Raw genomic sequence first — 56,711 nt, 5'->3', positions numbered from 1 at the left:
TGGAATCCGGGTCGAACCCCGCCTCGTACACGTGCTCACCCAGGCGCGAGCGGCTGATCACCACGTCCGGGTGGTGCATGAAGTAGCTGAGGATGCGGTGTTCCTGCGGGCTCAACGGCAGCAGCACGCCGTCCAGTTCGAAGCGGCCGGCGTTGACGTCCAGGCGCAGCGGTCCGCATTGCAGGCGCGGGCTGGCGTGGCCGGCGCTGCGGCGGATCAACGCGCGCAGCCGCAGCAGCAGTTCTTCGGGCTGGAACGGTTTGGTCAGGAAGTCATCGGCGCCCGCGTCGAAGCCGGCCAGCTTGTCGTGCCAGCGCGTGCGTGCGGTCAACACCAGCACCGGGAAATCGCGCCCAGCCTCGCGCCAGCGCTCGATCACGCTCAGGCCGTCCAGGCCGGGCAGGCCAAGGTCGACGATCGCCGCGGCGATGTCCTCCACCTGGCCCTGGTACTCCGCATCGATGCCCTCGCTGCTGTGGACCACCACGTAGCCGGCATCCTCGAGCAGCAGCTGCAGCTGGCTGGCGAGCAGGGCATCGTCCTCGGCAAGCAGGAGTCGCATCAGTCCTCTTCCATCTTGAGCAGGCGGCCGCTGGTTGCATCATAGTCCAGCTCCATCACCACGCCATTGGCACCGAGGATCTCGATCTCGTACTTGCCGTCATCCAGCTCCACCTCCAGCAGCTGGCCGGGATAGCGGCGCAGGGCGTCCTGGACCACGGACTTCAGGGGCACGTAGCGACCCTGCTCGACCGCCTGGCGCACGGCCTGCTGCTGGCGCACACCGCCATCGAGGACCCGCATGGGGTCCTGCGTGGTGGCGGTCAACAGCAGGGGAAGCAGCAACGACAGGGCGGTCATGGCAAGCCGGTCAGGAAAAGGGCTGCCTACGGTATACGCGGGGCGCTTAAACGTTTCCTGACAGGCGGGCTCATGCTTCGCTTAAGCGCGCTTGCCAGACTGGCGGCGCCGGGATGGTCCGGTGCCTCTTTCAGGAACTCCCCCATGAACAAGCTGATCCTTGCCGCCGCCCTGGCGACCGCCTTCACCACCGCCCCCGCCTTCGCTGCCGATCTGTCCGCTGCCGACGTGCAGGCCAAGCTGCGCACGGCCGGTTACACCCAGGTGCACGAACTGGAGCGCGACGACGGCGTGTGGGAAGCCGATGTCACCCGTGCCGACGGCAGTGTCGACGATGTGATCATCGACCCGGCCACGGGCGAGATCTTCGACCCGCGCGATGGTCGCGCCGTGCTCGATGCCGGGAAGATCCTCACCCTGGCCGGCAAGGCCGGGCTGACCCACATCGAATCGGTGGAGCGTGACGGCGCCACGTGGACGCTGGAAGCACGCAACGCCCGCAACCAGCGCGTGGACGTGCGCATGAGCGGTCACGATGGCCGGGTGCTGAGCAGCCACCGCGACGGCTGGTTCGACTGAGCCTCGCCTGCAGGACGAAAAATGCAGCCGGTTACCAGCCCACCGGACCGGGACCGGCGGCGTCCCAGTAGCCGCGGCCGTACCCGTAACCGCCCCCATACGGTCCATAGAAGCCAGGGCCCTTGCCCTCGCTGATCTGGATGTTGAGGTTCATGTTGCGGGTCTTGCCGTCGTCGTTGGTGTAATTCTTGTTGAGGTTCAACTCGGCCGCGTTGTAGTGCGTGTTGCCAAAGCCCTTGGCGTAGCCGATGCCGGTGGTGATGCTGCCGTTGACCCGCAGCTTGTCGTCGGCGATCTCCGCGATGCCGTTGCCCGCGCCATCGCGCGGGAGCGCGCGGCGGCCGCTCTTGTCGCCATAGAAGGTGCCGGGCGGGTCACCGCGCAGGGTGGGATCGTTGAGGTACTGCATGGGCTTCTGCGGCACCGACAGGTCCAGATCGGTCGCCGACTGCGGGCCGGTGGCACCGGCAGCGGACTGCGCCAGCGCGACACCAGGGGCCAACAGGCACAGCAGCAGGGAAAGCGGGCGGATCATGGGAAGCTCCGGGGCAGGCAAGGCGGCCGACAGCGCTGACGCTAGCAGCCGTTGCTTGAATGATGCCTGTCGTGGCCCCGCATGCAAGGGGAACCATCGTGCGAACGGTGGGTCGCCGCATTCAATCCAGCCGTTCAAACCCGAACAGGCCCGCCAGCGGGTGCTTTCGGCGCTCGATCCGGGCCCGCAGCAGGCCCGCGCCGATCATCGAGTAGGTGATGCCGTTGCCGCCGTAGGCCATCGCGAACAGCACCCGGGGCCCCCATTGCGGGTGCGGGCCGAAGAACGGAAGCCCGTCTTCGGTTTCGGCAAAGGTGCCGCCCCAGGAGAACGCCGGCTGCAGCGGCAGGTGCGGGAACAGCCTGGCCACCTGCTTGAGCAGGGTGCCGGTCTTGCCGGCCACCCGGCTGTCGCGCCGCGCCGGGATATCCACTGCGTCGTCCTCACCGCCGACCAGCAGCCGGTGGTCGCCGGTGCTGCGCATGTACAGGTAGGGACGCGCGGACTCCCACACCATGGTGTCCACCAGTGGCCCCAGTGCCGCCGCATCGATCGGGTCGGTGATGAAGGCGTAGCTGCTGCGGTTGCGGGCCACTTTCTGCTTCAGCCAGCGCTGGCCGGCATAGCCGGTGGCCAGCACCACGTGGCGCGCACGGATGCGCAGGCCCTCGGGTGTGGTAGCGGTCACCCCGCGCGCGGTGGGCTGCAGCGTGTGCAATACGGTGCGGTCGTGCACCGCGCAGCCGGCCTTGGCCAGCCGCATGAGCAGCCGGTAGGTGAGCTGGTAGGGGTCCACGCGCGCCGCCAGCGCGCTGAGGATCGCCCCCGGCGCGGCGATGCCATAGTCGGCACGGACGGCGTCGGCATCCAGCCAGCGCACGTCGAAACCATGTTTGTGGCGCAGCGCGTACTCGTCCTGCAGGGGCGAACGGTGGCGGCGCTTGCTGGCGTAGTACAGGCTCTGCATGGGCTGGCAATCCACGCCGCGGAAACCGGCGGCCACCTCGCGCAGCGCCGGGATCGCCTCGGCGCAGGCACGGTAGGCCAGCACCGCATCGCGCTCTCCGTACTGCCTGGCCAGGTCGACCAGGTGCGTATCGATTTCGTACTGCAGCAGTGCGGTGCTGGCGGAGGTACTGCCCCAGCCGATGTCGCGCTGCTCGACCAGCACCACGTCATGGCCGTGCGCGCACAGCTCGTTGGCGATCAGCGCGCCGCTGATGCCGCCGCCCACCACCAGCACGTCGCAGCTCCGGTCCTCGCGCAGCGGTGGGAAGGCGTGCATCAGCCCGTTGCTGACCGCCCAGAAGGGATACCCGCTTTTGAGGTCCATTGGGGATCAGGCGGTCGGGCGGCCGGTCTGCGGGGTGTGGATCAGCGGGGTCAGGTCGAAGCCCTGCTGGCGCGCCTGCGCCAGGTAATGCTCCTGGGTGGTGGCATCCAGGTGCGGCTCGCGCGCCAGCAGCCACAGGTACTTGCGGTCCGGGCTGCCGACCAGCGCCACGCTGTAGTCCGGGGCGACCTGGATGATCCAGTAGTCGCCCTTGGTGAACGGAAGCCAGCGCAGCCCCTTGGGCAGGAAGGTGACCTGCAGCCGGGCGGGATCCTTGTCTACCGGGCAGGCCTCGCCGTGGGCTTCTTCGATCTCACCGTCCACGCGGCATTTGTTGACCACGGCGACGTGGCCATCGTCGATGAGGGTGTAGTTCGCCGTTACATCGGTACAGTCGACCGGCTCGTGGCTCATGGGCAGGCGGGCGATTTCGTACCAGGTGCCCAGGTAGCGCGGCAGCTTGAGGTCGGCAACGGTCTTCAGGTCGGGGTGGCTGGTCATGTGGGCATCGTCGAAGCGGTGGTGGCCAACATGCCCGGGCCGCCGCCATGGCGGAGTGAAGCCGCGACGCGCGCTGGAACGGTACGTTGTGGCGGCGTCATGCCGGGCGCGACGACGCGGCGCTATGCTGGCCCGGACCCGTTCAATGGAGGTGCGGATGTACCAGGTGATCCTGCTCAAGAGCGACAGCGGCTTCGCCCGCGCACAGTGGGAAACGGTGGACGATGTGGTGGACCACGAGGGCGTGACGTACTCGCTGCGGGCCGGCCCGCGCCAACCGCTGCCGACCGATCATGCGTGGGACGAGATCGCGGTGTATGCGCCGGAGGAGATCAGCGAGGAGGAATTCCAGGACTGGTACGCGGCCCTGCAGCCGCAGGTCGAGGAGCTGCGCCTGAAGTACTGAGTTGCATACCCGGTGTGAACGAGGCCCGGTTTATAGTCCCCGGCATGTCCGCGTGAACCCTGGGTGCTGGTTTTGTCCTTCCGTCATCGTTTCCCCCTGCTGCGGCCGCTGGCCGGTCTGTTGTTGTTCACCTGGCTGTGCATGGCCCCCGGGGCCTGGGCGCAGGCGCCTGACGATCCGGCAGCCGAGGCCAAGACCCAGCTCAACCAGGCCGACAAAGAACTCAAGGCGATCCGTACCGCATTGCCGGATGCGGAGACCCGCGAGACGCTCACGCCGTTGTTCGAACGGGCCATGGCCGTGCAGCGCGATGCCGACGATGCGCAGGCCGCCCTGCAGCCGGAGCTGGACCAGCTCGATACCCGCCTGACCCAGTTGGGCACGGTGCCGGAAGGCACCGTGGAAGCGCGCGAAGTGGCCCAGCAGCGCAGGTCGCTGACCCAGCAGCGTGCCGATATCGCCGCTGCCGTTGCGCGGGCCAAGCTGCTCGCGGTGGATGCCAAGCAGCTGGGCGCGGATATCGAGAAAATGCGCGTCACCCAGCTCAGCGAGGACCTGGCCCGCAAGGTCAACTCACCGCTGTCGCCCTCGCTGTGGCGCAAATTCGCCCGTGACGTGCCGGCCGACCTGCAGGAGCTGGGGCAGATTTACCGGCAGGCCGAAACCACGGCGCGCAAGGCGATCGCGCAGCATGGCTGGACCGCGCCGCTGACCGGCCTGGCAGTGGCGCTGCTGCTGTTCTTCCCGCTGCGCCTGTGGCTGCGTGCGGCCGGGCGCCGCTATGCGCAGTCCGAACGGGCCCCGGACGGTCGCCTGCGCCGCTCCGGCCTGGCGGTGTGGCTGCTGGTGGTGGGCACGATGCTGCCCGGCCTGGCCTGCGTGGTGTTCTTCGGCGCGCTGGATGCCATCGGAGCGATTCCACCGCGGCTGGAAAAAGTGGTGTTCAGCATCCAGGTGGCCACCTATATCGCGGCTTTCATCACCGCGCTGAGTGCGGCACTGCTGGTGCCCAAGCGCCCGTCGTGGCGCCTGCTCAACCTGGATGACGCCGCCGCGTGGCGCCTGCGCAAGTACGCGTGGGGCGCTGCCGCGCTGACCTGGATCAGCATTGTGCTGATGGCGCTCAACCGCGCCGCGCGCACCAGTGCAATCACCACGGTGGCGGTGGACGGGCTGATCGCCATCACCTACATGGCGCTCATCATCGCCATCCTGGTCTCGCTGGCGCGCCTGCACCGGCGCCAGACCGACGAGGCGGAGGCAAAACTCGAAGCACAGGCGCAATCGGACGGCAAGGCCAAGGGCCCGCCGCGTCGCAGTGGCTGGATCGTGGTCGCACGGCTGGCCGGGCACATCGTGGTGGCCGCTGCGGTGATCGCCACGCTGCTGGGCTACCTCAACCTGGCGCTGTTCGTGGCCCAGCAGCTGGTCTGGGGCGCGGTGGTGCTGCTGGCGGCGTCACTGCTGATGAAGTTCGCCGACGACCTGGCCACGTGGCTGCTGTGCCCGACCAGCAGCGTCGGCCGCACCGTGCTGCTGACCACCGGGCTGAGCGAATCGCGGGTGGTGCAGGCCGGTGTGCTGCTCTCGGCCGGGCTGCGCATCTGCGTGATCCTGCTTGCGGTGATGGCACTGACCGCGCCACTGGGCAATCTCAGCGCGCTGTATGGCGGACTGGACACCTTGTCCAAGGGCATCAGCCTGGGCGACAACCTGGTGCTCAAGCCCAGCAGCGTGCTGTACGCGGTGCTGGCCTTCCTGCTGGTGTGGGCGGTGATGCAGGCGTTCCAGCGCTGGCTCACCGACACCTACCTGCCCAAGACCGAGCTGGATGCGGGCGCCCGCAATTCGATCAGCACCGTGACCCGCTACCTGGGCATCATCGCAGCGGTGCTGTGGAGCCTGACCGCACTCGGCATCGGCTTCGAAAAACTGGCGCTGGTGGTGAGCGCGCTGTCGGTGGGTATTGGTTTCGGCCTGCAGGCGATCACCCAGAACTTCGTCTCCGGGCTGATCCTGCTGGCCGAACGACCGGTGAAGATCGGTGACTGGGTGAAGCTCGGCGACCAGGAAGGCGACATCAGGCGCATCAACGTGCGTTCCACCGAGATCCAGGTGGGCGACAAATCCACGCTGATCGTGCCCAACTCCGAACTGATCACCAAGACCATCCGCAACATGACGATGGGCAATGCGCAGGGGCGCATCCAGATCCAGTTCACCGTGCCGCTCAGTACCGATGTGGCGATGGTGCGGCAGACCCTGCTGGATGCATACACCGACCATGTGGGCGTGCTGGCCGACCCGGCGCCGTCGGTGTTCATCGATTCCATCGCCAACGGCCAGGTGGCGATCAACAGCTTCGCCTATACCTCCGGCCCGCGCGCGGTGTATGGCGTACGCAGCGACCTGTACTTCACGATGCTGCAGAAGTTTGCCGCCGCCGGTATCGCGCTGTCGTCGCCGACCGACATCCACCTGGTGCGCGATCCGGCCCCGCCCCAGGCGCCGTGATGCCACGCCGCGGCCCGCCTCATGGACGGGCCGCGGGCACGCCCAGGGGGCCCTGATCGGGCAGCAGGACCACGGGAGGCTGCAGCGGTGCCAGCTCGTCCCCGTTGTCTTCGTCGGACGCTTTGGGTCCCTGTTTGATCGGTTTGAGCGCCTTGCCGGGTGAGACATGCGGGGTACGCGGGCTGCCGCCGACCTTGATCAGCATGCCGGCGGCACCGCCGCCTTCGCCCAGCCGCTCCTGCAGCGCCGGGCCATACAGGGTGAGCGTGGCCGGGTCGACCAGGTGCAGGGTGCGGCTGCCGCTGGCCACCGGCGGCGGGGACACCATGGCGCCGGGAATGCCGTCCACCGTGCGTACCTTGATCTCGTACAGCGGCGATGCCAGCGAGCTGCCTTCCTTGGCAATGGCCATGCCTTCGCGCATGGCCCAGCGCACGCCCGCGGCGCGCGCCGCGGGGCGGTTGGGGTCCAGGAACGACCACAGGAAGCGCAGGTTGCCGCGCGCAGTGCGTTGCACGACGCTGACGCCTACCCGCACCAGTGCCACGCTGCCTGCGGCAGGATTGAGCGCATCCAGCGTGCCCCGGCCCAGCACCCGCGACAGCTCGGCGAAGCGCGGCATCGTCATCTTCAGGCCGGGCCGCATCAGCACCTTGGCCACGCCGCCGATCACCGGTCCGACCACGATGATCGATTCCAGGTACAACCCGAAGGCGGCCATCGCGAATTCGTTGCGGTTCTTCGAAGAGATGCGGCGCACGTTCTCGACGAACGGCACGACGAAGTCCACTGTCTTCAGCCACAGCGGCGAGTCTTCCAGGTGGTCCTCGAAACTGGTGGGTGCCCAGCCTTCGCGACGGAAGGCAGCAGCGTCCAGCCAGAAAAGCCCCTCCTGCACCGGGTGGACCAGGGCATGGAACGGCGAGCGCGGCGCGGTGCCGCCGCCCGGCGGCGGCGCCAGCAGCGGCTCGACGATCACGTCCGAGGAGCGCCCCGCTTCCGGTGCCCTGTCCGAGGCGTAGGCCTCCCAGTCCACCGGCAACGGGGTGCCACGGCGCACCTGCACCGTGGCGACGTTGCCGCTGCGCAGCCGCACCTTGCGGTTCTGCAGCGCACCGCCGAGCGGCAGCGCGCCTTCCAGCTGCAGGGGAAGGATCCTGCTCTGCAGCGGGAACAGCTGGAAGTGGCGTGGCTGCCCCGCCAGCGTCAGCGTGTACACCACGCCGAAACGGCCCCGGTAGGGATCGGTGTCATTGCGGGTTTCCTGCCCCGCCTCCAGCTCCGGTTCGTGGGTGCGCAGGGTGAACACCTGCACATCTCCGCGCAGGAGGGCCGCGCGTTCTTCCTCGGGGCGCTGGTACAACGCCTCCTCGATCAGCACCCCGTAGCCCCGTCGGGCCTTGCGGAAGTAAGCATCGAAGCGCTTCTGGTAACGCGCGTTGATATCAGCCAGCCGGGCCAGGCCCGGTTTCATCCGCGCGTAAGCGGTCTGCAGAGCGGCTTCGTAGCGGGGGTTGCCCTGGGCCTGGTTGAGCGGGGAGTCGGGAACAAAGGTGCGGCACGGCCGCCACGCCGCGGCCCCGCCGCGCAGCACACCGGCAGCGACGATTTCATGGAACGGGAAGCTGCGCCCGAAATGGTTGTCGTCATTGCACAGGCGGAATTCCGTGGAGTTCCACGGCTGGTCGGCGAGCACCCCAGGGAAGCGTGGGAATACCCGGCGGATTTCGGCTTCCACCAGCGGCATGCGGTAGGGCAGCGGCGCCAGTACATCGCCTATGGCCTGTTCGATGTCGCTCACCCGCTGGTCGAACGCACGCAGCGCGGCCTCGATGCGTGCGCTCGGCGACAGCGGCGAGGCAAGCGCGGCGTGCTGTTCCAGTTGACGGTACACATACCAGTCCAGCGTGGGCAGGCGGCGTGCGTCGAGGGTCAGCTGCCTGACCAGGTCGGGTGTCGCGCCGTCCCCGGCAAGCTCGGCCGAGAGGGTGAGCAGCTCACTGAACCGCATCTGCTGCGAGAGGCCGCGCCGCAGGCGCTCGGCCAGGTGCACGCCACTGACGAAGTTGATCGAGGCGATGGTGTTTCCATACACCAGGTTGGCGGGCACGTCGTCGGGCAGCAGCTCCGGCGCGTGGTCCTGCAGGGCCAGCGTGCATGCCATGTCCAGAAGCGAGGCAGGAATGCGGCCCATGCTCCGCAGGTAGTCGTGGAAATCGAGCCGTATCTGGGCAAAGGTGCGCCCCCAGTTGGGATACTTGTGCAGGCGGTAGCCCAGCAGTACGCGCGCATCGCGATCCGACGGCGGGCCCAGGTCGAGCACGATCGCCACCCGCGTCAGGCTGGCCAGCAGCGTCGGCGAGGTCGGTGCCCCATCGCTTCCCGTGTACCAGCCCAGGTCCCGCAGCAACGCCGCCTGCAGGGCGAGCGCACGCGGGGTGCGGGCCATGGCGGCCACGTAGTGGCTGGCGCGGTGCAGCTGATCGAGGGCCATCTCGCCCTGCTGCAGCAGGGGCCGGGCCAGGTACTCCAGCAGCGTCTGTTCGCCAGGCGCGCGCTGGGCGAGGAACCCGGTGGTGGTTTGCCTTACCTGGTCCAGGTCGGCTGCGTCCAACGTGTCCGCCGCGTGCAGCAGGTCGGCGCGCATGCCCAGCCTCAGTTCGCCGAGCAGGCGTTCCACGCATCGCGCAGGGCCATCAAGGTGGCCGGCCTCGCGCGGCCCACAGCCACCATGTACGGCAAGTACGTCAGAGGCGTTGGCCCGGCCATCGGAACGGACCACGCCGCCCAGCTGGCCGGCCACCTCGCGCAGTGCGCCCCAGGGTGCGAGGGGCAGCGCGTCCAGTAACCGGGTCTGGTTGAACAGGTGCAGCGTACCTGCCGCGTCCTGCACCCGCAGCGATCCGTCCGCATCCACCGACATCCACCGTGGCGGGAGGTGCTCGCGCTGGAGCAGTTCGAGCATCGCCGGGTCCGCGATGAGGCGCGCGAATGCCGGCAGGGCCGCCTGTAGCGTGGTTGCCGTGGCGGTGCCCAGCGCGGGGCGATGGACGACCGTGGCCGCATCGGCGCGCCGCGCAAGCAAGCGGCCCAGGTCCTGGAGTTCGTTGCTGGCCTGCCGCCACGGCGGCAGCGGGCCGGCGCGGCGCTGCCAGCTCGCGTGGACACGGGCGATGGCCTCCAGCAGCTGCGCCTGGGTGCACGCTACCGGGGCTGGGCACGGCAGCTGGGCAGGGGCGGGAAGCGCGCCATGGAACTGCAGCGCGTTGATCAGGGGCACGGCTGTGCCGGGAGAGAAGCGTCCCAGGCGATCCGTGATCCGGTACAAGGCGTCGAGCTGGTCCAGCAGCAGCCCGGGTAGCGGGTCGGTCAGGCCGTCGGCGATCACCACGCTGCGACCCGAGCCGCGCACGCGTGCGGTGATGCCGTCGGCGCCCACGCGCAGGGAATGGAAGGTCGCATTGGCCTGTCGCATCGCCAGCCACACCCCGGGTTGCTCGAACACCTGCTGCAGCCGCTGCTGCCCGGCCTGCCATGCGGCATGCAGTGGCGACCCGTCGGCGGGTAGCATGCCCTGGTGCGCGAGTGCGTCGTCCCACGTGGCCGGTGCGCTGTCGAAGCGCTCCCACAACCGATCCAGCAGGCGCTGGTGATCCTGCTGTGGCGGGGAGTCGCTGCGGTCGTCCCACTCGACCTCCAGTCGCGCGGTTGCGGGGGTGCCTGGACGCGCGGGTGCGAGCTGCCGGTCGAGCGCAGCCAGGCAGTCGTCGAACTGCGCATCGTCCATCGGAACCGCAGGCAGCGGCGCGGCGTAGTAGGCCAGCATCTCCGGCACCCGAAGCCGACCGTCCGAGCGCACCGGCGCGTGCAGCAGCGTGGCGATGCCGCGCAGCATCGTGTCGAGCGGGGCCAGCGCCGCCGGTGGCTGGCCGGCCTCGAACAATGTCGCCATGCGCGTGCCCTGGAGGGCACGGGCGCGCACCGGGCCGTGCGCGGGATACTCCAGCTGGGTGGGATCGACATGGTGATGCCAGCACAACGCGATCACCTCCGGGTGCTGCGACAGCTGCAGCAGCACGCTGCGTGCCAGCGCGGCATTGTGGCCCAGGTGTGAGCGGGGATCCGGTCGCCAGCTGGACCATGTGGGTTCCATGCCGCGGATCGGGATCGCCTTCAGCACGTGGACCTGCTGCTTCAGCCGCAACAGCGTGCTGGTTTCGTTGGTCGCGCGGATGTGTCCGTCCGGCTGCTGCTGCAGGCGGTGCTCAAGCCGCTGGATGAGCGGGTCGAGCAGGGCCGGCGCGTAATCCGCGGCGTGCATGTCCTGGTCGAGATAGAAGCCCAGTGCACAGGCCAGGCGCGCGCTGACGGCGTTGTCGAAGCAGCCGCCCGCCTCGCGCACGGCGCGCTGCAGGTCGTTCAACATCGTTTCGGTGGGCGAGGACCAGAGGATGCGCTCTGGCGCATCCGGCTGCCCATGCAGCACGACCCGCATGCCGGAGGTGGCACGCGTTCCGCTCAGGCTGCCATTGGCGACCACGAGCGAAGAAGGAGGAGTGCGTTCGTCATACAGGGTCTGCAGGAAATCGTCCTGCCGGTAAAGCCACATCAGCTGCTGGCGGACCGCGCGCACGGCAAACGCAAACGGCGAACCTTCGACAGGTGCGAACGCGTGCTCCGGGAGGCTCGCGGTCCCGGCCGCCGAGGCGGTATCGCGCAGCGTCCATAACGCCTCCAGCAGCATTGCCTGGTCCTGCAGGCCTGCATCGTCGCGTGGCCCGGTGTCGGACCCGCTTGACGCGCGGCGGGAGTGCGCAACCGCGCGTGGCGTCGTGCCCGCCGTCGCGACGGCAGGCGACGGATTCCGCGACCATGCCACCAGGCCGCCCCCCAGTGCCGCCGCCGCCAGCGTACCGAAGACGGCCACCGTGCGTCGCTGCGGGTGCGCAGCGGCGATGGCAGGAAGCACCGCCGCCGCAGCGACCGCAACCGGCAGGGTCGGTGCCAGCAGGCGGGTGGTGTCCGCCCCCGACGCCGCAGCGGGCAGGCGCTGCATCGCCCGTTCCAGTGGCGCCAGCGCCGTGGCGTCAGCCACGGGCGTACAGAGACGACGTGCGCCGGTGCCGAGCAGGTCGAGCTGTTCCAGCACGCCTGGAAGCGTGGCAATCCGTTGCCCGGTGCGCGTGCCGGGCCGGTCGCCCGGGCGCTGCTGGAACCACAGTGCCCACGCGGTAGCGAGCAGCGCCAGGCGCAGGGGCGAGGCGGGCAACTGCAGCCGAGCGTGGAGGGACGCGTGCGCGGCATCGGCCTGCTGCAGCAGTGCCTCCAGCCAGGTGGGAAACGCCGCGATCAACGCCTCCACCCAGGCACCGCCGCGCAACGTCGGCAGCGGAAGCTGGCTGAGCCAGCACAGCCAGGGCAGCGCGGTTCCTTCCTGCAGCAGGCGGGGCAGCGCACTGGCCTGCTGGGTCCAGGTCAGCAGCTGGGCGCCCTGCGGCCCGAGTGCCAGGTTGGCGATGCCGTGCAGGGCGATGCCCGCGGCACGCCGGCACTGCAGGCGGCCCAGGCCGCTGACGATGGCAGCGACCACCTGCGTGCACTCCCGGTGCCACGCATCGGGCGCAGGCGAGGGTGCCGCTTGCCAACCGGCCATGGCCTGCAACAGCGCAGGCCGGCGCGCTGCTACGGGTGTGTCCCGTACGGCCTGGGCAAGGTGCGCAGCAAGCTCATCCGGTGTTGCGTCGACCAGCAGGGCCAGCAGGCGGGCTTCCAGCAGGGCGAGCTCCGACGGCAGCAGTGGGCATCGGCGCAGGAGCCGCGTCAACGTGTGCGGCAGCGGGGCATCCGGTCGGCAGCGATCCGTCGCAGGGTGCGATGTCGTGTTGTACAGCTGGACGGGAACGCAGCGGTGCTGCGTTGCGTCCGGTGCGCCGGCGGCAGCGAAGGACGCGGTCGCCAGGCGACCTGCGGCCTGCAATGGCAGCAGAATGAGGGCCTCCCCGGATCGACATCGGCCGGCGCACGATTGTGCCGACCTGACTGGACCCGGGGTGTGCGTGGCATCGCAGAATCAGGCAGCCGCGAGGTCCGCGCTGCCGCGATCAGCCGCGGTTGCCGCGACGTGACGGGATCAGCGCGAAGTTGTCCACGGCCAGCTTCTCCGCGTGGTTCAACCACGCGCGGATCTCCAGATCATCCACTTCATGGTCCAGGCCGAACGGAACACTGATACGCCCTTCCGCATCGGGCTGCACCCACTGCTGGGCCACCACCACCTTGCGCTTGGACGACACCGCTTCGATCCAGAAGCCGCGATCAGGCGACTGTTTGGCGACGAACTGCAGCATGTACTGGCCGGCACGGGTGCGACGGCCCTTCTGCGTGATCATGTGTGCCTGGCGGATGCTCGGGCGCGGGCCGTTGAACGGGTCCAGCGGCGCATCGACGGCGAAGCCCTCGCGCAGCTGGTCGTCGCGGTAGAGTTTGATGCCCTTGTCGCGGTTGACCAGCATCGCGCACCAATCGCCATCGGCCGAACCGTCTTCGAAGGCGGTGCAGCGGTCCACATAGGCCAGCGTATTGTCCGGATCGGCCAGGTCGAACTGCTTGGAGGTGTTTTCCAGGTAGACCGATTTCAGGTCCCATTGCTTGTCGTATTCGAGCAGCACCGGCGGCTGCACATGCTGCAGGCCGATCACCACCTGGTTCTCTTCGTCGATACGCAGCTGGCGGGTCTTGTCGCCCAGCCACAGCGAGCGCGAGAAGGCCAGGTAGCGCGGGAAGTCCCTGCCGTCATCGCGGAACGCCGCCGCGCTGGCGCTGGCGGGACGCTCGGGCTGCAGCAGCGAACGGCCAAACCCGATTTCGCCGATCTCCGGCTCGATCAGGCTGAGCAGCGTGGCGCCCGAATCCAGCGTGGAGCCGTGCTGCGCGTCCAGCTGGCGCGGGGCGATATCCTTGCCCAGGAACAGCAGCATGTTTTCGCGTTTCTGCTTGGCCAGGATGTGGCTCAGGTCGTTGGGCATGGCCAGGTGGTCGGACGCGATCACGATCAAGGTGTCGTCGCCATACGGGCTGGCCTGGATGCGGTCGACCAGCTTGGAAATCAGCCCATCGGTGCACTTGAGCGCATTGAGCAGGCCGATATCGCCGTAGTCGCTGGTGTAGCGGGTTCGCTTGCACGCCACCGGCAGGTGCCCGGCAGGGTGGTGGGTATCCATCGTCAGCGTGGTCAGCATGAACGGCTGGCCAGCCTTGGACAGCTGCATGAAGCGGTCATACGCCTTGTCCAGCAGCACATCGTCATGCACGCCCCAGGTGGAAAAGTGCGACCGGGCGATCTTCTGCTGTTTGAACCAGGCCAGGTCGTCCACCGCGTCGAAACCGTGCGTGGCCAGGAACTGGCCCTTGCCGGCGAACAGGCCATTGGCACCGCCCAGGTAGTGGTTGGTGTAGCCCTGCTGCTTGAGGTAATCACCCAGGCACACCGCTTCCGGGAGGAAACTGCCCATGCGGTCCATGCTGTTTTCATCGCCCTGCGCGGTGGTCAGCGGTACGCCGCACATCGACGACACCAGCCCGGCGATGGTCCAGCCACCGCCTTCGGCCGAGACCAGCCCGCGCACATCCAGCGCCTGGCCGGCAAGGCGGTTGAGGTTGGGCATCAGGCCGGGGAAGGTGGCTTCATCCAGATAGGTGCGTTCCAGGCTTTCGCCGTAGATCCACACGATGTTGCGTGGCTTGCGCAGCGGCTGCTGCGGCACACGGTATTCGGGGGCCACCATGCTGTAGTCGACCGGGCGCATCTGCTGGTACAGGCGCTGGCCGTCGCGGTAAAGCGGGCTGACCCCGATCGCCAGCACCCAGACGGCCAGGAACCCGGCGAACACGCCGCGACCATGCGCGCTTCGGTGCCAGCGTTTGATGCGCGGGGTCAGCAGCGGCAGCAGCGAGAGCAGGGCCAGGGCGATGAAGCCAGCGATGTAGCCCTTGAAGTCCGAGACGCCGGCGCCTTCCATGTCGGCGCCCAGGTGGTACAGCGTTGCCGCATTCAGGCCATCACCGGAGAGCTTGTTGATCAGCCACCACGCACTGAGCGTCAACAGCAGCAGCGACATCAGGCTTGCCTTCCACCATGCCCAGCGACCTGAAGCGAGCAGCAACCAGGTGAGCAGCAACAGCGACAGCAGCAGGATCCAGAGCATGGGCATCATCGGCAGCGGAGACAGGTGCGATCGGCTGCCCAAACACACCCACATGACAGGCCGATGACCCGATCATGCCTGCACGAACCTGACTGAAATGTTTGTTGGAAACACGCTGTGCGCGCTTACACCGCATTGCATTGGAAAGGGTAAAACGCACGTGAAGACGGCACGCTTTCGCGTGCCGTCCTCATCACCTGGCATGGGCGCGCTGGCGTCTACCGATGCCCGCGTTCTTCCCTTGAACGTGCGCGCCGATCAAACAGCAATGCACTGAGGATGATGCCCAGGCCAAGGAATACACCGATCAGCATCAACGTGAATGCGATGGCCGGATACCCGAACAGGTGCCACCCGGTATCGACCTTCATCATCATTGCTGCAGCAAGAATCAAGGCTGCAGTGACAATGCCCGCCGACACGCGGTTGGCGATCTTCTGCAGGTTTTCCATCAGCCGGGATTCTTCCAGCCCGGTGACTTTCATCTGCAGGCGGTTCTCGGCCAGCAGCGCGAGGATGTCCGACATCTTGCGCGGGCCCTCGCGCAGCAGCTGCTGCACTTCCATCGCTTCACTGGCCAGGTTGGCGGCCGACAGCGACTTCTTCAGGCGCGCACGCATGACGTGCTGCAGTTGGCGCTCGACGATGCGGCGCGTATCCAGGTCCGGCGACAGCAGCCGGCACACCGTCTCCAGATTCAGCAGCGCCTTGCCCAGCAGGCTCAGCTCCGGCGGCGTGCGCAGCCCGCTGGCAGTGGCGATGCGTACCAGGTCCAGCACCACGCGGCCTTCCGAGAACGTGCCGCTGGCGGCATAGCGCGCGATGACCTGGCCGGTTTCGCGCAGGTAGCGCTCTTCGTCGAAGGCTTCCAGTCGCGTACTGATGCCGATGATCTCGTCGGCCACTTCTTCGCCGCGCCCGTCCACGGCGGCGAACAGCAGTTTCAACAGCCGCTCGCGCAGGCGCGGCGGCATGTGCGCCACCATGCCCAGGTCGAAGATTGCCAACCGGCCTTCAGGTGTGACCCGCAGGTTGCCCGGATGGGGATCGGCATGGATCTCACCATGCACGAAGATCTGGTCGATGTAGCCACGGATCAGCGCCGCCGCCAGCGGTTCCATCGGCTCTTCGGTGCGGCGCACGTCGGGAATCATATCCACGCGCACGCCCTGCGCCAGCTCCATGGTCAGCACGCGGTGGCTGCAGTAGTCCCAGATCGGCTGCGGCACCCACAGCGGCTTGAACGGGCGCAGGTGCTGGCCGAAGCGCTGAAGGTTCTCGGCTTCGGCCTGGTAGTCCAGTTCCTGCATGAGCGTCTTGGCGAACTCGTTCAGCCAGTCGCGCAGGCGTACCCGGCGTCCCACCTGGGTGAGGTGGTCGGCGGCCAATGCGAAGCTGCGCAGTACCTCCAGGTCCGAGCGCAGCTGTGCTGCCACTTCCGGCTTCTGTACCTTTACCGCCACTTCGCGGCCATCATGCAGCTGCGCGCGGTGCACCTGCGCGATGGACGCGCAGCCCAGCGGCACCGGGTCGAAGCTGGAAAACAGCTTGGACACCGGCGCGCCCAGCTCCTGTTCGATGATGGTGTAGATGCGCTCGACCGGGATCGGCGCGACCTTCTCCTGCATCCGCTCCAGCGCGGTGGCGAATTCCACCGGCACCATGTCCGGGCGGGTGGAGAGCATCTGGCCGAGCTTGACGAAGGTCGGGCCGAGCGATTCCAGGTCGGTGACGAACTGCTCGGGGTTGCCCTCCGGCGGCAGGTCGTGGACCGCGCGCGAATCCAGGTTCATCCCGGAAAACACCCCGGAATGGCGGTAGCGCAGCAGCAGGCGCAGGATCTGGCTGCGGCGGTTCATGCCTTTGACCAGCGACGGCGAGCCGGGAACAACGGGCGTGGTATTCAAGCAGGGCTCCGGGGCAGGACAGATCGGCAGTGTCGCTGCAGGGCGGTGGTGGGGCGGTGAATCCGGCCGATCTTCCACGAACGTGCCCGGATCGGTCAGAATCGGCGCCACCCTCTGATTTCTGGATTGCCATGGCCGGTGCCAGCCTGTTTGCGTTGCTCGACGATATTGCCGCCCTGCTGGACGACGTTTCGATATTGACCAAGGTGGCGGCCAAGAAGACCGCCGGCGTGCTGGGCGACGACCTGGCGCTGAACGCGCAGCAGGTGACCGGGGTCAATGCCAACCGGGAACTGCCGGTGGTGTGGGCGGTGGCCAAGGGCTCGCTGGTGAACAAGGCGATCCTGGTGCCGGCGGCGCTGGCGATCAGCGCGCTGGAAGCCTGGCTCAAGGGCAAGGGCTTCCCGATCCCGATCGTGGTGCCGTTGATGATGATCGGTGGCGCGTTCCTCTGCTACGAAGGCGTGGAAAAGCTGGCGCACCGTTTCCTGCATTCGCAGGAGGAAGACGAACAGCAGAAGGCGGCGCGGCTCAAGGCGCTGGCCGACGAGAAGGTCGACATGGTGGCGTGGGAGAAGGACAAGGTGAAGGGGGCGATCCGCACCGACTTCATCCTGTCGGCCGAAATCATCGTGTTGTCGCTGGGCGTGGTATCGGCCGCCCCGTTCCTCAACCAGGTCACCGCGCTGGTGGTGATCGCGCTGGGCATGACGGTGTTCGTCTACGGGCTGGTGGCCGGTATCGTGAAGCTGGACGACGCGGGCCTGTACCTGTCGAAGAAGGGTGGGGCGATGGCGGCATTCGGCCGTGGCCTGGTGGCGTCGGCGCCCTGGCTGATGAAGTTCCTGTCGGTGGCCGGCACCCTGGCCATGTTCCTGGTCGGCGGCGGCATCCTGGTGCATAACGTGCCGGCGGTGCATCACTTCGTGCTGGGCATCGCCGGCAAGGTCGCGCCGTGGGGCTGGCTGGTGGAAGCGGGCGCGAACCTGGTAGTGGGTGTGGTGGCCGGTGCGATCGTGCTGGCGGCGGTGACCGCGTTCCAGAAGATGCGTGGGAAGACGCCGGCGCATTGACCACGCAACACAATGACAACCCAACGGTACCATCGGTCCACGGTCACCGGTCACCATCGAGTTGCGTGGTGGGATTCACCCAGCCTGGACGCGGTTCTTGCCTACGCGTTTGGCCGCATACAGCGCCGCATCCGCGCGCTTCAACAGGGCCTCGCCGGTTTCGCCGGGCTGCCACTGGCTCAGGCCCGCGCTGAAATGCACCAGCACCCGGTGGCCGTCGAGCTCCACCGGCCGCTGCGCCAGCGAGCGCTGCAGGCGCAGCACGGTGGACATGCTGTCCGCGCCCGGGGTTTCCGGCATCAGCAGCACGAACTCGTCACCACCGATACGCGCAATGGTGTCGGTACTGCGCAGCAGCAGCTGGCATACCGTGACCAGGTGGCGCAGGATCGCGTCGCCACCGGGATGCCCGTAGCTGCTGTTGGTCTGGTGGAAGTCGTCCAGGTCCAGCAGCGCCAGCGCCAGCGGATGTGAGTGCCGCTCCGCGCGGGCCAGCTCACGTTCCAGCAGCTCGTCAAAGCCGCGCCGGTTGAGCGCGCCGGTCAGCGGATCGGTGCGCACCAGCCCGGACACATCGCGCAGTTCCTGTTCGAGTTCGGCAATGCGTGCCTCGGCCTGCTCGACCTCGCGGCGCGCGTTGCCCAGATGGTCGCGCGCCTGCAAGGCCTGCTCCTGCACCCGCCCGGTGTCCTGCAGCACGTCCTGCAGCAGCTGGTTGAGATCGGCGATGCTGCGCGCCTCCTTCAGCGCGAGCGCATAGCTGCTGATCCGGTCGTGGTACTCGCCGGTGCTGACCGCCATGCCGTCCAGGCGCTCGATGAAGCCGCCCATCAGGCTCTTCATGGCCGCCTTGGATTCGACGATGCCCTGCTTGAGCAGGCCCTGCTTGTAGATCACCTCGCGCAGGTTGGCGCGCGCCTGTTCGACCGAGTCGCGGTCCAGTGGCCCGCTGATCAGTGCGCGCACCGCATGCACCTGGCCGTGCAGCCAGCTGCTGTCGTCGAGCAGCTCGCCGATGTTGTCCAGCAGCAGGTCGAACAGGCTCAGCAGCAGTTCCTGCTGCTCCTGCCAGCCATCACTGCGCACCCCGATCTGGTGGGTCAGTTCGCGCAGCCGCAGCTCCAGCGGCTGCAGTGGCTGGCCGGGATGCCATTGGCGCAGGTCGGCGGCCAACTGCACCGGCTCGTCCTTCAGCTCGGGCATGTTCTGCAGCAGGCTGGCCACGGTCACGCCCAGGGTCAGGCGCAGCAGCTCGCGCAGGCGCAGGCTGTCGGGCTGGCCGTCGGGGCTGTCCTGTTCGATGGTGCGGATGTACTTGTCGATCAGCTGGCGCATGGCGCGGCCATAGCTGACCCAGTCGGCACTGCGCTGCGCCGACTGCAGGCGCAGGCCCATGTCACCCAGCTCGCCGGGCAGGGTGGACATGCCGTGGGCGAACGCGGCCAGCAGTGGTTCGGGCTGGTCGGCCCCGGCGAACAGGCGCTGCAGCATCGCGCTGCTGCCGCCCTTGAGCGCGGGGGCGTCCGCTGCCGCGCCGGCCGCGCTGTCCTTCGCCTGCCGGCGCAACAGCAGCCGACCCACGGCGGTGCCGGGGCTGGGGCTGGGAAGAGCGTCCTGCGGGTCCTTCATGCGGCGGGTCCTGATGGGTCACCGGCTGCGGGCGCCGGACGGGGGGAGACGTTGGAACAGTATCGGCGGCGGTGTCGCGGGCTTGAACCCGGCGCTGTGCCACGATGGTAGGGAATCGGACGGCAGGAGTATGCGATGAAGGTGATGCTGGTGGGCGCGACCGGGCTGGTCGGCGGGCAGGTACTGCAACACCTCCTGGACGACGGGCGCTGCGACGCGGTGGTGGCGCCGACACGGCGTGCGCTGGGGATATCCAGCCCCGCGCTGCTCAACCCGGTGGTGGACTTCGAGCAGCTGCCGCTGGAGGCGGACTGGTGGACGGTGGACGCGGTGATCTGCGCCTTGGGCAGCACGATCCGGCAGGCCGGCAGCCGCGAGGTGTTTGCCCGGATCGACCATGACTACCCGCTCCAGGTGGCGACGCAGGCGCGGGCACGTGGCGCGCACGCGTTCGTGCTGAACTCGGCGAAAGGTGCCGACGCTGGGTCGCGGATCTTCTACAACCAGGTGAAGGGAAGGCTGGAGCAGGACTTGCGCGGTATCGGCTACCCGTCGCTGACCCTGGTGCGACCGGGGCTGATCGGCGGCGAGCGCAGCGAGCGCCGCACCGGCGAGCACCTGGCCAGCCTGGTACTGGGCGCGCTGGGGCCGGTGCTGCCCCGCGCATGGCGGATCAATCCCGCCGAGCGCATCGCCGCTGCGATGGTCGAAGCGGCACTTCGACCACAGCTTGGCGTCCAGGTGATCGGATCCGCCCAACTGGCGTGATGCGCCATGCGCGAAAACGATGACGGCCACCCTGGGGTGGCCGCCATCGCATCAGACACATCCGGGCGGATGGATCAGTTCGCCAGGGCCAGGTCGTCCAGCATCGCGCGCAGGAAGCGCGCCGCTTCACCGCCGGTGGCAGCGCGGTGGTCGAACGTGACCGACAGCGGGATCACCTTGTGCGCTTCCACGCCGCCCATCACCGGGGTCATCTGGTGGCGGGCGCGCCCGGCACCGACGATGGCCACGCACGGCGGCACCACGACCGGGGTCGCGTAGCGGCCGGCGAACATGCCGAAGTTGGACAGCGAGATGGTGTAACCGCTCAGCTCGGAGGCCGCGATCGAACGTGCTTCCACCTGCTCGCGCAGGCGGTTCACGCCTTCGCGGATGCCACGCGCATCCAGCACGTCGGCATTGCGCAGGGCGGGCACGAACAGGCCATCGTCGGTGTCCACCGCGATGCCCACGTCCACGTGCGCGTGCAGGGTGCGGGTCAGCGCATCGCCATCGAACCAGGCATTGAGCGCCGGCACCTTCTGGCACCCCACCACGATGGCGCGCACCAGGCGGGCGGTGACGTCGTTGCCCGGCACCCAGGCGTGGATATCGGCGTCGTCGTTCAGCGTGGTCGGCACGACCTTGCTGTGCGCGTCGGCCATCACCCGCGCCATGTTGCGGCGCACGCCCTTCAGCGGTTCCGGCTGGCCCTTGGCGACCACGCCCGGCGGCTGGGTACGCATCGGCTTGCCCGCAGCCGACAACGGGGCGCGGGCATCGGCAGCGCGGGAGACCGGTGCGGCAGCGGCCACCGGGGCAGCGGCTGCAGGTGCAGCGGCCGCTGCCGCCGGCGCGGCGCCGACCTTGGCGCTCCCGTCGGCGGCGGCCTGCTTGACGTCGGCCATGGTCACCGCGCCATCGGCACCGGTGGCGCGCACGCGGCCCAGGTCCACGCCCAGCTTGCGCGCGGTGGCACGCACCGCCGGCACGGCCTTGACCCCGCCGACCGCCACCGCCTGTTCGGCGTGCACGGCATTGGAGCTCTGCATCGCGCCGACCACGGTGCCCGCGTCATCGCGCTCGGCGCCCGGCTTGGCGATCTCGCCACCGTCATCGGACGCCACCACCTTGTCCGGCTGGGCCGGGGCGGGCTGGCCGGTGCTCGGCGTGGCCGCCGGGGCAGCGTGGCCATGGCTGTGGCCGGTGTCCTGGCCATCGGCGCGCTGCGGCAGGTTCGGGTCCAGTTCGAACTGGGCCAGCACGCTGCCGGTGGGAATGATGTCGCCGGCGCCGCCGGCCAGCTTCAGCACCTTGCCGGAGAACGGCGAGGGCACTTCAACCACGGCCTTGGCGGTCTCCATCGAGACCAGCGGCTCGTCCAGCGTGATCACGTCGCCTTCCTTGACGAACCACTCGACGATGGTGGCGTCGGGCAGGCCTTCGCCGAGGTCGGGCAGGTGGAAATTCTTGTTCTCACTCATGTGCAGTTCTCTTCCAGCAGTTCGAGATCGCGGGCCGGCAGCCAGCCCGTCGCGCCGTTCGCGCGTTCGGACCACCACCAGCCGCCGTGTTCATGATGCAGCTTGACCATTTCACCGCTGTCCACGTCCAGTTCGCGGGCGTCGTAGTCGCGCAGGGCCTCTGCGCGGCCATCGTCCAGCAGCTGCAACCACGCCACCGGTGCCCAGCCGGCACGCCCGTCATCGGTGCGTACCCAGGCAAACGCCGGCCATTCCTCGTCACGAACACCCAGTTCGACGATCTGGCCGGTGCGGAACCGGAGCGGGTTGGGGTACTGGCTGCGGTACGGGCCCAGAAGTCTGGCCCGCATGTCAGCCCGCCGCCACCGCGCGTTTGGCCGCGCTCACGATCCGGTCCACGCTGGGCAGGTACTTCATTTCCAGGCGGAACAGCGGAATGTGGGTGTCGTAGCCGGTGACACGTTCGACCGGTGCCAGCAGGTCGTACAGCGATTCCTCGGCCAGGCGCGCGGCGATCTCGGCGCCGAAGCCCGCGGTCTTGGGGGCCTCCTGCACGATCACGCAGCGTCCGGTCTTGGCCACCGATTCGGCGATGGTGGCGAAGTCGAGCGGGCGCAGCGTGGCCACGTCGATCACTTCGGCACTGATGCCTTCGCCGGCCAGCTTGTCGGCCGCTTCCAGCGCTTCCTTCACCTGCGCGCCCCAGGTCACCAGGGTCACGTCGGTGCCGTCGCGCAGCACGAAGCAGACGTCCAGCGGCAGCGCTTCGCCATCGTTGACCACCACTTCCTTGTACTGGCGATAGATGCGCTTGGGTTCCATGTAGATCACCGGATCCGGTTCGCGGATCGCGGCCAGCAGCAGGCCGTAGGCGCGCTGCGGCGAGGACGGCAGCACCACGCGCAGGCCCGGCACGTTGGTGAAGATCGCCTCGTTGGCTTCGCTGTGGTGTTCCGGCGCGCGGATGCCGCCGCCCCACGGCACGCGCAGCACCATCGGGCAGTGCAGGCGGCCACGGGTGCGGTAACGCAGGCGCGCGGCGTGGCAGATGATGTGGTCCACCATCGGGTACATGAAGCCATCGAACTGGGCTTCGGCCACCGGCTTCATGCCCTGCGCGGCCAGGCCGATGGTCAGGCCGGCGATGGTGGTTTCATCCAGCGGGGTGTCCAGGATGCGGTCGGCGCCGAAGCGCTGCTGCAGGCCGGCGGTGGCGCGGAACACGCCGCCGTTGACGCCGACGTCCTCACCCAGCACCAGCACCGATTTGTCGTGTTCCAGCTCCCACGCCAGCGCCTGGGTGATGGCTTCGATGAGGGTGATGGGCGTGGTGGTCATGCTCTCTTCTCCGCGCGCGATGGCAGCGCTGTCGGCGGCGTTGGTCTGCGCGCCGGGCGCGCCGTTCTTGATCTCATCCATGGCGCTGCTCCAAAGCAATCGCCTGTGCGCGCTGGGCCAGCAGGTCCTGCGGCGGATCGGCATACAGGAAGTCGAACATCGCCTCGACCGGCTGCACCGGGGTGTTGAGGTACAGGTTCACCTCTTCATCCACGCGCTTGCCGCATTCCACGGTCCAGGCCTGTTCCTCTTCCTCGCTCCACACGCCGGCACCGATCAGGTACTTGCGCAGGCGCAGCATCGGCTCGCGCTGCCAGGCATCCTTGACCTCGGCATCGTCGCGGTAGCGGCGCGCGTCATCGGCGGTGGTGTGGTCGGACAGGCGGTAGGTCATCAGTTCCAGCACGGTGCCGCCGTCGCCGGCCAGCGCGCGCTCGCGCGCCTGCAGCATGGCGGCCATCACCGCGATCAGGTCGTTGCCGTCCACCTGCAGGCAGTGCAGGCCACCGGCCAGGCCCTTCTGCGCCAGCGTTTCGGCACCGGTCTGGGCCGAACGCGGAACCGAGATGGCCCAGCCGTTGTTGACGATGCACAGGATCAGCGGGAGCTTGTAAGCACCGGCCGAGTTCAGTGCGGCATAGAAGTCGGTCTTGGAGCTGCCACCGTCACCGCAGACAGCCACGGCGATCTGCTTTTCCTGGTTGAGCTTGAACTTCAGCGCCGCGCCGGCGGCGTGCAGGCACTGGGTGGAAATCGGCACGCAGAACGGGAAGTCCTTGGCCGCGTTGCCGCCGTAGTCGTTGCCACGCTCGTCGCCGCCCCAGTACATCAGAACGTCGCGCGGGCGCACGCCGCGCATGAACATCGCGCCGTACTCACGGTAGGACGGGGCAAACACGTCGTCCTTCTGCATGGAAGCGCCGATGCCGACATGCGCGGCTTCGTGGCCCAGGCAGGCGGCGTAGGTACCCAGCTTGCCGGTGCGCTGCAACGCGATCGACTTGCCGTCGAACACGCGCACGAACAGCATCTGCTTGAACATCGGCAGCAGCGCGCGCGGGTCGCGCAGGGCTTCGGGCAGGTCATCGCGGACGAGCGTGCCGTCCGTGTCCAGGTACTGCAGGTATTCGATCTTGAACTCAGCGGCAACCGTCATTGCGTACTGCACCTTCGACAGGAAGTTACAAATGATATGAATTGCCATGTTAAGGAAGGCGTACGAAAAAGCCGTCCTGCGGCGCAGCAACTGTCCCGGGGGACATCGGCCCGGTATACCCCATCAGGGGCCCGGAAGGCCAATGGCTTCAACGTATTCAGTTGTATCAACGGGGCATGAGCGGACCGTGCCGGAGGGGGGGCGGGGGCCGGGCCCCACCGGCCTGCCGCGCAGAATCGGGTACCCGCCCGCCCACCACACGCCTGCGCATGGCAGACACCCCCCGCAGGTGCAGGCGGTGCGCTACCCTTTTGGCCCCCTCCAGCGGCCCCCGCCATGTCTGTCGACAAGAACCAACGCGACCTTGAAGCCGGTATCCACACCGACCTGGAGGGGCGCCTGACCTACGGCGGCTACCTGCGGCTGGACCAGCTGCTCTCGGCGCAGCAGCCGCTGTCCAATCCGCCCCACCACGACGAGATGCTCTTCATCATCCAGCACCAGACCTCGGAGCTGTGGCTGAAGCTGCTGGGGCATGAGCTGCGTGCGGCGATGGGCTTCCTGCAGCGCGACCAGGTCTGGCAGTGCCAGAAGGTGCTGGCGCGCAGCAAGCTGGTGCTGCGCCAGCTGACCGAACAGTGGTCGGTGCTGGAAACGCTGACCCCGTCGGAATACATGGGGTTCCGCGACGTGCTCGGCCCGTCGTCGGGCTTCCAGTCGCTGCAGTACCGCTACATCGAGTTCCTGCTGGGCAACAAGAACGCGCAGATGCTGCAGGTGTTCTCGCACGACCCGGAAGGCCAGGCACAGCTGCAGCAGGTGCTGGACGCGCCCAGCCTGTACGAGGAATTCCTGCGCTACCTGGCCCGCTTCGGCCACGCCATTCCGGCCGGTTACATCGACCGCGACTGGCGGCAGCCGCACGTGGCCGACGATGCGCTGCACCCGGTGTTCGAGCGGATCTACCAGAACACCGACCGCTACTGGCGCGAGTACGCGCTGTGCGAGGACCTGGTGGACCTGGAAACCGCCTTCCAGCTCTGGCGCTTCCGCCACATGCGCACCGTGATGCGGGTGATCGGCTTCAAGCGCGGCACCGGTGGTTCCAGCGGGGTGGGGTTCCTGCGCCAGGCGCTGGAGCTGACCTTCTTCCCGGAACTGTTCCAGGTGCGCACCACGATCCGCAACGACGACCCGATGCCGCCGGACGCCTGAGCCGGCGTGCCGGTTCCCGGGCCTATTCATGTATTCCCGTGGCATCCACCGTACGGTGCTGGAAGCCCCGCCGTTGCTGCGCTGGCGGCTGCGGGGCGGTAGTTGCAGATGCAAGTTCAGCGACCATGCGGCCAGCTGCACACATCGGTGTGTATTTGACGTGAACGCCGTTGTTCTGGGATTCTCCCGCGTTGTTTCGCACATCGGACGTGCATGTCTTCCACCGAACCCAGGAATCCCGCATGAGCGTAGACGCCGCCGCGAAATCCGTTCCCGAACCGGCGTTGCCGGAGTTCAAGACCACGCTGGGCCACCCGCGCCCGCTGTGGATGCTGTTCATGACCGAGTTCTGGGAGCGCTTCGCGTTCTACGGGATCCGCTGGGCGCTGGTGCTGTACATCGTGGCCCAGTTCTTCGACGGCGACGCGGCCGGGCAGGCTGCGGCCAGCCGCACTTACGGTGCCTACCTGGCCCTGGTGTATGCCGCGGCCATCTTCGGTGGCTACGTGGCCGACCGCGTGCTGGGGTACCAGCGCTCGATCCTGACCGGCGCGGTGATCATGGCCGCCGGCCTGTTCATGGTGGCCATGCCCAACAAGGAAGTGTTCGAGTTCGGCCTGGCCACGATCATCATCGGCAACGGCCTGTTCAAGCCGAACATCTCCACCATGGTCGGCAAGCTGTACGGCCTGAAGGATGAGCGCCGCGATTCGGGCTTCACCATCTTCTACATGGGCATCAACGTCGGCGCGATGATCGCCCCGGTGCTTACCCAGTTCCTTGCCGAGAAGGTCTTCGGTACCGAAGCGATGCCGTCCTACAAGATGGTGTTCATCGCCTCGGGCATCGGCATGCTGCTCAGCCTGGTGTGGTTCTACGTCGGCCGCGCCGGCCTGAAGGGGATCGGTGCGCCGCCGGTCGGTGCCGAAGGCATGGGCCGCGTGGTGATGGTGTTCATCGGTTCGCTGGTCGCCATTCCGGTCGCCTACTTCCTGCTGTCCACCGGCGCTACCGCGCTGGCCTGGATCCTCGGGGTGCTGTTCGTGGCGCTGGCGGTGCTGTTGCTGGTGGAAGGCATCCGCGAGGGCAAGGTGCAGCGCGACCGCGTAATCGCGATGCTGATCATCTTCGCCTTCAACGTCATGTTCTGGATGTTCTTCGAACAGGCCGGCAGCTCCTTCACCTTCCTGGCCGACAACATCGTCAACCGCAACCTGGGTGGCTGGACCTTCCCGACGGCGTGGTTCCAGTCGGTCAACTCGGTGGCGATCATCACCCTGGCCCCGATCGTGGCCTGGACCTGGATCAAGCTGGGCCGTGCCAATCCGTCCATTCCGCGCAAGTTCGGCCTGGGCCTGCTGTTCAACGGCGCGGCCTTCGCGCTGCTGATGCTGGCACTGTCGTCGATGGTCGTCGACGGCAAGATCCCGTTCTGGACGCTGTTCATGGTCTACGTCATCCAGTCGGTCGGTGAGCTGTGCCTGTCGCCGATCGGTCTGTCGATGGTGACCAAGCTGGCACCGGTGCGCCTGGTCGGCTTCGGCATGGGCGGCTGGTTCCTGTCCACCGGCATCGGCAACAACCTGTCGGGCATCTTTGCCGGCGCGGTGAGCGGCGAAGGCGGCATGACCGTCGAGTCCGCGCTGAAGGGCTACACCTTCGGTTTCTGGGCGTTGATTGGTTCGGGCGCGGTGCTGTTCCTGATCGCCCCGCTGATCAACAAGCTGATGCACGGCGTCAAGTGAGGCCTGCCATGCGCATGAACACGTGGTGGTCCCCGATGATCGTGGCCGGCCTGCTGGCCGCCTGCTCGCCGTCGGCACCCACCGCCGCGCCTGCGCAGCCGCTGGACACCACCGAACAGACGCCGCCGGTGGCCGATCCCAGCCAGCCGGTGGCGTCGGGCAACACCCCGGCCGCGGCGGATGTCGCCGCGGTCGCCGGGCTCAACGCGCAGTTCGATCCGGCCCGCGACCCGGTCGCCGACCTGGCCACGGCCAAGGTCGAGGCCCAGCGCGGCGGCAAGCGGATCGTGCTGGACGTGGGTGGGGAGTGGTGCTCGTGGTGCCACCTTCTGGACGCGTTCATCGAGGGCGATGCGGAGATCCGCAGCTTCCGCGATGCCAACTACGTCTGGATGAAGGTCAACTACAGCGAAGACAACGAGAACGCCGCGTTCCTGTCGCAGTTCCCGCAGATCAAGGGCTACCCGCACCTGTTCGTGCTGGATGCGCAGGGCACGCTGCTGCATTCGCAGTTCACCGGCGAGCTGGAGGCCGACAAGGGCCAGCCGAAGGGCTACAACCGCGAACGCTTCTTCGCCTTCATGAAGGAATGGGCGCCACCGAAGGCGCCCTGAAAAAAAACGCACCCTGCAGACCACGCCGGTAGAGCGGACTGTCAGTCCGCTGCTCTTGGCGCAACGGATGAATCAACGCCAGCGGACCACCGGTCCGCTCTACAGTTACCCGGTTTCCTGCCGCTATTTCCAAGGACCTCATGGATCGAAGCGCATGCAGCCTGGAACTTCCGATAGCACCCTGGACGCACCGACCGGCGTGAGCCTGCCGCCAGCGGAGGTGCTGCTGGACGACGCGTCGGCCCATGCTGGCGAAACCGACATCCCGGACGTAGCCGCCACCCTGTACCGCCTGCCGCAGGTGTCGGTTCCCGACAACGTGCTGCTCAAGGCGGCAGTGCAGAAGCTGGTTGAACAGAAGTCCCAACTCGACCAGCTGGCCCGCAACCCGGCGCTGCTGGGCCTGCTGCCCAGCGAATGGCAGGGCACCGGCACGCGCGGGGTGGACCTGCAGAGCTTCGTGCTCTCGGTGCTGCCCTACCTGCACAACGCCACCAAGGCCGAAACCGCGCCCGCGCGGCTGCCGCTCAAACACGTGCTGGGCGACAGCGGCCGCTGGAGCCAGGCCGATGTGGCCGAACCGAAATCGCTGGCATTCTTCCTGGCCAGCGACGACCGCGCCACGGCAGGCGTGAAGGACCCGGCGGAGGCCTACCTGGTCGCGCCGCTGGGCCTGGCCTGGGCGCACGAGGGCCGGACCCGGCCCGGCTTCCTGCGGGATATGGGCTACACCAGCATGGCGGCGCGGGTACACGTGCTGCCGTACCCGGAGCCGGGCCAGTTGGCCCTGTACAGCGTGGTGGCCAATGGCATCGCCCAGGTCTGGTGCGTGCTGGACCGGCGCAAGCTGCGGCCGCTGCTGGCGCCGTGGTTGAGCGTGCCGCTGCTGACCGCCTATGGGGTCACCGCGCCCATGACGTGGCCGACGTCGTATCCGGCGGTCGACGAGGTGGCGCGCGCGCTGGCCACCGCGCGGACCGGCAAGGGCCCGGTCGAAGTGGACCTGCCCAAGGTGGTCGCCAAGATCGCCGAAGATGCCTCGGGCGAAACCTGGATGCCGGTCAGCCTGCTTCAGGTCGGGACCTGGGCGCCGCGCTGGCGCTATTTCCTGGCCACCTTCATCGCGCTGCCGGCCGCGCTGCTGGTGATCGCCGCGCTGGCCCTTCCCGGCGCGCTGGAAGCCGCTGCGGTGGCGGCATCATTGGGCCTGGCCGCTGGCGCCATCGGCGCGTTGGCCGCGCCCTGGGTACACGCCAGGCGCAAGCACCTCAGCTGATCAGCCTTCATCCATCCGCTGCAGGCCTTCGCCGGCCAGGCGCAGGATCAGCTTCTCCAGCATCTGCTCCTCGTCCTCGCTCAGCACCGACATCAGCTTGCGGGTGATCTCGATCACCAGCGGGGCGATGGTCTCGTAGACCTCGAACCCGGCCGCCGACAGCGCCAGCACCGAACGACGGCGGTCATCACCGTGGGTTTCACGCTTGATGAAGCCGCGTTCGAGCAGTCTGGCCACGGCCCGGCTGACCGCCACCTTGTCCATCGCGGTGCGGTCGGAGACCTCGCTCGCCGATGAGCCCGGGTACAGCGCCAGGATGGTGATCACCCGCCATTCGGGAATCGCCAGGCCGTAACGGTCCCCATACAGCTTGGCGATGTTGCCGCTGACCCGGTTGGACAAAACGCTCAGCCGGTACGGCAGGAACTGCTCCAGGTCGAGCAGGGCGTGCGTGGCACGGATGGTCTGGCTGCTGGGATCGGGTGGGCTCATGCTGCGGTGCACCTTGATGGTGGTTTCATGTGAAACTATAACCTTCTTTCCGGACTCCGCATTCTCGCGGGTCTGCCTTCCGCCCGCACCTGGTTTTTTTCCGGGGGTGGGCCGCTTTGGAGCCACGTCATGAGCAGCCAGCCCGCAACCGCGTCGCACGCCCCCAACCCGGGCATGCAGGTCACCACCTTCGAGAACCCGATGGGCATCGACGGGTTCGAATTCGTTGAATTCGCCGCGCCGGCCGGTCGTGGCGCCGAGCTCCACGAGTACTTCCGCAAGATGGGCTTCACTGCCGTGCTGCGCCACAAGCAGCGCGCCATCACCGTGTACCGCCAGGGCGGAGTGAACTTCCTGGTCAACGAAGAGCCCGATTCGTTCGCCTCGGACTTCGCCGAGAAGCACGGCCCGTGCGCCTGTGGCTTCGCCATCCGCTTCCAGAAGCCGGGCGATGAGGTGTTCCAGATGGCGCTCGGCAACGGTGCCGAAGCGATCGACTTCAAGCCGGACAGCAAGGCGGTGCCGGCCCCGGTCATCAAGGGCATCGGCGACTGCATGCTGTACCTGGTGGACCGTTATGGCGCCGCCGGCAGCATGTTCGATACCGACTACGCTCCGATCGACGGCGTGGACCAGAATCCGGTCGGTTTCGGCCTGACCTTCATCGACCACCTGACCCACAACCTGTACTTCGGCAACATGCAGCAGTGGTCGGACTACTACGAGCGCCTGTTCAACTTCCGAGAGATCCGCTACTTCGACATCAAGGGCCTCAAGACCGGCCTGGTGTCCAAGGCGATGACCGCACCGGATGGCATCGTGCGCATTCCGCTCAATGAATCGTCCGACCCGAAGAGCCAGATCAACGAATACCTGGACGCCTACAAGGGCGAGGGCATCCAGCACATCGCCTGCTTCACCGAAAACATCTACGACACCGTCGAGGCGATGCGTGCGCAGGGCGTGGCGTTCCTGGATACGCCGGAAACGTATTTCGAGGTCATCGACATGCGCGTGCCCGGCCATGGTGAAGACGTGGCGCGGCTGGCGAAGAACAAGATCCTGATCGATGCGGATCCGGAGACCAAGCAGCGCAAGCTGCTGCAGATCTTCACCACCAACTGCATCGGCCCGATCTTCTTCGAGATCATCCAGCGCAAGGGCAATGAAGGGTTTGGCGAAGGCAACTTCACCGCGCTGTTCGAAAGCATCGAGCGCGACCAGATCAAGCGCGGCGTGCTGTAATCCACGAAAACGGACCTCCGACAATGCCCACCTCCCTCGAATCGCGCGGCTACCAGACCGGTTTCGGCAACGAATTCGCCAGTGAAGCGGTTCCCGGCGCGCTGCCGGTGGGCCGCAACTCGCCGCAGCGGGTGGCGCATGGCCTGTACGCCGAACAGCTGTCGGGCACGGCGTTCACCGCGCCGCGCGGCAGCAACCGGCGCAGCTGGGTGTACCGGATCCGCCCGGCGGTCACGCATGGGGAATTCCAGCCCTATGCGCAGCCGCGCCTGCACAGCGATTTCGCGCAGGGGGCGGTGTCGCCCAACCAGCTGCGCTGGGATCCGCTGCCGCTGCCCTCCGCGCCGACCGACTTCGTCGACGGCCTGTACACCATGGGCGGCAATGGTTCGCCCGACGCGCATGGCGGCGTCGGCATCCACCTGTATGCCGCCACTGCGGACATGCAGGGGCGCTACTTCTACGACGCCGATGGCGAACTGCTGATCGTGCCGGAACTGGGACGCCTGCGATTGCTGACCGAGCTGGGCGCGATCGAGATCGAACCGCAGCAGATCGCGGTGATCCCACGCGGGGTGCGCTTCCGCGTGGAACTGCCGGATGGGCAGGCGCGCGGTTACGTCTGCGAAAACTTCGGTGCGCTGCTGAAACTGCCGGACCTCGGCCCGATCGGGTCGAACGGACTGGCCAACCCGCGCGATTTCGAAACGCCGCACGCGGCGTACGAAGACGTCGAGGGTGCCTTCGAGTTGATCGCCAAGTTCCAGGGCCAGCTGTGGCGTGCGGACATCGATCACTCACCGCTGGACGTGGTGGCCTGGCACGGCAACTACGCGCCCTACCGCTATGACCTGCGCCGCTTCAACACCATCGGCTCGATCAGCCACGACCACCCGGACCCGTCGATCTTCCTGGTGCTGCATTCGCCCAGCGATACCCCGGGCACCAGCAACATGGATTTCGCGATCTTCCCGCCGCGCTGGCTGGTGGCCCAGGACACCTTCCGGCCGCCGTGGTTCCATCGCAACATCGCCAGCGAGTTCATGGGGCTGATCCACGGCGCCTACGACGCGAAGGCCGAAGGTTTCGTGCCCGGTGGCGCCTCCCTGCATAACAGCATGAGCGGCCACGGCCCGGATGCTGCCACGTTCGAGAAAGCGTCCGCTGCCGACCTGAGCCGGCCCGACGTAATCAAGGACACCATGGCCTTCATGTTCGAAACGCGTGGCGTGATTCGCCCCACCGCGCAGGCGATGGACGCGGCGCACCGCCAGCGTGGCTATCAGCACTGCTGGCAGGGACTGAAGAAGAACTTCCGGGCGTAATCACGCACGCGCCGGCGGCGATCAGCCGGCAACCGCGCCGGCCTGCTCCAGCTGTGCCAGATGTGCCTCCGGCAGCACCTCGAACAGGCGCTGGCGTACGCGCTCGCAATAGCCAGCGGAGGTCAGCCCGGGCAGCGCGTCGAGGGCACTGCCGAGCGCGGCCACCACCTGCTCGTCGCTGCGTGCCTGCTGCAGGGTGTGCAACACCGCGGCGGCCTGCGGGTGCCGCTGCAGTTCGAGAATGCCCAGCAGGTAGATGCGCGCGGCCACCAGCGAGCGGCGGCGCTCGGTGACGGGCGCAGCACTGGTCGGGACCGGGCTCGCAGCGGTCGGTGCATCCGGCACCGGCACCGGCGCCGGCATGGGCTCGGGCGGCGCGGTGGACATCAGATAGCCAGCTTGGATCAGCTGGATCACCATCGCTGATGCTTCCGGCCCGATCATCGCGGTGAGTTGGGACAGGTCGCGCTGGCCATCGCACAGGATCAGCAGGCGCCGCTGGCGCATGTCCAGGGGCGCGCGATGGGCCTGCAGGGCGTCACGGGCGAGGTCGGTCTTGCGCGGTTGCATGGGCGTGGGGTCGAAGCGGTGCAGGCCGAGCCTGAACGCCACAGGTGTAACTGTGATGACAAGCACGATATGTATGCACGCGCTGCACGTCCCCCACGCTAGCCTGCGAGCCACTGACAGGAGGGCGTGCATATGAAGCAGCTGGCAAGCGTGTTGGCACTCGGTATCGCAATCGCATTGGCGGGCTGCGACCGCCATCCAGAGCCCCCGTCGGCCGACGCCGAAGCAGCGGTGGTGGAGCCGGCCGCAGACGCGACGGCACCTGCGGCACCCGCAACCACGGCCACTGCACCCGCCGCAGATGCTGCGGCGCAGGGTCCTGCGCGCCTGGATGGGTATGGCCCGCTGACCCTGGGGGCAAGCCTGGACGAGGTCCGCACCGCCTGGAAGGAGCCCTTGCAGGGTGACGTTCCCGATGACTATTGCCACGCGCTGCGCCCGCAGGGCAGCCAGGCCGATGACGTGATCCTGATGCTCGAGGGCAAGCGGCTGGTGCGTTACGACGTGCGCAACGACCGCATCGTGGCACCGGGCGGTGGCAAGGTCGGCATGTCGCTGGGCCAGCTGCAGACGCTGTACCCCGATCGCGGCGACCTGACCCCGCACAAGTACGACGAGAAGGGCCACAACCTGCGCGTGCGCCCGGCCGCCGAGGGCGGGGCGATCGTCAACTTCGAGATCAACGGCGATGGCAACGTCACCGCCTGGCGGGTCGGGAAGACCCCGCAGGTGGATTACGTGGAAGGCTGCTCCTGAGCCACGGCACGGGGCCGGGTTGTACGCCGCGCCATGACTGGCCCTAGAATCGGGCCACGCCACCTGGGGATCCACTGATGATCGCTGCCACTGCCTGGTTCCTGTTGGGCCTGCTGCTGCTTGCACTCGGGGGTGACTCCATCGTCAAGGCCGCCTCCGGGCTGGCCCAGCGCTTCGGTGCTTCTCCTTTCGTGGCGGGGTTGCTGCTGGTGACCTTCGGTACCTCCCTGCCCGAGCTGGTGGTCAACGCCCGCGCGTTCGTGGTCGGCGCCGAGGAGCTGGCGCTGGGCAACGCGGTCGGCAGCAACATCGTGAATGTAGGCCTGACCCTGGCGCTGGCGGCACTCGCCACGCCGCTGCTGGTGCGGGCACGCCTGCTCTCGCCGTTGCTGGTGCTGCTGGCGGTCGCCAGCCTGGCGCTGATCGTATTCTGGTTGGACGGGGTGATCGCGCGCTGGGAAGGCGGCTTGCTGCTGCTCGGCTTCGTTGGGCTGCTGGCCTTCGTGCTGCGGTACGGTCGGCGCGAATCCGAGCCGGTACGTGAAGCGATTGCCGGCTATGCGATGACCCGCACCGGCCTGTTCCTCAATGTGCTGCGGGTGGTGTTCGCCGCCGCGTGCCTCTACTACGGCGCGCGCTGGGTCGTGGGTGCCGCGCCGGTGATGGGCGCCAGCCTGGGCTGGTCGCCGCTGCTGGTGGGCCTGTTGCCGGTGGCCATCGGTACCGCGCTGCCGGAAGTCGCTGCCGCGATCGTCGCCGCGCGCCGTGGGCAGGGTGACATGGTGCTGGGCCACGTGATCGGCTCCAGCCTGTTCAACCTGCTGGTCGTGGTCGGCGGCATGGCCGCGCTGCGCCCGCTGGCGCTGCCCGAATCGTTCGTGAAGCTGGAGTTGCCGGCAGCGATCGCCTTCGTGCTGGTGCTGTACCCGATGCTCAAGGGCGACCTGACCATCAGCCGTCGCGAGGGCGGGATCCTGCTGGTGGCGTTCGTGGCGTGGATCGCGCTGGAGCTTGCGCTGATCGGGTAAGGACACGCATGGCGTGCCCCTACGACTCCGGGGGCGCGCCAGGATCCGTGCGCGTGGCGACGCGTTCGTCGTCATCGCGCCCCTCTGCCACATTGCGCGGCAACGGCGGCGGCAACTGCTCTTCCTTCGCGGTCTCGTGCCCGGGCAGGCTCGGCCGCTTTTCCATCATCAGCGACAGCGCCGCCTTGGCCATCATGTGTGCGCTGATCGGTGCGGTGATGAACAGGAACACGGTGATCAGCAGCTCCCGCGGCTGCGGGTCTTCGCCCAGGAAGATGTGGTACAGCACCGAACCGGCCAGCACGCAGCCAACGCCCAAGGTGCTGGCCTTGGTCGGTGCATGCAGGCGCTTGAAGAACGTGGACAGCTTCACCAGTCCCAGCGCGCCGACCAGGATGAAGAAGCAGCCAAACAGCAGCAGCAGCGACAGCGCGACCTGGATGAAGGTGATCATTCGACGATGTCCCGGCGCAGCACGAACTTGCTGAGCACCACGGTGCTGCCAAAGCCCAGCATCGCGATCACCAGCGCCGCTTCGAAATACACCGCCGAATTGAGGTACATGCCGAACAGCATCAGCTCGGCGATGGCGGTCACCGACAGCGTGTCCAGCGCCAGGATCCGGTCGGGCACGGTCGGGCCGCGCAGCAGGCGCCAGGTGGCCAGCAGCATGGCCAGCCCGACCACGTGCATGCACACGGCCATGGTGGTCTGGATGAAGGTGAAACCGGTCATGGGAAAATCTCCATCAGCGGGGCTTCGTAACGGTGCTTGATCTGCCGGATCAGTTCGTCGGGATCGTCCAGGTGCAGCACATGCACCAGCAGGTAGCGGCGATCATCGGACAACGCGGCCGACACCGTACCCGGGGTCAGGGTGATCATGCTGGTGAGCGCGGCGATGCCGTGGATGTTGGCGATGTCCAGCGGCAGCCAGATGAAGCCCGGGTGGATGCGGCGCTCCGGGCCCAGTACCTGCACCGCCACGCGGATGTTGGAGACCAGGATGTCCCACAGCGTCACGCAGATCAGCTTGGGCAACGGTCGCAGCGAGCCGATGCGCGCGAACTCGCGGTCCAGCCGCGCGGCGAACAGCGGCACCACAACGCCCAGCAGCATGCCGAGCAGGATCTGGCCCAGGGTGAAGCTGTCGGACATCAGCACCCAGAAGCCGGTGACCATCACGCTCAGCGAGGTCGAGGGGAACAGGCGGCGAAGGAACGGGCGGCGGCTCATGGCTGGCGGATCTCCGGCGTGGTCGCACGCAGTCCGCCCACGTAATCCTGCGGCGTGAGCAGCTGCGTGGCCATGGCGTCGGTGTACTGCATCAACGGGTTGGCGAACACGCTCATGCCGATGCCGTAGCAGAGCAGCAGCGCGGCGGCGAACAGCTCCACGGTGCGGGTGGGCGCCTTGCGCGGCGGGGGTACGCCCTCCTCCAGCACCGGCACCCGCCAGAACAGGCGGATGCCGCCGCGGGTGATGCCCACGATCACCATCAGGCTGCTGCCCAGCACCGCCGCCCAGACCACTCCCGTGTAGGCGGCCGGCATGCCGGCCAGCAGCGCCGCCTTGGCCAGGAAGCCGGACAGCGGCGGCAGGCCGGCCACCGACACCGCGGCGATCAGGAACAGCACCGCCGGGGTTTCCTTGCCGGGCATCGGCGCGATGATTTCCTTGCGGTCACTGGCGCCACCGCGGCGGCGGCGGATCAGGTCGGCGATGAGGAACAGGGCGGCCGCCACGAACGTACTGTGCGGCAGGTAATACAGGCCCGCCGACAGCACCTGCGGGGTGCGGATCGAGAAGGCGATGAACAGCGTGGCCGCCGATACCACCACCAGGTAGGAGATCAGCACGCGCAGGCGCGCGGCGGCAAGCACGCCCAGCCCACCCAGGATCAGCGTGGCCACGCCGGCCCAGAACAGCCACTGGGAGCCATAGCCGGCCATGGCGCCTGCGTCTTCGCCGAACCACAGCGAGCTCACCCGCAGCATCGCGTACAGGCCGACCTTGGTCATGATCGCAAACAGCGCCGCCACGGCGGCCGGCGCCCGCGCATAGGCTTCGGGCAGCCACAGGTACAGTGGCATCAGTGCGGCCTTGCTGCAGAACACCAGCAGCAGCAGGCCGAGCGTTGCCTTCACCAGGGTCAGGTGGGTGGGCGGCACCTCGGCGATGCGCTGGGACAGTTCGGCCATGTTGAGCGAGCCCAGCGAGGCGTACAGCAGCCCCAATGCGATCAGGAACAGCGTGGACGCGGTGACGTTGAACACCACGTAGTGCAGGCCGATGCGCATGCGCAGCCCGCGTCCGCCACTGAGCAGCAGGCCGTAGGAGGCGATCAGCATCACCTCGAAGAAGACGAACAGGTTGAAGATGTCGCCGGTGAGGAAGGCACCGTTGAGGCCCACCAGCTGGAACTGGAACAGCGCATGGAAATGCGGTGCGCGCCGGTCCCAGCCCGAGCAGGCGTGCAGCAGGCACGGGATGGCCAGCAGCAGCGTGGTCAGCAGCATCCAGCTGGACAGACGGTCGGCCACCAACGCGATGCCCAGCCGCGAGGGCCAGTCGCCCAGCAGGTACACCGCGATGGTCCCATCGGCGGTCTGCGCGAACAGCAGGGCCACCGACGCCGCCAGCGCGGCCAGCGTGGTCCAGGCCACCGTGCGCTGCACCTTGGGGCCGTAGCGGCGGTGTTCGACGAACAGCGAACAGGCCGCACCGAACAGTGGAATCAGGATGGGCAGGATCACCGCATGGTTCACGGGCCACCCTCCCGGCCGGGCGCGGTATCGGCCAGCTCTGCAGCCTCATCCTCGTGCGCGTCGACGTGGTCGCTGTGGTTGTCGCTGCGGCTGCGCATGGCCAGCACGATGCTCACGGCAGTCATCGCAAAGGCGATGACGATCGCGGTCAGCACCAGTGCCTGCGGCAGCGGATCGGTGTAGTTGCCCAGCGTGCTGTCCACGCCTTCCTTCAGCACCGGCGCCTTCCCGGTCACCAGGCGGCCGCCGGAGAAGATCAGCAGGTTGGTCGCGTAGGACAGGAAGGTCATGCCGAGGATGACGTCGAAGCTGCGCGCGCGCAGCAGCAGGTAGATGCCGATCGCAGCCAGTACGCCGATCGCGCTTGCCAGGGCCAGTTCCATCAGTGGGTCTCCCCGGTACGTGCCGAACGGTTGTTGGGATCGATCTCGCCCTTGCGCGAGTTGCGGGTGCGCGACGGTTTCACCGTGCCCATCATCGACAGGATCAGCATCGCCCCGCCGAACACCACCAGGTACACGCCGGTATCGAAGCCGACCGCGCTGGCCAACGGCACCGTGCCGATCAGCGGCAGCTCCAGGTCCAGGTGCCCGCTGGTCAGGAACGGCACCCCGAACAGCATCGAGGCACAGCCGCTGACGATGGCGATGAGCAGGCCCGCGCCGATGCAACGGATGTAATCGAAGCCGAAGCGCGATTCCACCGAGGTGGTGCCCTGGATGACGTACTGGATCAGCAGCGGCACCGCCAGCACCAGGCCGGCGATGAAACCGCCGCCGGGCGCGTTGTGGCCGCGCAGGAACAGGAAGATCGATACCGTCAGCGTCAACGGGAACATCACCTGGGCCAGGTCGGCCGGTACCGGCAGCTTGATCGGCGGGCCCGGCATGATCTGCTCCGGCGCCATCCGCGAACGCCGCAGCATGGCGTGCACCACCAGGGCGGCGATGCCGAACACGGTGATCTCACCGAAAGTATCGAAGCCACGGAAGTCCACCAGGATCACGTTGACCACGTTTTCGCCGTACGCTTCGGGCAGCGCACGCGCCAGCAGTTCGCCGGCCATGGTGTTGGGCGGCAGGGTCATCGCGCTGTAGGCCATGGCGGCCAGGCCGCCACCACCGATCACCGCGATCAATGCGTCCCGGCGCTTGCGCCAGCGCGACTTCTCCGGCGGCGACTGCGCCGGCAGGTAGTTCATGCCCAGCAGCATCAGCACCAGCGTCACCATCTCCACCAGCAGCTGGGTCAACGCCAGGTCCGGCGCGGACAGGAACACGAAGGTCAGCGACACCATCAGGCCCACGCCACCGGCGACCAGCACTGCCAGCAGGCGCTGCCGATAGACGAACAGCGCGCCCAGCGCGCAGGCCATCATCACCGCCCACAGCGCCCAGCCCAGCAACGGAATCGGCTGCGGCGAAGGCCAGTTGGGCGACACCGGATTGGCCACGAACGGGGCGGCGGCCACGATGATCGCCACCACCACCAGCGCCATCAGCATGCGCTGCAGGCTGCCGTTGGCCAGGCCCTGGGTGAGCCGGTGGGCGAAGCCGAACACCAGGTCCAGCTGCTTGTGGAACAGGTTGCGCCCGATGGCATGGCTGACCACCGCATGCAGGTTGATCAGCCGGCGCAGACCGAAGTACAGGGCGATGCCGCCCAGTACACCTGCGATGCTCATCATCAGCGGCATGTTGAAGCCGTGCCAGACCGACAGGCTGTAGGCCGGCATGGCCGGGCCCAGGATCGAGGAGGCTGCCGCGTGCAGGATCGGGGCCACAGTGATCGCCGGGGCTACGCCCACCGCCACGCACAGCACCACCAGGACCTCCACCGGCACCTTCATGAAGCGCGGCGGCTCGTGCGGCACCCGGTCCAGGTCATGCGGGCCTTGGCCGAAGAAGGTGTCATGCACGAAGCGCAGGCTGTAGGCCACGCCCAGCACGCCGGCCAGCAGCGCGGCGATCGACACGGCGATGCGCATCGGTTCCGGTCCCTGCGCGGTAATGGCCTCGGCGAACAGCATTTCCTTGGACAGGAAGCCGTTGAGTAGCGGAATGCCGGCCATGGCCAGCGAGGCGATGATCGCCAGCGCGCTGGTGAACGGCATCAACCGGCGCAGGCCACCCAGCTTGCGCATGTCGCGCGTGCCGGTTTCATGGTCGATGATGCCGGCGGCCATGAACAGCGAGGCCTTGAAGGTGGCGTGGTTGAGGATGTGGAACACGCCGGCCACCACCGCCATCGGCGTGGACAGGCCGAACAGCAGGGTGATCAGGCCCAGGTGCGAGATCGTCGAATAGGCCAGCAGCCCTTTCAGGTCGTGCTGGAAGATCGCGTTCCAGGCGCCGATCAGCAGGGTCAGCGCGCCGATCCCGCTGACCGTATAGAAGAACAGGTCGGTACCGGCCAGCGCCGGGTGCAGCCGGGCCAGCAGGAACACGCCGGCCTTCACCATGGTGGCCGAATGCAGGTAGGCCGACACCGGGGTCGGCGCGGCCATGGCATGTGGCAGCCAGAAGTGGAACGGGAACTGCGCGCTCTTGGTGAAGATGCCCGCCAGCACCAGGAACAGGGCCCACGGGTACAGCGGGCTGGCACGGATCACATCGCCGGCGGCCAGCACCGCGTCCAGTTCAAAACTGCCGACGATGCGGCCGATCAGCAGCACGCCACCGAGCAGGGCCAGGCCGCCGCCGCCGGTCACCACCAGCGCCATCCGCGCGCCCTCGCGGGCATCCTGGCGGTGCGACCAGAAGCCGATCAGCAGGAACGAGCTGATGCTGGTCATTTCCCAGAACACCATCAGCAGCAACAGGTTGCCTGACAGCACCATGCCCAGCATGGCGCCCATGAACAGCAGCAGGTAGCAGTAGAAGCGGTGCGCGTTGTCCTTCGCGCTCAGGTAATAGTGCGCGTACATCACCACCAGCGCGCCGATGGCCAGCACCATGCCGGCGAACATCCAGGTCAGCCCATCCAGGCGCACCGAGAAGGCCAGCCCGATCTGCGGCAGCCAGTCCCCGAAACTGCGCACCACCCCGCCATCGAGGATCGCGGGGGTCATCGTCGCGAGCAGCGCCAGCCCGCCCACGGGGGCGGCCGCAGCCAGCCAGGCGGCAGTGGCACGGGAACTGTGGCGGAACACAATGACCGCCACCGCCAGCAGGAAGGGCAGGGCGAGCAGCAGGAGAAGGCTGGGATTCATGCAGGGAATGCGGGATTCACGAGCAGGCCTTTCAGTCTAACAGGCGGGGATTTGTCGCCGATATACCCGATTACGCCATCAACTGCAGGCAACGTGCGTGATTCATCTTTTTGCTGTCGGCAGGGTGGTCCATTCGGGGTTGTTCAGCGCCGTATGGAAACCTTGCCGGCACTTTGCGCCATGAGTGATCTCGCTACCGTTCAGCCCAGCAACGACAGGGGCTCCGCCCGCGCGTCAGCCACCGCGCAGATGAACGAACCACCCTCCCCGGATCGCGTCCACCGCCATGCTGGACCCGCTGCCGTGCAGCAGGAGTGAGCATCCATTTCGTTCAGGTTGGGCCGGTCAATACGCCAGGTCGAACTTCCGGTACGCCTTGGCCATCACCCAGGCCGGCCCGATCAGCAGATAGGTCAGGTCGGTCAGGAAGCTGGGCTTGCGCCCCTCGAACTTGTGGCCGATGAACTGCGCGACCCAGGCCACCACGAACACGCCCAGCCCCAGCCAGGCCAGGTTGGACAGCCCGATCTCGGCTTCCAGCAGCCGGCAGGTGCAGCCGCATATAAAGAAGAAAGCGAGCATGCCCAGGCCCAACCGGCGCGACAGGCGGTTGTAGAAGCACCACGCGGTAAACATCGCCAGGCCGGCCCAGACCCCGTACTGGAACCAGGTGATCAGCGGCGGCAGGCACCAGAGCAGGGCAATGACCGACCACAGGATTGCCGGCACCGCCACCACATGGATGCGCTGGTTCAGCGTATTGCGGTGATCGTCTGAATAGCTGGCGAAATAGCGGTCGATGGGCCGCACAAGCTGGGTCGTCGTGGACATTGAGCCTCCGGAGTGACCACAGAATACTCCCGACAGCGGACGGGTAGGGCGGGGCGGGTAGAGCGGAGCGGGTAGAGCGGAGCGGGTAGAGCGGACTGTCAGTCCGCTGCTCCACCGCAGCCGACTAACAGTCGGCTCTACCGCCGCAGCCGACTAACAGTCGGCTCTACCGCCCAAGCCGGACTCTACCGGCGGCATCAATCCACCGAGATACCGGCCAGGCGCTGCAGCGCCTCGGCGTACTTGGCGCGGGTGCGCTCGATGATGTCCGCCGGGATGTTCGGGCCCGGGGCGGTCTTGCCCCAGTCCAGCGTCTCCAGGTAATCGCGGACGAACTGCTTGTCGTAGCTCGGCGGGCTGGTGCCCACTTCGTACTCGTCGGCCGGCCAGTAGCGCGAGGAATCCGGCGTCAGCATCTCGTCCATGATGTACAGGCGGCCATCGGCATCGGTACCGAACTCGAACTTGGTGTCGGCCAGGATGATGCCGTGCTCGCGGGCGTAATCGGCGGCGAACTTGTAGATGCGCAGGGTGGCATCGCGCACGCGCTCGGCCAGGTCCGCGCCGACCGCCTTGACCATCGCATCGAAATCGATGTTCTCGTCATGGTCGCCCACGGCGGCCTTGGTCGAGGGGGTGAAGATCGGCTCGGGCAGCTGCTCGGCCTGGCGCAGGCCATCGGGCAGTTCAATGCCGCTGACCTTGCCGGTGCGCTGGTAGTCCTTCCAGCCGCTGCCGATGAGATAGCCGCGGGCGATGGCTTCCACCGGTACCGGCTTGAGCTTGCGGGTCACGACCGCGCGCTTGGCGTACAGCGCCGGGTCCACGCCGTCGGGCAGCACGCTGGCCACGTCAATGCCGGTGAGGTGGTTGGGCATCAGGTGCGCGGTCTTGGCGAACCAGAAGTTGGAGACCTGGCAGAGCATTTCGCCCTTGCCGGGAATCGGATCGGGAAGCACCACGTCGAAGGCCGACAGACGGTCGGTCGCGACCATCAGCAGGTAGTCCCCCGGCGGCGTGCCGGCGGGCAGCCGTTCGCGCGGAATGTCGAAAACATCACGCACCTTGCCGCGATGGCGCAAGGGCAGGCCGGGGAGATCGGATTGCAACAACGTGGTCGGCACGGGCACTCCTGGGGCTTCGTCGAGACGGCTGTCCAGGGCACCCGGAGGGCCCGCAGGGACAGCGGGCGGCCTAGTGTAAAGCGGGTTGGGGCCGCTGTGACGTAAAATGAGGCTCCTTTGTTGCCCCGGCCGCCCCGACGACCATGCGCTGGTACGGAAAACTGCTTGGATTCATCGCCGGCGCCCTGCTTTTCAGGCCCAATCCGCTGTTTGGTGCCGTGGTCGGCCTGCTGATCGGCCATGCCTTCGATGCCGACTGGTTCCGGCTGAACAGGGAGAACCCGTACCGGGAGCTGGGGCTGACCTCCGAGGCCACCGATGCCGAGATCGACCTGGCCTACCGGCGGCTGATGTCCCAGTACCACCCCGACAAGGTCGTCGGCGCCGCCCCCGAGCTGCGCCAGCAGGCCGAGCGCAAGTCGCGCCAGCTCAATGCCGCCTACGACCGCATCAAGACCCTGCGCAGGCGCTGAGCGCGCGCGGCCCCCTCTCCACGTCCTGAAGGCCCCGGCCATGTCCAACTGCATCATTGCCCCCTCCATCCTGTCCGCCAACTTCGCCCGCCTCGGCGAGGAAGTGGACAACGTGCTTGCCGCCGGTGCCGACTGGGTGCATTTCGACGTGATGGACAACCATTACGTGCCGAACCTGACCATCGGCCCGATGGTCTGCCAGGCGCTGCGCAAGCATGGCGTGACCGCCCCGATCGACGTGCACCTGATGGTGGAACCGGTGGACCGCATCATTCCGGACTTCGCCGAGGCCGGCGCGACCTACATCAGCTTCCACCCCGAGGCCAGCCGCCACGTGCACCGCACCATCCAGCTGATCCGCTCGCTGGGCTGCAAGCCGGGCCTGGTGCTCAACCCGGGCACCCCGGTGGACATCCTGGACTGGGTGCTGGATGACCTGGACCTCGTGCTGCTGATGTCGGTCAACCCCGGTTTCGGCGGCCAGGCCTTCATTCCCTCTGCGCTGGACAAGCTGCGCGTGGTCCGCCAGAAGATCGATGCCAGCGGTCGCGACGTGCGCCTGGAGATCGACGGCGGGGTGAAGGCCGACAACATCGGCGCGATTGCCGCGGCCGGCGCCGACGCCTTCGTGGCCGGCTCGGCGATCTTCAACGCACCGATCAGCTACAAGGACGTGATTGACCAGATGCGTCATAACGTAGCCAAGGCGCGGGGCTGAACATGGGGGCGCCGGCGCTGCAGATCCGCGAGGCCACCGCTGCCGATGCCGCGCTGATCCTGCGCTTCATCCGCGAGCTGGCGATCTACGAAAAGGCCGAATCGTCGGTGCAGACCGACGAGGCCGGCATCGTCGCCAGCCTGTTCGGCGAGGGCGCCAAGGCGCGCGCGCTGATCTGCGAAGCCGGTGGCCAAGCGATCGGCTACGCGGTGTATTTCTACAACTACTCCACCTGGCTGGGCCGCAACGGCATTTACCTCGAAGACCTCTACGTGAGCCCCGCGCAGCGCGGCAGTGGCGCCGGCAAGGCGCTGCTCAAGCACATCGCCCGCATCGCCGTGGCCGAAGGCTGCGGCCGCTTTGAATGGTCGGTGCTCGACTGGAATGAGCCGGCCATCAAGTTCTATGAAGCCGCCGGCGCCAAGCCGCAGAGCGAGTGGACGGTGTACCGGCTCGAAGGCGAAGCCCTGAAGGCGTTTGCCTGCGGAGATTGAATGCATATGCGGCGCAGGCCATTATCGGGGCTATCAATGTCTGAGCTGTAGCCGATAGGTACAGATGCCTTGTCACGCAGATGTTCCCGTAACAGAATCGATCCATCCAGCCCTCCAAGTACGCCCCCCTACTGATCGCGGGACGGCCGAAACGGGGGCTTTTTTTTTGATCACGTTCCGCGGAGGCAAAGGCATGCCCACTGCAGTCCTCATCGACGGCGGCTACTTCATCAAGCGGTTCCGGCGGATCGAGCCCGAAAACGCATACAACGCGTCCAGGGCGGCAGATCAGGCGCATAGATGGGCACTGGCGCACCTTCGCTCACCCACGGGCGAAGCAAGGGATCTGTATCGGATCTTCTTCTACGACTGCCCTCCGCTTCTTAAGCGGATGCACAATCCGATATCAGGCGAGTGCGTTGATTTCTCTCGTTCGCCAGAAGCGCTTTTTAGACGGGGGCTGCACGAGAAATTGCGTCAGATGCGCAAGGTTGCTCTGCGACTGGGCCACTTGACCGACTTCAATACGTGGTCTGCCAGTCCGGGCGTACTTGATGATCTGCTGAAGGGGCGTCGTCGTTTCGCCGATCTTGCGGCTGAAGATGTCCATCCAGTGATAAGGCAGAAGGGGGTCGACATGCGAATAGGCATCGACATCTCTTCCCTCGCCCTGAAGCGACAGGTTCGGCAGATCGTTCTGATGGCCGGTGACGCTGATTTCGTACCCGCGGCGAAGTTGGCGAGGCGCGAAGGCGTCGACTTCGTACTGGACCCCATGTGGTCCGCCATTCCGCAAGGCTTGGTCGAGCATATAGATGGGATGCGCTCGGTCTGCCCCCGGCCCCAAAAAAAAGACCGCACTCTTGCGAATGCGGCCCTGGGAATAGCGGGAGGCTGATCCTGCCTCCATCCATCGTCCCTGTTATGGACTTCCATTCTCCGGGCGATCAGTGACCGTTTGATGACGTTCACTGCCCCTGAGCCACCGGGCTGATAGCCTGCGCCTCCCCCTCCCATGGAAGTGCGGTATGCGTGGTCCTCGCTGGCGTCTGATCCTCAATGGCAAGTCCACGGGCAACGTCGAGCTGCGCGAGGCGGTGCATGCGCTTCGCGAGCAGGGGGTGACGATCGAGGCCCGGGTCACCTGGGAAGACGGCGACGCCGAGCGTTACGTGGCCGAAGCCATCGAGCACGGCGTGGATACCATCATCGCCGCCGGTGGCGACGGCACCCTGAGCGAAGTGGCCGAAACCCTGGCCCACCGCGACGAGGCGGCGGAGGCGCTGCCGACCCTGGGCCTGGTCCCGCTGGGTACCGCCAATGATTTCGCGACCGCCGCCGGCATTCCCGAGGAGCCGATCCAGGCGCTGCAGATGATCCTGGCCCAGCCGGCGTGCCCGCTGGACCTGCTGCGCATCGACGCCGACGGTGACCTGTGGTGGTGCGCCAACGTGGCCAGCGGCGGATTTGGCACCGAAGTTACGGTGGAGACCGACGAGGGCCTGAAGAAGGTGCTCGGCGGGCTGGCCTACCTGGTGACGGGCATCTCCCGGCTGGGCCGGATCGAACCCATCCAGGCCCGGCTGCGCACCCCGGACTTCAACTGGGAAGGGGGCTTCATTGCGCTCGGCATCGGCAACGGCCGCCAGGCCGGCGGTGGCCAGGTGCTGTGCCCCGAAGCGCTGGTCAATGACGGCCTGCTCGATCTCACCGTGATCCCGGAGCTGAGTGGCGAAGTCGCCTCGACGCTGGGCGCATTGATCCGTGGCGGCAAGCAGGGTGCGCTGGAGCAGGTGGCCGAGCGCACCCGCGCGCCGTGGGTGGAAATAGACGCCGACGAACCGATGACCCTCAACCTGGACGGCGAACCGGTTCGCGCGCGCCGCTTCCGCATCGATTGCGTGGCAGCACGCGTGCGCATGCACCTCCCGCTCGACAGCGCGCTCCTGCAGTAGGCTGTTGCCGCACCGCTCGCGGTAGAGCCGGCCCCTTCCGGGCTGCTCAGAGCAGCGGAATATCCTCTTCCCTGGTCGGGAAGCCAAACGCCTCCCGCTTCTTGCGAATGTGCTCAGGCATCGGCGGACGCGGGATGTTGCGCGCGATCAGCCATTGCTGACATTTCTTCTGCCACGGCAGAAGATCTGGCGTGGTGATTTCCCAATAGATTGCGTCGACCATTCGCATAGGCGGCGCTTCTCCGGAGCCGGTCAGAATCTTGGTCTTTATGGTTGGGTCTGCGCCGTGCTCCAGAAGCCAGTAGGCGGAGTTGAAGCCCCCCCGTCCGGTGTACAGGCTCAAGATGGTATCTGCGGATCCAAGATTGGCCTGGTTTACGTCAGCGCCATTCTCGACCAGTAGCTGCACGTTCTTCCACTGGTTTCCGCTAAGAAACGCCTGGTACATCAGCGTTTCGTTGTTGGAGTTGCGTGTGTTGGGATCTCCGCCATGTTTCAGAAGGAGCTCGAGGAATCGGGGGTCCTCCATCTTGGCGGCGTAGACCATCGCGTTATTGAAGCCAAGCCTGCGCCCATCAATCTCCTTGAACATCCGCGCATTGGGGTCGGCGCCATTCTCCAGCAACGCGCGCAGCCCCTCCAGGCTTTGTGCACGCAATGGCCAGGCAATCAGAGGAATGCCGTCGCGCCGGGCAAAGGTTTTGTCGGGATCGACGCCTTCATCCTTGACCAAGTGGCGAATGGCTGCCGCGTCACCGTTCTCAACCGCGATAGCCAGCTCCAATGCCTTGCCGTCGAAATAGTCGCCGGCGCCATGTGAAGACGATGCCGCACACCCGTTGACGAGAATAAGTGTGAGCCATGCCGCACTTAGAAGGGCTTTTGTCATCGCGTTGTGAAGACTGATGCGCATGATCATCCTGATGTTGAGCCCCTGAAGGCGTGACATTAGCAAAGTGTTCTGCTATTCGATAAGAAGCGCGGCTCGGGGGGATCGCGCGCCTTCACAGTGCAATGGAGCCTGCCATGAGTGGTCCCGATACCGAGGCGCGCGCCCGCGCCATCCAGGAACAGAACCTTCTTGTTCAACAGCTCCGCGAGAGCGGAAGCAACAAAGAGGCGGATCGTCTCCAGGAAACCTATCACGCGCGCGAGATGTCAGGCTTGGCCGCTGATGTATACCTATCGGCAAAAAATGAAGGACAGCCACCCGCAGGGTGGACGCGCGCGAGCGCCGATCCAGCTGCGCTGCGCGCTGCGGGAATCAACATGTCGGACGAAGAAATACTTCGTCAACTTCGCCCGACAGAGTCTGGATTCCGCGCTGAAATCTACCTTCCTGACAAGAGTGTGCTCGGCAGCGATGCGAGACCAGTCGTGGTGTTCAAGGGCTCGACTGGCGAGATTGTTGATCCCTCGGCACCCAGCGGCCGGCGTGAGTCCGGTGGAGAGGACTTTTTGAACAATGGCCAGCAAGGCATCGGCATGCGTAGCGACTACTACGACCGCGCCATGCAGCTCGCCACGCGAATCAAGGAAGAGAGTAGCGGCGGCTTCGAAATCGCCGGCCACTCCCTCGGCGGCGGCATGGCCTCCGCCGCCTCCGCCGTCACCGGCGCCCGCGCCACCACCTTCAACGCCGCCGGTCTGCACCCGGATACGCCGGCGCGCTATGCCAAAGACAACGGCCTGCCCACCTTCAACCCACAGCAGACCGTACACACCTACCAGACCAGCGGTGAGGTGCTCAACGATGTGCAGAACGGGATGCGGCGCCTCAACGAACAACAGCGACACGCCTACGGGCTGCTGGCCAACGAAGCCAGCATGCTGATGCGCGAGCCGCTGATGCAGGCCAAGGTGGCCGAGAAGATGCGCGAGATGCTGCCGCCCGGTGCGCAGACCGCAGCCGCGCAATTCGTCGAACAGTTGGCCACCAAACCGGGCTACGAGGCCCTTCGCGATATCCCGGTCGCGGCGGGGCGCATGGAGTTGGTGCTCGATCCCAAGACCCGCGATGCGCGGGAGCGGCTGGTGGATCGCGCGCGTACCGATGCCCCCAGCCAGGTAGCCGAGCTGGCCGGACCGTTGTCCAAGGTGCTGCACTCGGCCGCGCATGGCATGCACAACGGCCGGGTAGTGGGCGAAGTGGTGGAGAAGGGCGGCGCAACCGCCGCCCACGTCCTTGACCGCACCGGCGACGCCGTCGAGCAGGTCGCCCGCGTGCAGGGCATGGTGGTGGGCAAGGTAGTCGACATGGGATCGGCCACGCTGCAGGTTAGCGCCAAAGCCACCACCACCGTGTACGCCCAGGGCCGCGAACTGACCGGCATGATCGAGTCCACGGCGCATCGCGTGGAATCTCGCGCGCAGTCCGGGATTCTGTCGGTGGCCTCATGGGGAGCGGGCAAGCTGGGGTTCGACAACGTCTCCAAGGACCTCGACAGCCGCGCCGATGCCGTACACGCCGCGGGCCAGGCGCGTGCCACCGCCGCAACGCGCGATGCCCGGGAGGACGCCGATGCGGCCCGCGCCGCCGGCCAGCGCACCGCCGAGAGCATCGACCGTGACGGCCAATGGGTGGCCGGTAAGCTTCAGAATGGGTATGCCACGGCCGGCGCCCATGTCGACCAGGGCTATGACTTTGCGGCGCACCACATCAAGAACACCACGGCGCAGGCGCCGGCGGTGTTTGCCTCGGTTGGCGGGGCAGTGGCGGGCCTTCGCGGCGCGGCCGCTACCTACGTACCCACGGCGCTGACGCCGCAGAACATCGGCAACATCATCGAGACCAAGCGCCTGGTCGAAAACATCGGCCCGGCATTTGGCGAGGCTGTGCAGCGCCACGGGATGAAGGAAACGGTCATTCCCAGCCTGGACGCCGAGCTCATCAAACAGGAAGCGCAGGCCCGCGCGTTGCTGGAACAGCACGAACGCATCCATCACCCGGCGGAGAAGCACGCCGCCGTCGCCGCCGAGCCCTCCACGCTGGTGGTCGGCATCAATGATCCCGGCCACAGGCAGTACCACATGTTCCAAGGCGCCCAAGTCGGGGTGCACGGCATTGATGCTGCCCACAACCGCGTGCCCGACCTGCAGAGTGACCAGCTGGCCGGTGCGCTGGCGGCCAAGGCCACGCAGGAGGGTCTGGAACGCATCGAGCGGGTCGTGCTCAGCGAGGACCGCACCCGCGTGTTCGCGGTCGATACCCAGGACCTCACCTCCGTGCACCGCCACCTGGCCCAGGTGGACGTGGTGGCCGGCCGGCAGCAGCCGCTCAGCGTGAGCACCGAGCAGGTGGCCGAGGTCAACCGCCAGCAGGAACGTGCGGCCGCTGCCCCGGCGCTGGTGGCCGACCTGGGCGCCGAGCAGCAGCGCGAGCAGGAGCAGCAGGCCGCGCGGCGGATGGGATGAGGCGGGGCGGGTGGGTGCTGGAACCGGCGGCGGCCGCTGGAACGGCTGGAACGAGGGTAGCGCCGACTGTTAGTCGGCTGCTTGACCGGGCAGCCGACTAACAGTCGGCGCTACCTCCGCCACCTCCGCCTGAGGCCTTTGTCCATCCGGCCGCGCCACGGCCCGGGTTCCATCCGGTGCCGCCAATGCGGTACAGTCCCCGGGTGTCCATTCTGACGACCCCGCATACCCTTTCTTCCGCTCGCCGTTGGTGGCGATGGTGGCCTGTTGCCGTCGTCCGTCCCGCCACCGCCGTTTCCCGGAAGGAAAGTCGTCTTGATCACGCTCGAGCAGTTCCAGCAGCAGGCCGCTGAAGGCCACACCCGCATCCCCGTCGTCCGCGAAGTGCTGTCCGACCTGGACACGCCGCTTTCGGTCTATCTGAAGCTCGCCGACGGCCCGCACACCTACCTGTTCGAATCGGTCGAAGGCGGCGAGCGCTTCGGGCGCTATTCCATCATCGGCCTGCCGGCCCGCCGCGTGTACGCCTTCCACGGCCATACCCTGACCGTCAGCGAAGCTGGCCAGGTGGTGGAAACCCGTGAGGTGGCAGACCCGTTCACCGAAGTGGAGGCGCTGCGCAGCGCCCATTCGGTGCCCAAGCTGGCCGGCCTGCCGGGCTTCACCGGCGGCCTGGTGGGCTGGTTCGGATTCGAGTGCATCGGCTACATCGAACCGCGCCTGGCCCCGCCGCGCGGCCGCGACGAGCTCGGCACCCCGGACATCCTGCTGCTGCACTCCGAAGAACTGGCGGTGTTCGACAACCTCAAGGGCCGCCTGTACCTGATCGTGCACGCCGACCCCGGCCAGCCCGGTGCGTGGGACGAGGCGCAAACGCGGCTGGACGGCCTGGTGGCCAAGCTGCGCGCCCCCGGCGCGGGCTACCCGGTGCCGATCACCCGCGACGTGCTGGACGAGAACGACTTCGTTTCCGGCTTCACCCGCGAAGGCTTCATTGCCGCCGTGGACAAATCCAAGGAATACATCCGCGCCGGCGACATCTTCCAGGTGGTGCTCAGCCAGCGCCTGAGCGTGCCGTTCAAGGCGCGCCCGGTGGATGTATACCGGGCGCTGCGCGCGCTGAATCCGTCGCCGTACATGTACTTCCTCGACACCGGCGATGTGCAGGTGGTCGGCTCCTCGCCGGAAATCCTGGTGCGCCTGCAGGACGGGGAAGTGACCGTGCGCCCGATCGCCGGTACCCGCCCGCGCGGCGCCACGGTGGAGGAAGACAACGCGCTGGAAGCCGAACTGCTGGCCGATCCGAAGGAGCGCGCCGAGCACCTGATGCTGATCGACCTGGGTCGCAACGATGCCGGCCGCGTCTCCAAGGCCGGCACGGTGGAAGTGGGCGAGCAGTTCGTGATCGAACGCTACAGCCACGTCATGCACATCGTCAGCGAAGTGACCGGGCAGCTGCAGCCGGGCCTGAGCTACGCCGATGTGCTGCGTGCCACGTTCCCGGCCGGCACGGTCAGCGGCGCGCCAAAGATCCGCGCGCTGGAAGTGATCCGCGAGCTGGAGCCGATCAAGCGCAATGTCTACGCCGGCAGCATCGGTTACATCGGCTGGCACGGCGATGCCGACACCGCCATTGCGATCCGCACCGCGGTGATCAAGGACGGCCGCCTGCACGTGCAGGCCGGCGCGGGCATCGTCTACGACTCGGACCCGGGCAAGGAATGGGACGAGACCATGAACAAAGGTCGCGCGCTGTTCCGCGCCGTCGCCCAGGCCGCCAAGGGCCTGTAATTCACCCGGTTGCCGGCCAACGGCCGGCGCTACCGATTCCGTATTGCATCCTTGATTCCAGGAATTTGCCATGTTGTTGATGCTCGACAACTACGACAGCTTCACCTACAACCTCGTGCAGTACCTGCAGACCCTGGGTGCCGATGTAAAGGTGGTGCGCAACGACGCCCTGAGCGTTGACGAGATCGCCGCGCTCGCGCCCGAGCGCATCGTGATCTCACCCGGCCCGTGCACGCCCAACGAAGCGGGCGTGTCGCTGGAGCTGATCCGGCGGCTGGGTCCGACCACGCCGATCCTGGGCGTGTGCCTGGGCCACCAGGGCATCGGCCAGGTGTACGGCGGCGATGTCATCCGCGCCGGTACCATCATGCACGGCAAGACCTCGCCGATCCGCCACCTGGGCAAGGGCGTGTTCGCCGGCCTGCCGGACCGCTACCAGGCCACCCGCTACCACTCGCTGGTGGTGGATAAGACCACGCTGCCCGACTGCCTGGAAGTGACCGCCTGGACCGAGAACGAGGACGGCACCATGGAAGAGATCATGGGCCTGCGCCACCGCGAACACCCGGTGGAGGGCGTGCAGTTCCACCCCGAATCGATCCTCACCGAGCACGGCCACGCCCTGCTGAAGAATTTCCTGCAAAGGAACCCCGCATGACCTTCTCCCCCCAGGAAGCCCTGCAACGCACCATCGAACACCGCGAAATCTTCTTCGACGAGATGGTCGATCTGATGCGCCAGGTGATGCGCGGCGAGGTGTCGCCGGTAATGACCGCTGCGATCCTCACCGGCCTGCGGGTCAAGAAGGAAACCGTCGGCGAGATCGCCGGCGCGGCCACGGTGATGCGCGAGTTGGCGCTGGCCGTGCCGGTCGAAGACCGCACCCACCTGATCGATATCGTCGGTACCGGTGGTGACGGCTCGCATACCTTCAACATCTCCACCTGCGCGATGTTCGTGGTGGCGGCGGCGGGCGCGAAGGTCGCCAAGCATGGCAACCGCAGCGTCTCGTCCAAGTCCGGCAGTGCCGATGCGGTCGAAGCACTGGGCGCGATCATCGAGCTGCGTCCGGAGGAGGTAGCCCGCGCGATCAGTGAAACCGGCATCGGCTTCATGTTCGCCCCGATGCACCACCCCGCCATGAAGGTGGTGGCCCCGGTGCGGCGCGAAATGGGCGTGCGCACCATCTTCAACATCCTCGGCCCGCTGACCAATCCGGTGGGCGCCACCAACGTGCTGATGGGCGTGTTCCATCCCGACCTGGTCGGCATCCAGGCACGCGTGCTGCGCGAGCTGGGCGCCGAACGCGCCATGGTGGTGTGGGGCCGCGACAACATGGACGAGATCTCGCTCGGCGCCGGCACTCTGGTCGGCGAGCTGCGCGACGGCAAGGTGCGCGAATACGAGATCCACCCCGAAGACTTCGGCATTGCCATGTCGGCCAGCCGCAACCTCAAGGTGAGCGGGCCGGAAGAATCGATCGCGATGCTGCGTGGGGTGCTCGACGACCAGCCCGGCCCGGCGCTGGACATCGTGGCGCTCAACGCCGGCGCGGCGCTGTACGTGGCCGGCGTGGCCAGCAGCATCGCCGACGGCCTGGCCCGTGCACGCGCGGCCATCGCCGACGGCAGCGCACGCCAGCGCATGCAGGATTACGTGGATGCGACCCAGCGCATCCGACGCGCGGGCTGAGCCCGATTTCACGCTTTGCTGTGGGCTGGCCGATAATGGCCGGCCTGAAGGACCCTGAACGACATGAGCGACAAGAGCGACATCCTCGAGACCATCCTGGCCCGCAAGGCCGTTGAAGTGGCCGAGCGCCGTGCACGGGTCCCCCTGGAAGCGCTGCAGGCACGCCTGGCCGGCGCCCCGCCGGTGCGCGGCTTCGCCGATGCACTGCGCGCCTCGATTGCCGCCGGCAACCCGGCGGTGATCGCCGAGGTGAAGAAGGCCAGTCCGTCCAAGGGCGTGATCCGCCCGGACTTCCACCCGGCCGATATCGCGGTGAGCTACGAGTTCGGTGGGGCGAGCTGCCTGTCGGTGCTGACCGACGTGGATTTCTTCCAGGGCGACGATGCCTACCTGCAGCAGGCCCGCGACGCCTGCACGCTGCCGGTACTGCGCAAGGACTTCGTGATCGATGCGTACCAGGTCTACGAGGCCCGCGTGCTGGGTGCCGACTGCATCCTGCTGATCGTGGCCGCGCTGGAAGACCGCCAGCTGGCCGAGCTGTCCGACCTGGCCATGCAGCTGGGCATGGACGTGCTGGTGGAAGTGCACGACATCGATGAACTCGAACGCGCCATCCAGGTGCCGGTGCCGCTGATCGGCATCAACAACCGCAACCTGCGCACCTTCGAGGTGTCGCTGCAGACCACCCTGGACATGCGCCAGGCCGTGCCGCGCGACCGCCTGCTGGTGACCGAGAGCGGCATCCTGGGCGCTGACGACGTGAGCCTGATGCGCAACGCCGGCGTGCATGCGTTCCTGGTGGGTGAGGCCTTCATGCGGGTCGAAGAGCCCGGCGAGGGCCTGCGTCAGCTATTCTTCAGCGCATGACTGCGATCTACCCGACTCCGCGTGACGACGCGCCGCTGGTGGTCTTCGACTTCGACCACACCCTTTATGACGGCGATTCCGGCAGCCACCTGTTTGCCTCGCTGATCAAGCGCAACCCGCTGCGGCTGCTGGCCGCGCTGCTGGTGACGCCGGTAGCGGGGCCACTGGTGGCGATGTTGCCGACCCGGCGTACCGGTATTTCGGTCTATGTCTGGATCGCCACGTTCGGGTTGCACCGCGCGCGCGAGTTCAACCGCGTGATCGATGCCTACGTGATCAAGCACGAGGCGCAACTGCGCGCCAAGCTGCTGCCGGAGGCGCTGGCGGTATTCGCCGCGCACCGGGCGCAGGGCGACCGGGTAGTGGTGGCCACCGGCGCGCCGCCGGAGCTGGCCCGCGCCATCCTGGCGTTTGTCGCCCATCAGGGTGTGCCGGTGATCGGCAGTGAAGTGGGCCCGCGCTTCGGTGCGGTTGGTGCCACGCGCCATTGCCACAACGAAGAGAAGATGCGCATGCTGCGCGAGCGCGGCTATGGCGACATCGATGTGGCCTATTCGGACAGCACCGCGGACCTGCCGTTGCTGCTGGCAGCCAAGGAGCCGGTGGTGGTGAACCCGAAGGTGTCCAAGGTCGCGTATTTCCGTCAGGTGCTCAAGCCCGGCACGCGGATCCTCAACTGGGGTTGCGTGGATCGCGGCGGCGACCGCTGAGGCGTATCGACCAACGGTCGATACCTACCGGCGTCGCACGGCGCCGCGCTTTACCCCGCCAGCCAGCCGCGCACCGCGCCGCTGATCTGGAACAGGCTGATCGACAGCACCAGCACGCCTACGGCCACCAGCACCCAGCGTTCCTTGACCCGCTTCACCAGCACCGCGGCCAGCGGGGCGGCCATCATGCCGCCGATCAGCAGGCCGGCCACGATGTTCAGGTACTGCAGGCCCATCGAGAGCAGGAAGGTGATCGACACCGCCAGGGTCACCACGAACTCGGCCGCGTTGACCGTGCCGATGGTGGTCCGGGCCTGGCCGCCCCGGGCGAGCAGGGTGGAGGTGGCCACCGGACCCCAGCCGCCGCCGCCGCTGGCGTCCAGCAGCCCGGCGACGAAGCCCAGCACCGGCACCCGCTTCACTTCCTGGCGCGGCACCAGCTTTCCGGCTGCGCGCAGCAGGATGAAGACCGCCAGGATCAGCAGGTAGCCGTAGATGAAGGGGCGGATCGCATCACCGGGCAGCTGGGTCAGCACATAGGCGCCCAGCAAGCCGCCGACCGCGCCGGGCAGGGCCAGGCGCAGGAACAACCGCTTGTCCACGTTGCCGGCCACCAGGTGCGAAACACCCGAGGCGCCTGTCGTGAACACCTCTGCGGTGTGCACGCTTGCGCTGACCGCCGCCGGCGGCAGGCCCATGCTGAGCATGACCGACGATGAGACGAGCCCGAAGGCCATGCCGAGCGCGCCGTCCACCAGCTGCGCGCCAAGCCCGATCAGGATGAACCAGTAGAATTCGCTGCCAGGTGCCATGCCGTCAGCCTAGCGGCAGCGCGTGAAAGGCGCTGTCATGCCGACGTTGGCGCCGGCCGGTGGCCGGCATCCGGCGTCATCGGGTGCCGTACAGGACGACCGTCTTGCCCCGCGCATGCAGCAGCCCATCGCTCTGCAGCTTCTTCAGCACGCGGCCGGCCATTTCACGCGAGCAGCCGACCAGGCGGGCCAGCTCCTGGCGCGACACGCGCAGCTGGGTGCCCTGCGGGTGGCTCATGGCCTCCGGTTCGCGGGACAGGTCATGCAGGGTTCGCACGATGCGGTCGGTGACATCCAGGAACGCCAGGCGGCTGGCCTTGCGGCTGGTATCGAGCAGGCGCTTGGAGACCTGCTGGCCCAGTGCGTACAGCAGGCGCGGGGCATCGGTGGACAGCGGGCCAAGGAACAGCTGGTGCAGCCGCTCGTAGCTGATCTCGGCCAGCTCGCAGGGGGTCCGGGTGCGCAGGATCACCTCGCGGCGGTCGGTTTCCACGAACAGGCCCATCTCGCCGACGAACTCCCCGGAGCCGAAGTAGCCCAGGACCAGTTCGCGGTCGTCTTCTTCTTCAGCAATTATGGAAACGGAGCCGCTGATCACGTAATACAGGGTGCCGGCGGGGTCGCCGGGGCGGAAAACGTCCGTGCGGGCCGGGTAGCGGCGTCGGTGGCTGTGGGCCAGAAAGCGGTCAATGGTGGCGATGTCCAGGGCCAATGGACTTGTGGCAAGGCGCACAGATGACACGTTGAGGCGCTCCCTTTGCTCATGAACAATTCACGGCTATGTGCCGCGAGCTTAACGATCAGGGTTGTGAAGGGCAAACCCCAACACAGCAACTTGTTTCAATGCAAGTTTCGCCCCCGATCACTTTGCCCCATAATTGATCCTTTCCCACCACACACAGGATCGACCGCCGTGGTCAAGCCGTTGCCTCGCCTGAGGTTGCAGGGTTTCAACAACCTCACCAAGGCGCTGAGCTTCAACATCTATGACGTGTGTTACGCCCGCACCGAAGAGGAGCGTCAGCGTTACATTGAATACATCGATGAAGAGTACAACGCCGATAGGCTGACTCAAATCTTGACCGATGTCGCCGAGATCATCGGCGCCAACATCCTCAATGTCGCGCGCCAGGATTACGATCCGCAGGGCGCGTCGGTGACGATCCTGATCTCCGAAGAGCCGGTGATCGACAAGAAGCTGGCGGGCAAGGAGTTGATCTCCGATGCCGTGGTAGCGCACATGGACAAGAGCCACATCACCGTCCATACCTACCCCGAAACCCACCCGCAGGAAGGCATCG

Annotated in this window: 51 protein-coding genes (2 of these 51 cut by a window edge); 25 read left to right on the top strand and 26 right to left on the bottom strand. The window is 67.3% G+C overall.

What is annotated here, in order from left to right; genetic code table 11:
* Nucleotides 1-562, bottom strand: the 5' portion of a protein-coding gene (locus BAY15_RS17895) for a response regulator transcription factor (RefSeq protein WP_068854324.1). Its footprint begins 101 nt before the window's first position; the window shows 562 of its 663 coding nt (coding positions 1-562); the start codon lies at nt 560-562; the stop codon falls past the left edge of the window.
* Nucleotides 562-861 (bottom strand): PepSY domain-containing protein, encoded by a 300-nt coding sequence (locus tag BAY15_RS17890; protein ID WP_099047425.1) that lies wholly within the window; start codon nt 859-861, stop codon nt 562-564. Before BAY15_RS17890 ends, BAY15_RS17895 begins: the two co-directional genes overlap by 1 nt.
* Nucleotides 862-1,005: 144 nt before the next feature.
* Between BAY15_RS17890 and BAY15_RS17885 the strand changes: the two genes are divergently transcribed.
* Entirely contained in the window at nt 1,006-1,440 is a 435-nt protein-coding gene (locus BAY15_RS17885) for a PepSY domain-containing protein (RefSeq protein ID WP_099047424.1), read from the top strand.
* A 31-nt stretch (nt 1,441-1,471) separates the two neighbouring features.
* Here the strand turns inward: BAY15_RS17885 and BAY15_RS17880 are convergent, their stop codons facing one another.
* From BAY15_RS17880 to BAY15_RS17870, 3 genes are all read right to left on the bottom strand, one after another.
* Nucleotides 1,472-1,975 (bottom strand): hypothetical protein, encoded by a 504-nt coding sequence (locus BAY15_RS17880; RefSeq protein ID WP_068854323.1) that lies wholly within the window; start codon nt 1,973-1,975, stop codon nt 1,472-1,474.
* A gap of 121 nt (nt 1,976-2,096) precedes the next feature.
* Entirely contained in the window at nt 2,097-3,308 is a 1,212-nt protein-coding gene (locus BAY15_RS17875; protein ID WP_068854322.1) for an NAD(P)/FAD-dependent oxidoreductase, read from the bottom strand.
* Nucleotides 3,309-3,314: 6 nt separating this feature from the next.
* Nucleotides 3,315-3,809, bottom strand: a complete 495-nt coding sequence (locus BAY15_RS17870; protein WP_068854321.1) for a lipocalin family protein — start codon at nt 3,807-3,809, stop codon at nt 3,315-3,317.
* Nucleotides 3,810-3,966: 157 nt separating this feature from the next.
* On the opposite strand from BAY15_RS17870, the gene BAY15_RS17865 reads away from it, so the two are divergent.
* Both BAY15_RS17865 and BAY15_RS17860 read left to right on the top strand, forming a co-directional pair.
* Nucleotides 3,967-4,215 carry a hypothetical protein gene (locus BAY15_RS17865; RefSeq protein ID WP_068854856.1) on the top strand — a complete coding sequence of 83 codons (249 nt, stop codon included), beginning with the start codon at nt 3,967-3,969 and terminating at the stop codon, nt 4,213-4,215.
* Nucleotides 4,216-4,356: 141 nt separating this feature from the next.
* Nucleotides 4,357-6,729: a DUF3772 domain-containing protein gene (locus tag BAY15_RS17860; protein WP_083214292.1), complete on the top strand. Its 2,373-nt coding sequence runs from the start codon at nt 4,357-4,359 to the stop codon at nt 6,727-6,729.
* A 19-nt stretch (nt 6,730-6,748) separates the two neighbouring features.
* Here BAY15_RS17860 and BAY15_RS17855 read toward each other — a convergent pair whose 3' ends face one another.
* The 3 genes from BAY15_RS17855 to BAY15_RS17845 all read right to left on the bottom strand — a co-directional run bounded on the left by BAY15_RS17855 (nt 6,749) and on the right by BAY15_RS17845 (nt 16,792).
* Entirely contained in the window at nt 6,749-12,553 is a 5,805-nt protein-coding gene (locus BAY15_RS17855) for a hypothetical protein (protein WP_068854320.1), read from the bottom strand.
* A gap of 277 nt (nt 12,554-12,830) precedes the next feature.
* Nucleotides 12,831-14,933, bottom strand: coding sequence for a phosphoglycerol transferase I (locus BAY15_RS17850; protein ID WP_068854319.1), 2,103 nt, complete (start codon nt 14,931-14,933; stop codon nt 12,831-12,833).
* 218 nt (nt 14,934-15,151) lie between these two features.
* A complete protein-coding gene (locus BAY15_RS17845; protein WP_184126079.1) occupies nt 15,152-16,792 on the bottom strand; it encodes an ABC1 kinase family protein in 1,641 nt (546 codons plus the stop codon).
* Between the two features lie 179 nt (nt 16,793-16,971).
* Here BAY15_RS17845 and BAY15_RS17840 point away from each other — a divergent pair, with 179 nt between their 5' ends.
* Entirely contained in the window at nt 16,972-17,913 is a 942-nt protein-coding gene (locus BAY15_RS17840; RefSeq protein ID WP_068854317.1) for a DUF808 domain-containing protein, read from the top strand.
* A 75-nt stretch (nt 17,914-17,988) separates the two neighbouring features.
* Here BAY15_RS17840 and BAY15_RS17835 read toward each other — a convergent pair whose 3' ends face one another.
* Complete coding sequence (locus BAY15_RS17835; protein WP_068854316.1) at nt 17,989-19,542, bottom strand: GGDEF domain-containing protein; 1,554 nt, start codon at nt 19,540-19,542, stop codon at nt 17,989-17,991.
* A 135-nt stretch (nt 19,543-19,677) separates the two neighbouring features.
* Between BAY15_RS17835 and BAY15_RS17830 the strand changes: the two genes are divergently transcribed.
* The gene (locus BAY15_RS17830; RefSeq protein WP_068854315.1) at nt 19,678-20,310 is read left to right on the top strand and encodes an NAD-dependent dehydratase; all 633 of its coding nucleotides are present in this window, start codon (nt 19,678-19,680) and stop codon (nt 20,308-20,310) included.
* Nucleotides 20,311-20,384: 74 nt separating this feature from the next.
* On the opposite strand, the gene BAY15_RS17825 is transcribed toward BAY15_RS17830, so the two are convergent.
* Genes BAY15_RS17825 through pdhA form a run of 4 tightly spaced genes read right to left on the bottom strand, consistent with a single transcriptional unit; the run spans nt 20,385 to nt 24,285 of the window.
* Complete coding sequence (locus BAY15_RS17825) at nt 20,385-21,791, bottom strand: dihydrolipoamide acetyltransferase family protein (protein WP_068854314.1); 1,407 nt, start codon at nt 21,789-21,791, stop codon at nt 20,385-20,387.
* Nucleotides 21,788-22,141: an SH3 domain-containing protein gene (locus tag BAY15_RS17820; protein WP_068854313.1), complete on the bottom strand. Its 354-nt coding sequence runs from the start codon at nt 22,139-22,141 to the stop codon at nt 21,788-21,790. Before BAY15_RS17820 ends, BAY15_RS17825 begins: the two co-directional genes overlap by 4 nt.
* Nucleotide 22,142: 1 nt before the next feature.
* Complete coding sequence (locus tag BAY15_RS17815) at nt 22,143-23,210, bottom strand: alpha-ketoacid dehydrogenase subunit beta (protein WP_068854312.1); 1,068 nt, start codon at nt 23,208-23,210, stop codon at nt 22,143-22,145.
* On the bottom strand, nt 23,203-24,285 hold the full coding sequence (gene pdhA / locus BAY15_RS17810; RefSeq protein WP_068854311.1) for a pyruvate dehydrogenase (acetyl-transferring) E1 component subunit alpha: 1,083 nt from the start codon (nt 24,283-24,285) through the stop codon (nt 23,203-23,205). The genes BAY15_RS17815 and pdhA overlap by 8 nt, the downstream gene beginning before the upstream one ends.
* Nucleotides 24,286-24,621: 336 nt before the next feature.
* Here pdhA and BAY15_RS17805 point away from each other — a divergent pair, with 336 nt between their 5' ends.
* From BAY15_RS17805 to BAY15_RS17790, 4 genes are all read left to right on the top strand, one after another.
* The gene (locus BAY15_RS17805; RefSeq protein ID WP_068854310.1) at nt 24,622-25,500 is read left to right on the top strand and encodes a tryptophan 2,3-dioxygenase; all 879 of its coding nucleotides are present in this window, start codon (nt 24,622-24,624) and stop codon (nt 25,498-25,500) included.
* Nucleotides 25,501-25,742: 242 nt separating this feature from the next.
* A complete protein-coding gene (locus BAY15_RS17800; protein WP_068854309.1) occupies nt 25,743-27,245 on the top strand; it encodes a peptide MFS transporter in 1,503 nt (500 codons plus the stop codon).
* 8 nt (nt 27,246-27,253) lie between these two features.
* On the top strand, nt 27,254-27,859 hold the full coding sequence (locus BAY15_RS17795) for a thioredoxin family protein (protein ID WP_099047423.1): 606 nt from the start codon (nt 27,254-27,256) through the stop codon (nt 27,857-27,859).
* Between the two features lie 154 nt (nt 27,860-28,013).
* Complete coding sequence (locus BAY15_RS17790; RefSeq protein WP_068854307.1) at nt 28,014-29,135, top strand: hypothetical protein; 1,122 nt, start codon at nt 28,014-28,016, stop codon at nt 29,133-29,135.
* Here the strand turns inward: BAY15_RS17790 and BAY15_RS17785 are convergent, their stop codons facing one another.
* Nucleotides 29,136-29,627, bottom strand: coding sequence for a MarR family winged helix-turn-helix transcriptional regulator (locus BAY15_RS17785; protein WP_068854306.1), 492 nt, complete (start codon nt 29,625-29,627; stop codon nt 29,136-29,138).
* A 129-nt stretch (nt 29,628-29,756) separates the two neighbouring features.
* On the opposite strand from BAY15_RS17785, the gene hppD reads away from it, so the two are divergent.
* Both hppD and hmgA read left to right on the top strand, forming a co-directional pair.
* Nucleotides 29,757-30,872 carry a 4-hydroxyphenylpyruvate dioxygenase gene (gene hppD, locus BAY15_RS17780; protein WP_068854305.1) on the top strand — a complete coding sequence of 372 codons (1,116 nt, stop codon included), beginning with the start codon at nt 29,757-29,759 and terminating at the stop codon, nt 30,870-30,872.
* Nucleotides 30,873-30,895: 23 nt separating this feature from the next.
* Nucleotides 30,896-32,197, top strand: coding sequence for a homogentisate 1,2-dioxygenase (gene hmgA, locus BAY15_RS17775; RefSeq protein WP_068854304.1), 1,302 nt, complete (start codon nt 30,896-30,898; stop codon nt 32,195-32,197).
* Between the two features lie 21 nt (nt 32,198-32,218).
* Here hmgA and BAY15_RS17770 read toward each other — a convergent pair whose 3' ends face one another.
* Nucleotides 32,219-32,767, bottom strand: coding sequence for a hypothetical protein (locus BAY15_RS17770; protein WP_068854852.1), 549 nt, complete (start codon nt 32,765-32,767; stop codon nt 32,219-32,221).
* Nucleotides 32,768-32,899: 132 nt separating this feature from the next.
* On the opposite strand from BAY15_RS17770, the gene BAY15_RS17765 reads away from it, so the two are divergent.
* Entirely contained in the window at nt 32,900-33,523 is a 624-nt protein-coding gene (locus BAY15_RS17765) for a hypothetical protein (protein WP_068854303.1), read from the top strand.
* A 77-nt stretch (nt 33,524-33,600) separates the two neighbouring features.
* Nucleotides 33,601-34,551 carry a sodium:calcium antiporter gene (locus tag BAY15_RS17760; RefSeq protein WP_068854302.1) on the top strand — a complete coding sequence of 317 codons (951 nt, stop codon included), beginning with the start codon at nt 33,601-33,603 and terminating at the stop codon, nt 34,549-34,551.
* Between the two features lie 19 nt (nt 34,552-34,570).
* Here the strand turns inward: BAY15_RS17760 and BAY15_RS17755 are convergent, their stop codons facing one another.
* The 8 genes from BAY15_RS17755 to BAY15_RS17720 form a co-directional block, all read right to left on the bottom strand.
* Entirely contained in the window at nt 34,571-35,005 is a 435-nt protein-coding gene (locus BAY15_RS17755; protein ID WP_068854301.1) for a Na+/H+ antiporter subunit G, read from the bottom strand.
* Nucleotides 35,002-35,286, bottom strand: a complete 285-nt coding sequence (locus tag BAY15_RS17750; protein ID WP_068854300.1) for a K+/H+ antiporter subunit F — start codon at nt 35,284-35,286, stop codon at nt 35,002-35,004. The genes BAY15_RS17755 and BAY15_RS17750 overlap by 4 nt, the downstream gene beginning before the upstream one ends.
* Nucleotides 35,283-35,786, bottom strand: coding sequence for a Na+/H+ antiporter subunit E (locus tag BAY15_RS17745; protein ID WP_068854299.1), 504 nt, complete (start codon nt 35,784-35,786; stop codon nt 35,283-35,285). The genes BAY15_RS17750 and BAY15_RS17745 overlap by 4 nt, the downstream gene beginning before the upstream one ends.
* Nucleotides 35,783-37,318 carry a monovalent cation/H+ antiporter subunit D gene (locus tag BAY15_RS17740; protein WP_068854298.1) on the bottom strand — a complete coding sequence of 512 codons (1,536 nt, stop codon included), beginning with the start codon at nt 37,316-37,318 and terminating at the stop codon, nt 35,783-35,785. Before BAY15_RS17740 ends, BAY15_RS17745 begins: the two co-directional genes overlap by 4 nt.
* Entirely contained in the window at nt 37,315-37,701 is a 387-nt protein-coding gene (locus BAY15_RS17735) for a Na+/H+ antiporter subunit C (RefSeq protein ID WP_068854297.1), read from the bottom strand. Before BAY15_RS17735 ends, BAY15_RS17740 begins: the two co-directional genes overlap by 4 nt.
* Nucleotides 37,701-40,529 (bottom strand): monovalent cation/H+ antiporter subunit A, encoded by a 2,829-nt coding sequence (locus BAY15_RS17730; protein ID WP_068854296.1) that lies wholly within the window; start codon nt 40,527-40,529, stop codon nt 37,701-37,703. Before BAY15_RS17730 ends, BAY15_RS17735 begins: the two co-directional genes overlap by 1 nt.
* A gap of 345 nt (nt 40,530-40,874) precedes the next feature.
* On the bottom strand, nt 40,875-41,360 hold the full coding sequence (locus BAY15_RS17725; protein ID WP_068854295.1) for a DUF962 domain-containing protein: 486 nt from the start codon (nt 41,358-41,360) through the stop codon (nt 40,875-40,877).
* A gap of 197 nt (nt 41,361-41,557) precedes the next feature.
* Nucleotides 41,558-42,484 carry a phosphoribosylaminoimidazolesuccinocarboxamide synthase gene (locus BAY15_RS17720; protein WP_068854848.1) on the bottom strand — a complete coding sequence of 309 codons (927 nt, stop codon included), beginning with the start codon at nt 42,482-42,484 and terminating at the stop codon, nt 41,558-41,560.
* A 143-nt stretch (nt 42,485-42,627) separates the two neighbouring features.
* Between BAY15_RS17720 and BAY15_RS17715 the strand changes: the two genes are divergently transcribed.
* The 5 genes from BAY15_RS17715 to yegS all read left to right on the top strand — a co-directional run bounded on the left by BAY15_RS17715 (nt 42,628) and on the right by yegS (nt 46,124).
* Nucleotides 42,628-42,957: a J domain-containing protein gene (locus BAY15_RS17715; RefSeq protein ID WP_068854294.1), complete on the top strand. Its 330-nt coding sequence runs from the start codon at nt 42,628-42,630 to the stop codon at nt 42,955-42,957.
* Nucleotides 42,958-42,997: 40 nt separating this feature from the next.
* Nucleotides 42,998-43,675, top strand: coding sequence for a ribulose-phosphate 3-epimerase (gene rpe, locus BAY15_RS17710; RefSeq protein WP_068854293.1), 678 nt, complete (start codon nt 42,998-43,000; stop codon nt 43,673-43,675).
* A 2-nt stretch (nt 43,676-43,677) separates the two neighbouring features.
* Nucleotides 43,678-44,169, top strand: a complete 492-nt coding sequence (locus tag BAY15_RS17705) for a GNAT family N-acetyltransferase (protein ID WP_068854292.1) — start codon at nt 43,678-43,680, stop codon at nt 44,167-44,169.
* A 193-nt stretch (nt 44,170-44,362) separates the two neighbouring features.
* Nucleotides 44,363-45,067, top strand: a complete 705-nt coding sequence (locus BAY15_RS17700; protein WP_068854291.1) for an NYN domain-containing protein — start codon at nt 44,363-44,365, stop codon at nt 45,065-45,067.
* A gap of 130 nt (nt 45,068-45,197) precedes the next feature.
* The gene (yegS, locus tag BAY15_RS17695; RefSeq protein ID WP_068854290.1) at nt 45,198-46,124 is read left to right on the top strand and encodes a lipid kinase YegS; all 927 of its coding nucleotides are present in this window, start codon (nt 45,198-45,200) and stop codon (nt 46,122-46,124) included.
* Nucleotides 46,125-46,170: 46 nt separating this feature from the next.
* Here yegS and BAY15_RS17690 read toward each other — a convergent pair whose 3' ends face one another.
* A complete protein-coding gene (locus BAY15_RS17690; RefSeq protein ID WP_237334287.1) occupies nt 46,171-47,037 on the bottom strand; it encodes an ankyrin repeat domain-containing protein in 867 nt (288 codons plus the stop codon).
* A 113-nt stretch (nt 47,038-47,150) separates the two neighbouring features.
* On the opposite strand from BAY15_RS17690, the gene BAY15_RS17685 reads away from it, so the two are divergent.
* The 6 genes from BAY15_RS17685 (at nt 47,151) to BAY15_RS17660 (ending at nt 54,598) form a co-directional block, all read left to right on the top strand.
* The gene (locus BAY15_RS17685; protein WP_068854289.1) at nt 47,151-49,538 is read left to right on the top strand and encodes an XVIPCD domain-containing protein; all 2,388 of its coding nucleotides are present in this window, start codon (nt 47,151-47,153) and stop codon (nt 49,536-49,538) included.
* A 315-nt stretch (nt 49,539-49,853) separates the two neighbouring features.
* Nucleotides 49,854-51,329: an anthranilate synthase component I gene (trpE, locus tag BAY15_RS17680; RefSeq protein WP_068854288.1), complete on the top strand. Its 1,476-nt coding sequence runs from the start codon at nt 49,854-49,856 to the stop codon at nt 51,327-51,329.
* 70 nt (nt 51,330-51,399) lie between these two features.
* Nucleotides 51,400-51,987, top strand: coding sequence for an anthranilate synthase component II (locus tag BAY15_RS17675; RefSeq protein WP_068854287.1), 588 nt, complete (start codon nt 51,400-51,402; stop codon nt 51,985-51,987).
* Nucleotides 51,984-53,021: an anthranilate phosphoribosyltransferase gene (trpD, locus tag BAY15_RS17670; RefSeq protein ID WP_068854286.1), complete on the top strand. Its 1,038-nt coding sequence runs from the start codon at nt 51,984-51,986 to the stop codon at nt 53,019-53,021. The genes BAY15_RS17675 and trpD overlap by 4 nt, the downstream gene beginning before the upstream one ends.
* A gap of 63 nt (nt 53,022-53,084) precedes the next feature.
* Nucleotides 53,085-53,888: an indole-3-glycerol phosphate synthase TrpC gene (gene trpC / locus BAY15_RS17665; protein ID WP_068854285.1), complete on the top strand. Its 804-nt coding sequence runs from the start codon at nt 53,085-53,087 to the stop codon at nt 53,886-53,888.
* Nucleotides 53,885-54,598 carry a haloacid dehalogenase-like hydrolase gene (locus BAY15_RS17660; protein ID WP_068854284.1) on the top strand — a complete coding sequence of 238 codons (714 nt, stop codon included), beginning with the start codon at nt 53,885-53,887 and terminating at the stop codon, nt 54,596-54,598. The genes trpC and BAY15_RS17660 overlap by 4 nt, the downstream gene beginning before the upstream one ends.
* A 50-nt stretch (nt 54,599-54,648) precedes the next feature.
* Here the strand turns inward: BAY15_RS17660 and BAY15_RS17655 are convergent, their stop codons facing one another.
* Both BAY15_RS17655 and crp read right to left on the bottom strand, forming a co-directional pair.
* Nucleotides 54,649-55,410, bottom strand: a complete 762-nt coding sequence (locus BAY15_RS17655; RefSeq protein WP_068854283.1) for a sulfite exporter TauE/SafE family protein — start codon at nt 55,408-55,410, stop codon at nt 54,649-54,651.
* A 76-nt stretch (nt 55,411-55,486) separates the two neighbouring features.
* The gene (gene crp, locus BAY15_RS17650) at nt 55,487-56,152 is read right to left on the bottom strand and encodes a cAMP-activated global transcriptional regulator CRP (protein WP_068854282.1); all 666 of its coding nucleotides are present in this window, start codon (nt 56,150-56,152) and stop codon (nt 55,487-55,489) included.
* Nucleotides 56,153-56,323: 171 nt separating this feature from the next.
* Here crp and speD point away from each other — a divergent pair, with 171 nt between their 5' ends.
* Nucleotides 56,324-56,711, top strand: partial view of an adenosylmethionine decarboxylase gene (speD, locus tag BAY15_RS17645; RefSeq protein ID WP_017354544.1) — the start only. Its footprint extends 407 nt past the window's final position; 388 of the gene's 795 nt are visible here — the first part of the coding sequence; the start codon lies at nt 56,324-56,326; its stop codon lies beyond the right edge, outside the window.

Origin of the sequence: Stenotrophomonas rhizophila, from assembly GCF_001704155.1 — a bacterium.
GTDB lineage: Bacteria > Pseudomonadota > Gammaproteobacteria > Xanthomonadales > Xanthomonadaceae > Stenotrophomonas > Stenotrophomonas rhizophila_A.
Note: the sequence above shows the minus strand (reverse complement) of the source record. Positions and strands in the feature narration are given on the sequence as shown.

Bases quoted from the DNA above. Each gene is read 5' to 3' on its own strand.
- BAY15_RS17890 (WP_099047425.1), bottom strand. From the start codon at position 861: ATGACCGCCCTGTCGTTGCTGCTTCCCCTGCTGTTGACCGCCACCACG.
- BAY15_RS17885 (WP_099047424.1), top strand. From the start codon at position 1,006: ATGAACAAGCTGATCCTTGCCGCCGCCCTGGCGACCGCCTTCACCACC.
- BAY15_RS17880 (WP_068854323.1), bottom strand. From the start codon at position 1,975: ATGATCCGCCCGCTTTCCCTGCTGCTGTGCCTGTTGGCCCCTGGTGTC.
- BAY15_RS17875 (WP_068854322.1), bottom strand. From the start codon at position 3,308: ATGGACCTCAAAAGCGGGTATCCCTTCTGGGCGGTCAGCAACGGGCTG.
- BAY15_RS17870 (WP_068854321.1), bottom strand. From the start codon at position 3,809: ATGACCAGCCACCCCGACCTGAAGACCGTTGCCGACCTCAAGCTGCCG.
- BAY15_RS17865 (WP_068854856.1), top strand. From the start codon at position 3,967: ATGTACCAGGTGATCCTGCTCAAGAGCGACAGCGGCTTCGCCCGCGCA.
- BAY15_RS17860 (WP_083214292.1), top strand. From the start codon at position 4,357: ATGGCCCCCGGGGCCTGGGCGCAGGCGCCTGACGATCCGGCAGCCGAG.
- BAY15_RS17850 (WP_068854319.1), bottom strand. From the start codon at position 14,933: ATGCTCTGGATCCTGCTGCTGTCGCTGTTGCTGCTCACCTGGTTGCTG.
- BAY15_RS17845 (WP_184126079.1), bottom strand. From the start codon at position 16,792: ATGAACCGCCGCAGCCAGATCCTGCGCCTGCTGCTGCGCTACCGCCAT.
- BAY15_RS17840 (WP_068854317.1), top strand. From the start codon at position 16,972: ATGGCCGGTGCCAGCCTGTTTGCGTTGCTCGACGATATTGCCGCCCTG.
- BAY15_RS17835 (WP_068854316.1), bottom strand. From the start codon at position 19,542: ATGAAGGACCCGCAGGACGCTCTTCCCAGCCCCAGCCCCGGCACCGCC.
- BAY15_RS17830 (WP_068854315.1), top strand. From the start codon at position 19,678: ATGAAGGTGATGCTGGTGGGCGCGACCGGGCTGGTCGGCGGGCAGGTA.
- BAY15_RS17825 (WP_068854314.1), bottom strand. From the start codon at position 21,791: ATGAGTGAGAACAAGAATTTCCACCTGCCCGACCTCGGCGAAGGCCTG.
- BAY15_RS17820 (WP_068854313.1), bottom strand. From the start codon at position 22,141: ATGCGGGCCAGACTTCTGGGCCCGTACCGCAGCCAGTACCCCAACCCG.
- BAY15_RS17815 (WP_068854312.1), bottom strand. From the start codon at position 23,210: ATGGATGAGATCAAGAACGGCGCGCCCGGCGCGCAGACCAACGCCGCC.
- pdhA (WP_068854311.1), bottom strand. From the start codon at position 24,285: ATGACGGTTGCCGCTGAGTTCAAGATCGAATACCTGCAGTACCTGGAC.
- BAY15_RS17805 (WP_068854310.1), top strand. From the start codon at position 24,622: ATGTCTGTCGACAAGAACCAACGCGACCTTGAAGCCGGTATCCACACC.
- BAY15_RS17800 (WP_068854309.1), top strand. From the start codon at position 25,743: ATGAGCGTAGACGCCGCCGCGAAATCCGTTCCCGAACCGGCGTTGCCG.
- BAY15_RS17795 (WP_099047423.1), top strand. From the start codon at position 27,254: ATGCGCATGAACACGTGGTGGTCCCCGATGATCGTGGCCGGCCTGCTG.
- BAY15_RS17790 (WP_068854307.1), top strand. From the start codon at position 28,014: ATGCAGCCTGGAACTTCCGATAGCACCCTGGACGCACCGACCGGCGTG.
- BAY15_RS17785 (WP_068854306.1), bottom strand. From the start codon at position 29,627: ATGAGCCCACCCGATCCCAGCAGCCAGACCATCCGTGCCACGCACGCC.
- hppD (WP_068854305.1), top strand. From the start codon at position 29,757: ATGAGCAGCCAGCCCGCAACCGCGTCGCACGCCCCCAACCCGGGCATG.
- hmgA (WP_068854304.1), top strand. From the start codon at position 30,896: ATGCCCACCTCCCTCGAATCGCGCGGCTACCAGACCGGTTTCGGCAAC.
- BAY15_RS17770 (WP_068854852.1), bottom strand. From the start codon at position 32,767: ATGCAACCGCGCAAGACCGACCTCGCCCGTGACGCCCTGCAGGCCCAT.
- BAY15_RS17765 (WP_068854303.1), top strand. From the start codon at position 32,900: ATGAAGCAGCTGGCAAGCGTGTTGGCACTCGGTATCGCAATCGCATTG.
- BAY15_RS17760 (WP_068854302.1), top strand. From the start codon at position 33,601: ATGATCGCTGCCACTGCCTGGTTCCTGTTGGGCCTGCTGCTGCTTGCA.
- BAY15_RS17755 (WP_068854301.1), bottom strand. From the start codon at position 35,005: ATGATCACCTTCATCCAGGTCGCGCTGTCGCTGCTGCTGCTGTTTGGC.
- BAY15_RS17750 (WP_068854300.1), bottom strand. From the start codon at position 35,286: ATGACCGGTTTCACCTTCATCCAGACCACCATGGCCGTGTGCATGCAC.
- BAY15_RS17745 (WP_068854299.1), bottom strand. From the start codon at position 35,786: ATGAGCCGCCGCCCGTTCCTTCGCCGCCTGTTCCCCTCGACCTCGCTG.
- BAY15_RS17735 (WP_068854297.1), bottom strand. From the start codon at position 37,701: ATGGAACTGGCCCTGGCAAGCGCGATCGGCGTACTGGCTGCGATCGGC.
- BAY15_RS17730 (WP_068854296.1), bottom strand. From the start codon at position 40,529: ATGAATCCCAGCCTTCTCCTGCTGCTCGCCCTGCCCTTCCTGCTGGCG.
- BAY15_RS17725 (WP_068854295.1), bottom strand. From the start codon at position 41,360: ATGTCCACGACGACCCAGCTTGTGCGGCCCATCGACCGCTATTTCGCC.
- BAY15_RS17715 (WP_068854294.1), top strand. From the start codon at position 42,628: ATGCGCTGGTACGGAAAACTGCTTGGATTCATCGCCGGCGCCCTGCTT.
- rpe (WP_068854293.1), top strand. From the start codon at position 42,998: ATGTCCAACTGCATCATTGCCCCCTCCATCCTGTCCGCCAACTTCGCC.
- BAY15_RS17705 (WP_068854292.1), top strand. From the start codon at position 43,678: ATGGGGGCGCCGGCGCTGCAGATCCGCGAGGCCACCGCTGCCGATGCC.
- BAY15_RS17700 (WP_068854291.1), top strand. From the start codon at position 44,363: ATGCCCACTGCAGTCCTCATCGACGGCGGCTACTTCATCAAGCGGTTC.
- yegS (WP_068854290.1), top strand. From the start codon at position 45,198: ATGCGTGGTCCTCGCTGGCGTCTGATCCTCAATGGCAAGTCCACGGGC.
- BAY15_RS17690 (WP_237334287.1), bottom strand. From the start codon at position 47,037: ATGCGCATCAGTCTTCACAACGCGATGACAAAAGCCCTTCTAAGTGCG.
- BAY15_RS17685 (WP_068854289.1), top strand. From the start codon at position 47,151: ATGAGTGGTCCCGATACCGAGGCGCGCGCCCGCGCCATCCAGGAACAG.
- BAY15_RS17675 (WP_068854287.1), top strand. From the start codon at position 51,400: ATGTTGTTGATGCTCGACAACTACGACAGCTTCACCTACAACCTCGTG.
- trpD (WP_068854286.1), top strand. From the start codon at position 51,984: ATGACCTTCTCCCCCCAGGAAGCCCTGCAACGCACCATCGAACACCGC.
- trpC (WP_068854285.1), top strand. From the start codon at position 53,085: ATGAGCGACAAGAGCGACATCCTCGAGACCATCCTGGCCCGCAAGGCC.
- BAY15_RS17660 (WP_068854284.1), top strand. From the start codon at position 53,885: ATGACTGCGATCTACCCGACTCCGCGTGACGACGCGCCGCTGGTGGTC.
- BAY15_RS17655 (WP_068854283.1), bottom strand. From the start codon at position 55,410: ATGGCACCTGGCAGCGAATTCTACTGGTTCATCCTGATCGGGCTTGGC.